Source organism: Chitinophaga sp. W2I13 (assembly GCF_050434005.1).
Classification (GTDB): Bacteria; Bacteroidota; Bacteroidia; order Chitinophagales; family Chitinophagaceae; genus Chitinophaga.
In genome coordinates, this window is the sequence record NZ_JBNPWD010000001.1 from 1,498,236 (window position 1) to 1,555,906 (window position 57,671).

The 57,671-nt window shown below is 47.0% G+C and carries 50 protein-coding genes and 1 pseudogene (2 of these 51 cut by a window edge); 21 read left to right on the forward strand and 30 right to left on the reverse strand.

The window, feature by feature from the left end; translation table 11 throughout:
- The 7 genes from QFZ48_RS05960 to QFZ48_RS05990 form a co-directional block, all read right to left on the reverse strand.
- On the reverse strand, positions 1–315 hold the 5' portion of the coding sequence (locus QFZ48_RS05960; RefSeq protein ID WP_429061572.1) for a DUF2264 domain-containing protein. It extends 942 nt beyond the left edge of the window; only the first 315 of its 1,257 coding nucleotides appear in the window; its start codon is at positions 313–315; its stop codon lies beyond the left edge, outside the window.
- Positions 316–333: 18 nt separating this feature from the next.
- Positions 334–1,527, reverse strand: a complete 1,194-nt coding sequence (locus tag QFZ48_RS05965; RefSeq protein WP_429061574.1) for a glucuronyl hydrolase — start codon at positions 1,525–1,527, stop codon at positions 334–336.
- Positions 1,528–1,548: 21 nt separating this feature from the next.
- Positions 1,549–2,601 carry a LacI family DNA-binding transcriptional regulator gene (locus QFZ48_RS05970; protein WP_429044975.1) on the reverse strand — a complete coding sequence of 351 codons (1,053 nt, stop codon included), beginning with the start codon at positions 2,599–2,601 and terminating at the stop codon, positions 1,549–1,551.
- A 31-nt stretch (positions 2,602–2,632) separates the two neighbouring features.
- Positions 2,633–3,394 (reverse strand): SDR family oxidoreductase, encoded by a 762-nt coding sequence (locus QFZ48_RS05975; protein ID WP_370909437.1) that lies wholly within the window; start codon positions 3,392–3,394, stop codon positions 2,633–2,635.
- Positions 3,395–3,445: 51 nt separating this feature from the next.
- On the reverse strand, positions 3,446–5,668 hold the full coding sequence (locus QFZ48_RS05980) for a DUF4861 family protein (protein WP_429061576.1): 2,223 nt from the start codon (positions 5,666–5,668) through the stop codon (positions 3,446–3,448).
- Positions 5,669–5,690: 22 nt separating this feature from the next.
- Positions 5,691–6,533, reverse strand: a complete 843-nt coding sequence (gene kduI / locus QFZ48_RS05985) for a 5-dehydro-4-deoxy-D-glucuronate isomerase (protein ID WP_429044972.1) — start codon at positions 6,531–6,533, stop codon at positions 5,691–5,693.
- 186 nt (positions 6,534–6,719) lie between these two features.
- Positions 6,720–8,675, reverse strand: coding sequence for a heparinase II/III domain-containing protein (locus QFZ48_RS05990; protein WP_429061578.1), 1,956 nt, complete (start codon positions 8,673–8,675; stop codon positions 6,720–6,722).
- A 464-nt stretch (positions 8,676–9,139) separates the two neighbouring features.
- Between QFZ48_RS05990 and QFZ48_RS05995 the strand changes: the two genes are divergently transcribed.
- Complete coding sequence (locus QFZ48_RS05995; RefSeq protein ID WP_429061580.1) at positions 9,140–10,786, forward strand: UxaA family hydrolase; 1,647 nt, start codon at positions 9,140–9,142, stop codon at positions 10,784–10,786.
- 296 nt (positions 10,787–11,082) lie between these two features.
- Here the strand turns inward: QFZ48_RS05995 and QFZ48_RS06000 are convergent, their stop codons facing one another.
- The 5 genes from QFZ48_RS06000 to QFZ48_RS06020 are packed head-to-tail and all read right to left on the reverse strand — an operon-like array spanning position 11,083 to position 16,965.
- Entirely contained in the window at positions 11,083–12,372 is a 1,290-nt protein-coding gene (locus QFZ48_RS06000; protein ID WP_429044966.1) for an MFS transporter, read from the reverse strand.
- 33 nt (positions 12,373–12,405) lie between these two features.
- Positions 12,406–13,068: a bifunctional 4-hydroxy-2-oxoglutarate aldolase/2-dehydro-3-deoxy-phosphogluconate aldolase gene (locus QFZ48_RS06005; RefSeq protein ID WP_429061582.1), complete on the reverse strand. Its 663-nt coding sequence runs from the start codon at positions 13,066–13,068 to the stop codon at positions 12,406–12,408.
- 3 nt (positions 13,069–13,071) lie between these two features.
- Entirely contained in the window at positions 13,072–14,070 is a 999-nt protein-coding gene (locus tag QFZ48_RS06010; protein ID WP_429061584.1) for a PfkB family carbohydrate kinase, read from the reverse strand.
- Complete coding sequence (uxaC, locus tag QFZ48_RS06015; protein ID WP_429061586.1) at positions 14,070–15,464, reverse strand: glucuronate isomerase; 1,395 nt, start codon at positions 15,462–15,464, stop codon at positions 14,070–14,072. Before uxaC ends, QFZ48_RS06010 begins: the two co-directional genes overlap by 1 nt.
- Positions 15,465–15,471: 7 nt before the next feature.
- Positions 15,472–16,965 (reverse strand): tagaturonate reductase, encoded by a 1,494-nt coding sequence (locus tag QFZ48_RS06020; protein ID WP_429044959.1) that lies wholly within the window; start codon positions 16,963–16,965, stop codon positions 15,472–15,474.
- A 210-nt stretch (positions 16,966–17,175) separates the two neighbouring features.
- Between QFZ48_RS06020 and mnmA the strand changes: the two genes are divergently transcribed.
- A complete protein-coding gene (gene mnmA / locus QFZ48_RS06025; protein WP_429044957.1) occupies positions 17,176–18,282 on the forward strand; it encodes a tRNA 2-thiouridine(34) synthase MnmA in 1,107 nt (368 codons plus the stop codon).
- Positions 18,283–18,345: 63 nt separating this feature from the next.
- Here the strand turns inward: mnmA and QFZ48_RS06030 are convergent, their stop codons facing one another.
- The 3 genes from QFZ48_RS06030 to QFZ48_RS06040 all read right to left on the reverse strand — a co-directional run bounded on the left by QFZ48_RS06030 (position 18,346) and on the right by QFZ48_RS06040 (position 24,033).
- Positions 18,346–19,503 (reverse strand): Fmu (Sun) domain-containing protein, encoded by a 1,158-nt coding sequence (locus QFZ48_RS06030; RefSeq protein ID WP_429044955.1) that lies wholly within the window; start codon positions 19,501–19,503, stop codon positions 18,346–18,348.
- A 96-nt stretch (positions 19,504–19,599) separates the two neighbouring features.
- On the reverse strand, positions 19,600–21,177 hold the full coding sequence (gene odhB, locus QFZ48_RS06035; protein ID WP_429061588.1) for a 2-oxoglutarate dehydrogenase complex dihydrolipoyllysine-residue succinyltransferase: 1,578 nt from the start codon (positions 21,175–21,177) through the stop codon (positions 19,600–19,602).
- A gap of 96 nt (positions 21,178–21,273) precedes the next feature.
- Entirely contained in the window at positions 21,274–24,033 is a 2,760-nt protein-coding gene (locus QFZ48_RS06040; protein WP_429061590.1) for a 2-oxoglutarate dehydrogenase E1 component, read from the reverse strand.
- A gap of 241 nt (positions 24,034–24,274) precedes the next feature.
- Here QFZ48_RS06040 and rpsT point away from each other — a divergent pair, with 241 nt between their 5' ends.
- The 4 genes from rpsT (at position 24,275) to QFZ48_RS06060 (ending at position 28,243) form a co-directional block, all read left to right on the forward strand.
- Positions 24,275–24,529: a 30S ribosomal protein S20 gene (rpsT, locus tag QFZ48_RS06045; protein WP_079469282.1), complete on the forward strand. Its 255-nt coding sequence runs from the start codon at positions 24,275–24,277 to the stop codon at positions 24,527–24,529.
- A 72-nt stretch (positions 24,530–24,601) separates the two neighbouring features.
- The gene (locus QFZ48_RS06050; protein WP_429061592.1) at positions 24,602–26,326 is read left to right on the forward strand and encodes a M14 family metallopeptidase; all 1,725 of its coding nucleotides are present in this window, start codon (positions 24,602–24,604) and stop codon (positions 26,324–26,326) included.
- A gap of 182 nt (positions 26,327–26,508) precedes the next feature.
- The gene (locus QFZ48_RS06055) at positions 26,509–27,498 is read left to right on the forward strand and encodes a PDDEXK nuclease domain-containing protein (protein ID WP_429065472.1); all 990 of its coding nucleotides are present in this window, start codon (positions 26,509–26,511) and stop codon (positions 27,496–27,498) included.
- A gap of 97 nt (positions 27,499–27,595) precedes the next feature.
- Positions 27,596–28,243 (forward strand): PDDEXK nuclease domain-containing protein, encoded by a 648-nt coding sequence (locus QFZ48_RS06060; RefSeq protein ID WP_429061593.1) that lies wholly within the window; start codon positions 27,596–27,598, stop codon positions 28,241–28,243.
- Here the strand turns inward: QFZ48_RS06060 and QFZ48_RS06065 are convergent.
- The 10 genes from QFZ48_RS06065 to QFZ48_RS06110 all read right to left on the reverse strand — a co-directional run bounded on the left by QFZ48_RS06065 (position 28,240) and on the right by QFZ48_RS06110 (position 37,806).
- A complete protein-coding gene (locus QFZ48_RS06065) occupies positions 28,240–29,283 on the reverse strand; it encodes a beta-ketoacyl synthase chain length factor (RefSeq protein WP_429044940.1) in 1,044 nt (347 codons plus the stop codon). The genes QFZ48_RS06060 and QFZ48_RS06065 overlap by 4 nt on opposite strands.
- Positions 29,273–30,487, reverse strand: a complete 1,215-nt coding sequence (locus QFZ48_RS06070; RefSeq protein WP_429044939.1) for a beta-ketoacyl-[acyl-carrier-protein] synthase family protein — start codon at positions 30,485–30,487, stop codon at positions 29,273–29,275. Before QFZ48_RS06070 ends, QFZ48_RS06065 begins: the two co-directional genes overlap by 11 nt.
- Positions 30,488–30,500: 13 nt before the next feature.
- Positions 30,501–30,758 carry a phosphopantetheine-binding protein gene (locus QFZ48_RS06075; RefSeq protein WP_370909418.1) on the reverse strand — a complete coding sequence of 86 codons (258 nt, stop codon included), beginning with the start codon at positions 30,756–30,758 and terminating at the stop codon, positions 30,501–30,503.
- Between the two features lie 92 nt (positions 30,759–30,850).
- A complete protein-coding gene (locus QFZ48_RS06080; protein WP_429044937.1) occupies positions 30,851–32,143 on the reverse strand; it encodes an ABC transporter permease in 1,293 nt (430 codons plus the stop codon).
- A gap of 33 nt (positions 32,144–32,176) precedes the next feature.
- The gene (locus QFZ48_RS06085; protein ID WP_168771237.1) at positions 32,177–32,923 is read right to left on the reverse strand and encodes an ABC transporter ATP-binding protein; all 747 of its coding nucleotides are present in this window, start codon (positions 32,921–32,923) and stop codon (positions 32,177–32,179) included.
- A 19-nt stretch (positions 32,924–32,942) separates the two neighbouring features.
- Positions 32,943–33,947, reverse strand: a complete 1,005-nt coding sequence (locus QFZ48_RS06090; protein WP_429044934.1) for a BtrH N-terminal domain-containing protein — start codon at positions 33,945–33,947, stop codon at positions 32,943–32,945.
- A gap of 90 nt (positions 33,948–34,037) precedes the next feature.
- On the reverse strand, positions 34,038–34,436 hold the full coding sequence (locus tag QFZ48_RS06095; protein WP_429044933.1) for a hypothetical protein: 399 nt from the start codon (positions 34,434–34,436) through the stop codon (positions 34,038–34,040).
- A 24-nt stretch (positions 34,437–34,460) separates the two neighbouring features.
- Positions 34,461–35,597, reverse strand: a complete 1,137-nt coding sequence (locus QFZ48_RS06100; RefSeq protein ID WP_429044932.1) for a beta-ketoacyl-ACP synthase III — start codon at positions 35,595–35,597, stop codon at positions 34,461–34,463.
- 224 nt (positions 35,598–35,821) lie between these two features.
- A complete protein-coding gene (locus tag QFZ48_RS06105) occupies positions 35,822–36,742 on the reverse strand; it encodes a hypothetical protein (RefSeq protein ID WP_429044930.1) in 921 nt (306 codons plus the stop codon).
- Positions 36,743–37,068: 326 nt separating this feature from the next.
- Positions 37,069–37,806: a head GIN domain-containing protein gene (locus tag QFZ48_RS06110; protein WP_429044928.1), complete on the reverse strand. Its 738-nt coding sequence runs from the start codon at positions 37,804–37,806 to the stop codon at positions 37,069–37,071.
- 65 nt (positions 37,807–37,871) lie between these two features.
- Here QFZ48_RS06110 and guaA point away from each other — a divergent pair, with 65 nt between their 5' ends.
- From guaA to QFZ48_RS06130, 4 genes are all read left to right on the forward strand, one after another.
- Positions 37,872–39,437, forward strand: coding sequence for a glutamine-hydrolyzing GMP synthase (gene guaA / locus QFZ48_RS06115; RefSeq protein ID WP_429044926.1), 1,566 nt, complete (start codon positions 37,872–37,874; stop codon positions 39,435–39,437).
- Positions 39,438–39,567: 130 nt separating this feature from the next.
- Positions 39,568–40,878: an ABC transporter substrate-binding protein gene (locus QFZ48_RS06120; protein WP_429061595.1), complete on the forward strand. Its 1,311-nt coding sequence runs from the start codon at positions 39,568–39,570 to the stop codon at positions 40,876–40,878.
- A 73-nt stretch (positions 40,879–40,951) separates the two neighbouring features.
- Positions 40,952–41,959, forward strand: a complete 1,008-nt coding sequence (locus QFZ48_RS06125; RefSeq protein WP_429044922.1) for a ligase-associated DNA damage response exonuclease — start codon at positions 40,952–40,954, stop codon at positions 41,957–41,959.
- Positions 41,960–41,962: 3 nt separating this feature from the next.
- Positions 41,963–43,567 carry an ATP-dependent DNA ligase gene (locus QFZ48_RS06130; protein ID WP_429044920.1) on the forward strand — a complete coding sequence of 535 codons (1,605 nt, stop codon included), beginning with the start codon at positions 41,963–41,965 and terminating at the stop codon, positions 43,565–43,567.
- Here the strand turns inward: QFZ48_RS06130 and QFZ48_RS06135 are convergent.
- On the reverse strand, positions 43,532–44,923 hold the full coding sequence (locus QFZ48_RS06135) for an MFS transporter (RefSeq protein ID WP_429061597.1): 1,392 nt from the start codon (positions 44,921–44,923) through the stop codon (positions 43,532–43,534). The two genes, QFZ48_RS06130 and QFZ48_RS06135, sit on opposite strands and share 36 nt — an antisense overlap.
- Before the next feature lie 108 nt (positions 44,924–45,031).
- Here QFZ48_RS06135 and QFZ48_RS06140 point away from each other — a divergent pair, with 108 nt between their 5' ends.
- Together QFZ48_RS06140 and QFZ48_RS06145 are read left to right on the forward strand one after the other, a co-directional pair.
- Positions 45,032–45,529: an Lrp/AsnC family transcriptional regulator gene (locus QFZ48_RS06140; protein WP_370909406.1), complete on the forward strand. Its 498-nt coding sequence runs from the start codon at positions 45,032–45,034 to the stop codon at positions 45,527–45,529.
- A 98-nt stretch (positions 45,530–45,627) separates the two neighbouring features.
- Positions 45,628–46,407 carry a hypothetical protein gene (locus QFZ48_RS06145; RefSeq protein WP_429061599.1) on the forward strand — a complete coding sequence of 260 codons (780 nt, stop codon included), beginning with the start codon at positions 45,628–45,630 and terminating at the stop codon, positions 46,405–46,407.
- Here QFZ48_RS06145 and QFZ48_RS06150 read toward each other — a convergent pair.
- Complete coding sequence (locus QFZ48_RS06150; RefSeq protein ID WP_429061601.1) at positions 46,316–46,900, reverse strand: hypothetical protein; 585 nt, start codon at positions 46,898–46,900, stop codon at positions 46,316–46,318. The genes QFZ48_RS06145 and QFZ48_RS06150 overlap by 92 nt on opposite strands.
- 252 nt (positions 46,901–47,152) lie before the next feature.
- Here QFZ48_RS06150 and QFZ48_RS06155 point away from each other — a divergent pair.
- From QFZ48_RS06155 to QFZ48_RS06175, 5 genes and pseudogenes are all read left to right on the forward strand, one after another.
- A pseudogene (locus QFZ48_RS06155) lies at positions 47,153–47,601 on the forward strand (DUF1016 N-terminal domain-containing protein).
- Positions 47,589–48,086 carry a PDDEXK nuclease domain-containing protein gene (locus tag QFZ48_RS06160; RefSeq protein WP_429061602.1) on the forward strand — a complete coding sequence of 166 codons (498 nt, stop codon included), beginning with the start codon at positions 47,589–47,591 and terminating at the stop codon, positions 48,084–48,086. Before QFZ48_RS06155 ends, QFZ48_RS06160 begins: the two are co-directional and overlap by 13 nt.
- 38 nt (positions 48,087–48,124) lie before the next feature.
- Positions 48,125–48,982 (forward strand): helix-turn-helix domain-containing protein, encoded by an 858-nt coding sequence (locus QFZ48_RS06165; protein ID WP_429044913.1) that lies wholly within the window; start codon positions 48,125–48,127, stop codon positions 48,980–48,982.
- A 61-nt stretch (positions 48,983–49,043) separates the two neighbouring features.
- Positions 49,044–49,439, forward strand: coding sequence for an ester cyclase (locus QFZ48_RS06170; protein ID WP_429044912.1), 396 nt, complete (start codon positions 49,044–49,046; stop codon positions 49,437–49,439).
- A gap of 32 nt (positions 49,440–49,471) precedes the next feature.
- Positions 49,472–50,503: a S66 peptidase family protein gene (locus QFZ48_RS06175; RefSeq protein WP_429061604.1), complete on the forward strand. Its 1,032-nt coding sequence runs from the start codon at positions 49,472–49,474 to the stop codon at positions 50,501–50,503.
- Here the strand turns inward: QFZ48_RS06175 and QFZ48_RS06180 are convergent, their stop codons facing one another.
- On the reverse strand, positions 50,504–51,829 hold the full coding sequence (locus tag QFZ48_RS06180; RefSeq protein ID WP_429044908.1) for an NCS2 family permease: 1,326 nt from the start codon (positions 51,827–51,829) through the stop codon (positions 50,504–50,506). It abuts the gene before it with no gap.
- A 52-nt stretch (positions 51,830–51,881) separates the two neighbouring features.
- Here QFZ48_RS06180 and QFZ48_RS06185 point away from each other — a divergent pair, with 52 nt between their 5' ends.
- The 3 genes from QFZ48_RS06185 to QFZ48_RS06195 are packed head-to-tail and all read left to right on the forward strand — an operon-like array spanning position 51,882 to position 55,920.
- Positions 51,882–54,335 carry a ligase-associated DNA damage response DEXH box helicase gene (locus QFZ48_RS06185; protein ID WP_429044907.1) on the forward strand — a complete coding sequence of 818 codons (2,454 nt, stop codon included), beginning with the start codon at positions 51,882–51,884 and terminating at the stop codon, positions 54,333–54,335.
- Positions 54,336–54,376: 41 nt separating this feature from the next.
- Positions 54,377–55,024 carry a ligase-associated DNA damage response endonuclease PdeM gene (pdeM, locus tag QFZ48_RS06190; protein ID WP_370909397.1) on the forward strand — a complete coding sequence of 216 codons (648 nt, stop codon included), beginning with the start codon at positions 54,377–54,379 and terminating at the stop codon, positions 55,022–55,024.
- Entirely contained in the window at positions 55,021–55,920 is a 900-nt protein-coding gene (locus QFZ48_RS06195) for a histone deacetylase family protein (RefSeq protein ID WP_429061606.1), read from the forward strand. Before pdeM ends, QFZ48_RS06195 begins: the two co-directional genes overlap by 4 nt.
- Here QFZ48_RS06195 and QFZ48_RS06200 read toward each other — a convergent pair.
- Positions 55,917–56,567, reverse strand: coding sequence for an ABC transporter ATP-binding protein (locus tag QFZ48_RS06200; protein WP_370909395.1), 651 nt, complete (start codon positions 56,565–56,567; stop codon positions 55,917–55,919). The two genes, QFZ48_RS06195 and QFZ48_RS06200, sit on opposite strands and share 4 nt — an antisense overlap.
- A 100-nt stretch (positions 56,568–56,667) precedes the next feature.
- Here QFZ48_RS06200 and QFZ48_RS06205 point away from each other — a divergent pair, with 100 nt between their 5' ends.
- A complete protein-coding gene (locus QFZ48_RS06205) occupies positions 56,668–56,889 on the forward strand; it encodes a DUF2795 domain-containing protein (RefSeq protein WP_012794455.1) in 222 nt (73 codons plus the stop codon).
- A 155-nt stretch (positions 56,890–57,044) separates the two neighbouring features.
- Here the strand turns inward: QFZ48_RS06205 and QFZ48_RS06210 are convergent, their stop codons facing one another.
- Positions 57,045–57,671 carry the 3' portion of an enoyl-ACP reductase FabI gene (locus QFZ48_RS06210; protein ID WP_079469311.1) on the reverse strand. 186 nt of this gene lie beyond the right edge of the window, so the window shows 627 of its 813 coding nt (coding positions 187–813); its start codon lies beyond the right edge, outside the window; the stop codon is at positions 57,045–57,047.

Sequence of the window (57,671 nt, forward strand, 5' to 3'; positions counted from 1 at the left end):
CGTGTTGTCTGGTCCAAGTTCCAGCCAGGGGGCAATGCCGGCCAGGGTTCTGCCAAATGCTTCGAGGTAGGTTACTTTCTCCACCGGTTTTCCATAGTTCGGCGCCACTTCGGTAGGCATGGTGGCTTTCAGTTTTCCTTTGCTCAGTTGCTCAATAACGGGCTGGCATATACGAATCATCAGATCCACATTATACTCCCTGTCATCGGGTGCAGGCTTTTCAGCCGCCATCGCTTTCAGCAATCCCTTTTCAGAGCCTATAGTACTTGCCACTCCTGCCATAGGAATAGCTTTGATAAAAAAACGTCTGTCCATGCAAATAAATTTACGGCATTATTTTGCCCATTGTTTATACCGGAGTAATGCTTCTATAAAGTAATAATCAGCATAAGTGAGCGGTACATCCACTTCCGATTTATTAGGCAGGTGGCCTACGCTATGCATCAGTATAAAATCATTGTTTTCTCCTTCCTTCGCCAGGTATGCCGGGCTGCAAAGGCTTGCCAGCATTTTTTCTGCTGCATTCCAGTAACGTTTGCCATCGGCTTTATTGGTGAAACGGCTTAGCTCCAGCAAGGCTGATGCAGCTACTGAAGCAGCAGATACATCACGCAGTGCGTTGGGAATATCCGGTGCGTCGTAGTCCCAGTAAGGCACGAGATCGGCCGGCATATGCGGGTTATCCAGGATAAAGTTTGCGATATGACGGGCCTGCTCCAGGTAGGCTTTATCTTTTGTATCGCGGTACATAAGGGTATAGCCATATAGTCCCCATGCTTGTCCGCGTGCCCAGGCAGAACTGTCGGCCAGTCCCTGATGTGTTTTACGTTCATTTACCGCACCGGTAGCGGGATCGTAATCCACTACGTGGTAAGAGCTGTAGTCCGGGCGGAAATGGTTCTTCATCGTAGTGTTAGCGTGTATGCGGGCGATTTCTGCAAACTTTTTGTCGCCGCTTTCGCGGGTAGCCCAGTTCAGCAGTTCGAGGTTCATCATGTTATCAATGATCACCGGGAACTTCCATGCGCCGTGATCCCATGATTTAATACAACCTACGGTTGGGTTAAAGCGGGTGGACAATGACTTTGCGCTGGTGAGCAAAATGGATTTGTAAGCGGTATCTTTTGTGATGCGGAGGGCATTGCCAAAGGGGCAATACATCATAAAGCCCAGGTCATGTGTGTGGGTATTGTACTGTTCTTTTTGTACCAGCGCCATTCTCTTCAGGGCTTCGTTTTTAAAGGCCGGATCTTTGGTATATTCAAAAAGGTACCAGTTGGTACCGGGATAAAAACCGGAGGTCCACCAGCCGGAGTTAGATGTCATCAAACTGCCATCTTTGCTGGTGCTGCGTGGCAGCAAACTATCGGGTACATGCGTCATCATCAGCTTGTACTGCCTGGCGGCGAATTGCAGGGTGGCATCTGCTTTTGCGAGTAGGGCTTTATCTGCTTTACCCGCCTGCGCATACGATTGCATCATAAATGCCGGCAATAACAATACCGTAAAGAACAGGTTCTTCTTCATAATAACGTGATTATAGTATGATCATTTCTTTTTTCCACTGCTCTTTGCTGTACCAGCAGAAGATTCGCGGGCTATCAGTTGAATAGGTATTATTTCCTGTGAATAACGTGATACAGTGGAAGGTGCGGTACTGATCAGTTCCATGAGAGCGGCTACCACACGTTCCCCCATCATGGCCGGGTACTGGTCTACACTGGTAACAGCCGGCGTTACGATTTCTGTACGGGGATCATTGGAATACCCTACTATTTTCAGGTCTTCCGGCACCCTTACATTTATTTTCCGGCAATACTGCATGATGGTAATGGCTGTTGTATCGTTAGATGCAAAAACGCCATCGGGGAATGGAGGTTGCGAGAATATTTTTTCACAGGTTTGCCAGGCGTTATCGCGGGTGAGTTCGTGATAAAATACACGCGTTTTTTTAAACGGCAGTTTTGATTCCTGTAATGCATTCTTATACCCTGCTACCCTTTCCACATAAAGGTTACAGCTGAGCGGCCCGGAAATGTGAACAATATCTTTACAGCCTTTTTCTATCAGGTGGTTAGTGGCGGTATAACCTCCCAGGTAATCATCTCCCTTAATTACCTTTACATTGTAATCCTTCGGTACCCTGTCAAAAAATATCAGCGGAATTTTGTTGTCCTTGAATACATCGAAATGGGAAAAGTCGGTGGTATATAAAGTGGTAGATACCACCAATCCATCTACCCTGGCGGAATACAGCGTATTTACCAGTGCTATTTCCTGTTCGTAGGAATCGTTGGATTGGCAGATGATCAGGTTATATCCATGTTCCTGCAGCTTGTTTTGAATGATGGTGCTGATGGTAGCTGGAAAGAACATAGAGATACGCGGAACAATAAGCCCGATGGTTTTGCTTTTGTTGTTGCGTAACCCGGCGGCTAAGGCGTTGGGACGATAGCCGAGTTTACGGGCCATCTTCTTTACCTTATCTTTCGTACGTGCGCTGATGTTAGGATTATCATTCAGGGCGCGTGAAACAGTGGATACGGAGAGCTTCAGCTCTTCAGCAATATCCACAATTGTTTTTTCGGTACGTTTGCTCATGTATAGAGGCTATTAGCTGTAATATGTCCTGTTATCTTCCCATCCAGCCACCATCCACTGTAAGGATTGTACCATGTATGTAATCAGCCGCTTTTGAGGCAAGGAATATTGCTGGTCCGGCAAAATCTTCCGGTTCACCCCATCTGCCGGCCGGAATGCGGTCCAGTATAGCGCTGCTGCGTTGCTGATCTGCCCTGAGGGCTGCCGTATTATCCGTGGCAATATAACCCGGCGCAATGGCATTCACGTTTACACCTTTTGAAGCCCATTCATTGGCAAATGCCTTTACCAGTGAGCCTACGGCTCCTTTACTGGCTGCATATCCCGGTACGTTAATACCACCCTGGAAGGTGAGCAAAGACGCTGTAAAGATAACTTTTCCGCTTCCACGGGCAATCATTCCTTTTCCTATTTCGCGGGTCAGGATAAATTGGGCGTTCAGGTTGATGTTAATCACTTCGTCCCAGTACTCGTCCGGGTGCTCTGCGGCGGGTTTACGGAGAATAGTGCCGGCGTTATTGACGAGAATATCTATTACCGGAACGTCCTGTTCCAGTTGTTTAATAAAGGCATAAAGGCTGGTCCGGTTGGAAAAGTCGGATTGATAGGCCTTAAAACTACGGCCCAATGCTTTTACTTCTTTTTCCACTTCGCTGCCCTCCAGCTCCAGGGAGGCTGAAACCCCGATAATATCTGCACCTGCGGTAGCCAGTGCCACTGCCATTGCTTTTCCTATGCCACGTTTGCAGCCGGTAACCAGCGCAGTTTTTCCTTTTAACTGAAATAAGTCCATGATGAATAAGTTGGAGTTTTCCGGCGGGCCAGTGGTGGCCTGCCGGAAAAGTTATTGAATCGTTACCTGTAAGGGTTGTTTAATCTTCCGGGCGAATGTTTCGAGATAAGCGAACCACTCTTCGGCAGAAGTGATCCTGCCACCTTTGCTCCATGCTGCCCCGAAATAGTACTCATATGGCTGCTGGCTCCCTGCTGTTCCGGGACTCAGCAAATGTACATGATCCGTTTTCATTCCGGGTACTTCCCGTGCAAAAACACAACCTATGCCCAGCGTGCCATCGTCGCCATGAGCGGGCTCCCAATAACCCATTACGCCTGTTTTCTCATCCAGCAATACGGTGCCGGGCTCTTTGCGTTTTACAATACCTGTTACCACGGGGATGTCATTCCCTTTGAAGCTGTATTGTACCTGCATTTTATTGAGCTGGGAACCTGCATCCAGGGAGATGGTTTTAGTAACGGTAACGGCGGTGTTGCCTGCCTGCCAGGTATCGTAGGTGAGGGAGAAAGTGGTGCGCAACGGACCATTGTCGAGGGTTTTCGACTGCCGGTAGTTTTTTGGGAAATAGATGGTATCCTGTCCGGATGGCGCTGTGTCACCTGCGCCAAATGTTAAGCCCACGCTGTAATAGTCCAGTCCCTGCCCGTTATCGTGGTGATAGTTGTCCAGTTTATACCAGGTGTCAATCACCATATCGGTTGTACGCTTGGCCCATACATCAATACCATAGGCCATTTCTTTTGGTACTTTTTCAAGCGCCTTGCCATACATGCGATAGGCCATGCGGTCGTTTTCCCAGGCGTAATCATCTTTACGCTCCGGCACATAACGGCCGTATGCCTTTGCCTTTACGGGCGCAGGGGCGCCTTCCACTACCCGCGCATACAAACTTGCAGCAGCGGGCAGTGTTACCTGTACCAATATCTTCTTTGGCGATTTACCGCCTTCATAAATCAGTTGATAAGGAATTTCCTGTCCGCTCAATACGTCCACTATCTTAAAACCTTTCAGCGTTTGTTTGGATAATTTTGCACTGAAAGCGGGGTAAGGAATTTCTGTCACTTCTTCTATCCTGTTGATACCAGTGTTATTGGAGATGATTACCTGGGCAGCAGCACTTTTCCGGAGATCATATTTGATCAGTTCCGAGCCTGCTAACAGGAACGCACCTACGCCATATACTTCGGTATCATTGGCGGTTGCTTTTCCGGGTGCAGCGCCTATTTCCTGCACAAATCCCAGCTTACCATCCGGGTGCACGCAGCCGGTAAGCGCTTCCCATCCCTTTTGTATCACCGGTAAAAATTCCTTCTCCGGTAAAAGACCGCTATTCACTCCCCACATCAACGCATATACGTAAAAGCCGGTGCCGCTTGTTTCCTTTGCTGGGTAGCTTTCAGGGTCCAGTAAGCTGGCGTGCCAGGTACCATCGGCTGTTTGCAGGGCTTTTATGCGGTAAGCCATTTGTTTATACAACTCCTGGAAACGTGCCTTTCCGGCGTAGCCGGCGGGCATATTATCCAGCATACGAACCAGGCCGCCCATTACCCAACCGTTGCCACGGCTCCAGTATACATTGGTCCCGTTCTTTTCTTTTTTTCCGATATAGCTGCCATCGCGGTAATAAAGGCTGTCCTGTTTATTATACAGGTAGTCTGTTGTTTTCCACCATAGCTTATCTGCGGTGGCCAGGTAACGCGGATCACCGGTGGCCGTGCTTAAATATGCCAATGCCGGGGGGCCCATGAATAAGGCATCACACCAGGCCCATTCGCGGTGGTGAACACCATTTTTCCATTCGAGTGATTCTGTATGCGGCGCTGCCACAATGCTATCTGCCAGCTTACGGAACTTATCGGTCATTACCGGATCTTTATAGACACTATTCAATTGTGAATAGAGCTGACCTACGCAATATTCATCTGCGAAGAAACGATCGGGCCCGGTGTTCCAGTTGTTGTCTTTCCCTACCTGTACCAGGCGGTCCACAAAAAAGGGATTGGATGTTACCTGGGCCAGCGACATCATACCGGCGTACATTGCGCCATTGGTCCAGTCGGTAGGCGCGTGGTTCCAGCCATTTTCAGCTATATGGCGCCATTGCCAGGAAGCCACTTTTTCCATTTGCGCCCTTACCGCAGCTGCGGTATAGGCATCCGTGAAAGCCGTGGCATGCAGGCTGGTAACGGGTTCCGCAGCATGCACCGGTAAGCCGGCATGCAGGAAAGACAAGCCCAGCAAGCTTCCTGCGATAATTTTTTTCATCATCATGATAGCAGCTATTATCAGTTCATTAACGTAGTTCCGTGATCTTGCAATGATCCATATCACTGTAGTCGAGGTTTTCACCGGCCATACCCCATATAAAAGTATAGTTGCTGGTGCCGGCGCCGGAGTGAATGGACCAGGGTGGGGAAATAACCGCCTGTTCATTCTGCATCCAGATATGCCGGCTTTCCTGTGGCTGTCCCATGAAGTGGCATACAGACTGGCCTTCCGGTATTTCAAAGTAAAAATATACTTCCATTCTTCTGTCGTGCGTATGCGCCGGCATGGTGTTCCATACGCTGCCTGGTTGCAGCTCTGTCATGCCCATTTGCAGCTGGCAGGTTTCCAGCACGCTGTTCACCAGCAGTTTATTGATGGTGCGGTGATTGGCAGTTTCCAATGTGCCCAGTGTTACCACTTCCGCTTCTTTTTTAGACACTTTACGGGTTGGGTAGCTATGATGCGCTGGTGTGGAGTTGAGGTAAAATTTAGCGGGTGTTGCTGCGTTTTTACTGGAGAAGATCACCTGTTGTTTTCCTTTGCCGATGTATAATGCTTCTTTATACGCCAGTTCAAATTTCTCACCGTCTACTTCCACTATGCCATCACCACCTACGTTGATCATGCCCAGTTCCCTTCTTTCCAGGAAATAGGTTGCTTTCAGCAGGTCAATGGTGTCCAGTGTTACCGGTCCTTTTACGGGCATGGCGCCGCCTGTGAGGTAGCGGTCATAATGTGTGTGGGTCCAGGCAATGTGGTCGGCGTCGAAGATTTTCTCCATTAAAAATGCCTGCCTGAGTTGTGCAGTGTCCATTTGCTTTACTTCAGCCGGACTGCTGGCATATCTTGATTCGAACGTGGTGCTCATATAGTCTGCATGTTTTTATTTATTTGAAACAGTAGCTGATGGTTCTTCTTCAGCTTACCGGCAATTTACATCATTATCTTTCCGGATAATTTTTGCTAATCAGGCGAAAACTCTAAAGTAATGCAAACGTTTGCAAAAATCAAGCATTTATTTAAAAAAATGCCTTCACAGGATGGCCAAATTCCTTTATTTACGGCGCATCACGAACTCCACCGAGTGTTTGCCGGTTAACGCCTGCTTCCGGGCCTTCAGGCTGATGCGTGTTACATACTCGCCCCACACCGGTGATAAGCGGTCGTCTTTTATTTCCTGTTGTTCCGCAGTTGCTTCAAATAAGGTAGGATCGTAGGTCAGTAACAGGTCAGCTGTGCTGCCTTTCAGTAAAATCCTCCCTGGCGTATGGGTATCGGCATCCAGGCTGGTCATAAAATGCAGCAGGAAGGGCTCCTTCCAATCTTTCAACTGGTATGTTTCTGATAACTGCAGTGAAGTTTTGGCGGGGTTGAATGTAAAGGTGCGCTTCCAGGATTGCACCATAGCTGCCTCGGGATACGCCGCGGCAATGTCCATACTCAGCTTGTTACGGCTGTATTGCACAGCAGTAGCCTGGAACTGCCGGCCATCGCGTTGCTGAACACCGTTGATAGTAGGACAGTTATGCCATTGCGATTGCATAAACCATAGCTTATAGCGGTCGGCACTGAATGTTTGCTTTGTATAAGTGCCTACGCCCACATCAATAATGGCGGGTTTCCCATCCATGTACAGCACAAAATTCCCCACGTCGTTGTGATTATGGCTTTCTGCATTATGTCCGCCCTGTGCGGCAAAGAACAAGCCTTTGGATACGCCGGCTTCTGAGCGAAGGGACAATACCTGCAAATCCGGGAGCCAGTTTTCAGCGGTATAAGGGGCTGCTGCTTTAGCAGATAACAGGGCGTTTCGAAGTTCCACGTTATACACAAAGAAAGCCAGGGAAGGCGTCTTCACCCTGTTGGTGTCGGGGCTCTCCAGCCTTGAGAGATAAGCGGCGAAGTTGACCAGCAATGGATCATGAAAGGCTGCTCCGAATAAATACACCGTATGTGCGGGCGGAATGGTGCTGGCAGAAGCATCTGCAAAATTCACAAACCGGCTGCTGTCCACATGCATTTTATAAATGTAGGCCCCAATGCGGTGAATCAGTTCATTGTTGCTCCAGCTCAGCTGGTGTGCAGAAGCACTGTTCAGCAAATCGATAAATTCAATGAGTTTACCTCCTGCATGTCCCCAATAGGTAGGTCCTTCATCGCAGCCGCCATCCTCCGGATAGCCGTTCACGAAATTATCCGCGCTGCGGATCGTTTTCTCAATTACTTTATTTCGTATATCCGTTTCATTTATACCCAGTAACGCAGTTTGTAAAACATTGGTATTGATCCAGATATTCCAGTTATTCACGCTGCGGCCGGCCCATCCCATCCACCAGAAATCGGTCCGTTTCAGGTAAGGCTCCACAATGCGGTGTTGTAGTTCATAGGTGATCCGCTTATTTACTACCGGGGAAAATTTATCCAGCTGATCGTGCAGCAGGAACTGTGCCCAGCTCAGTGTGGCGGCAGTTTCCCCTGCAAACAGGTCTACCACCGGCTCTTCAGGGTCCGGCAGATCGCTGCCTGCTTTCTGTGCCCCGATATGTGCCGGCAATACCCAGGTGCTTTCTTCCAGGATCAGCCATAAACCATTTACGATTTGCGGTATATACTTTCCTTTCCCCTCCACCAGTTCTCCTGCCACTAATGCCGCTAATACCTTCCGGCGTTCAAACTGTGCATTTTCAAAATTTACGCGGTTGCCATTATCACGGTATTGCAGGTATAAAGTAGCCGGCAATGAAGGCCAGCTGAACGATAAATTTTTATCCGCTTCCTTCAGCAATATGGCCCTGCTGGCGGCCGGCAGGCCGGCAATTTGTTCCACGATGGATTTATATCGTTGCTGCCTCCATTGCACAATATTTTTAAATGCAGCATCACTACCTTTCTGCCTGTATTCTTCGTACAAATAATTTCTTGTTTTACCAGCATCCTGGGCACCAACGTTGCCGCCTATACTAATACCTGAAAAGAGCAATACCGTGCATACCAGTTTTTTAACGTGCATTTGACATTTATTTTTAATAAGATATAAGCAGGACGGAATTATAGGCTAAGGTGTGGAGAGGCACTGTCATGTATTTGTTACAATACTGTCATTCATTGTTCACCTGGTGCTTACTTTCAAACGGAATCGTGCCGCCTCCGGTAAATAGTGCCCATACCGGCATCTTTAAAAATATTACCTCTTCTCCCATGGAATTTACTAGTTTCATCGCCGGAAACCCGCGCCGGTGAATCAAAAATATCAAAATATACCAGAATTACAAACGTTTGCATAAACATTACCGGATAACTACCTGCTCCTATCCGGCCGGTGAAATCCTACTGATAGCCGATTAACAATTTATAATTCATTCCTGACCTGCTCCCATAAGGTGTTCCAGCGGTATAATCAAATAGTCAAAATCTTATCATGGATTAACATTTTACTATCACCAGCCGGAGCAGTTATTTACTACTTTAGCTCCTATGAACGCTTATTTACAAATTCATCCTGACGATAATGTGCTGGTAGCCTTACAGGATATACCGGTAGGAACCGATATCTCATTTAACGGACATAACATTCAACTGCAACAAAATATTTCTGCTAAACATAAATTCCTGGTAAATGATATCCGTGAAGGGGATCCCATCACGATGTATGGCGTGCTGGTGGGCAAAGCCAGCAAAAGCATCAGGAGGGGAGAAACCATTACCACGGAAAATGTGATCCATGATGCCAACGCATTTCATGAAAAAGACAGCTCCCTGGAATGGCAGGCGCCCGATGTGAGTAAATGGAAAACCCGCACCTTTATGGGCTACCACCGGGCCGATGGCCAGGTAGGCACCCGTAATTACTGGCTGGTAATTCCATTGGTTTTTTGTGAAAACAGGAATGTAAGTGTAATTAAAACTGCCTTCGAAAAGGGTCTTGGTTTTTCTCCTGCCGAAGTATACAACGAACAGGTAACAGACCTGGTTTCGCTTTACAAAAGCGGTGACCTGGAAGCCATTAAAAACTACGAGGCAGGCGCACTAACGGAAACGAGTAAACGTAACGTAGTTTTCCCGAATATTGACGGTATCAAATTCCTCACCCATGAGGGAGGCTGCGGAGGAACCCGCCAGGACTCAGACGCTTTATGTGCCCTGCTGGCCGGTTATATTCATCACTCCAATGTTGCCGGAGCCACTATTCTTAGCCTGGGATGCCAGCATGCGCAGGTATCTATCCTCCAGGAATCACTGAAAAAGCTCAACCCGGCCTTTAACAAGCCGGTATTGGTATACGAACAGCAGAAAAGTGCTTCCGAATTTGCGATGCTGTCTGCCGCCATCAAAGACACGTTCCTGGCGCTGGTGGAAGCCAATAAGCTGACCCGCAAGCCAAGCCCGCTCTCCAAACTGGTCATCGGACTCGAATGCGGGGGCTCTGACGGATTTTCCGGCATTTCGGCTAACCCGGCCGTAGGTCATACCTCCGACCTCCTGGTAGCGCTGGGCGGCACTTCTATTCTTTCTGAATTCCCCGAACTCTGCGGCGTGGAACAGGAACTGATTAACCGCTGCCAGACAGAAGAAATATCCGATAAATTCATCCGCATTATGCGCCTATATGAAAGCCAGGCCCAGTCAGTGGGTTCCGGCTTTTATATGAACCCCTCTCCGGGAAATATCAAAGATGGCCTCGTTACAGATGCCATCAAATCTGCGGGAGCAGCTAAAAAAGGCGGCACTTCACCGGTTACAGACGTACTGGATTATACTGAATATGTCACCAAACCCGGTCTGAACCTGCTTTGCACCCCCGGTAACGATGTTGAATCCACTTCAGCAGAAGTTGGTTCCGGCGCTAACGTGGTGTTGTTTACCACGGGCCTCGGCACGCCTACCGGCAACCCGATTGCACCGGTAGTAAAACTGGCCACCAATACCAAACTGGCCACCCGCATGAAAGATATCATCGACATCAACACCGGCACTATCATCAGCGGCGAACAAACCATTGCCGGCATGGGAGAAGAAATCCTGGAATACGTTATCCGTACCGCCAGCGGCGAAGTGCATACAAAGGCCGAGCAGCTTAACCAGGACGATTTTATTCCATGGAAACGGGGAGTTTCTTTGTAGCGAAGGTTGTCTTACTCAGGATTACACTGATTAAGCTGATTACTTTGATTTTGTCTTTTTGATTTTATTTTGATTTTACTTTTGATTTGTGAATTAAGAGAGATACTAAGCGAATAATTTTTGATACTCATAAGAATAAAAACAAACGTCCGGACATCTGCCCGGACGTTTTCTATTTAAAGGAATTTACAATTCTTTCTTACTCTTATTAAATCTTATAAATCAAAATAAAATCAAAAAGACAAAATCAAAGTAATCAGCTTAATCAGCGTAATCCTGAATAAGACAAAATCTGCTTAGTTCAGGTTAACCGCCTCCATTTTAGGCGCAAAGAAGTGCATCACGGTCCAGGCTACCAGGTAGGCTAAAGCGCAAATGGTGAATAGGATATTGTAGCCAATACCAATGTTGCCGATTAATTTATAATGATCCAGCATAGCGCCGATCAGCATGGGGAACAGCGTACCGCCAATAGATCCGGCCATACCACCGATACCCACTACAGAACTTACCGCCCGTTTAGGGAACATATCAGATGCAGTGGTGAATATAGTGGCGGACCATGCCTGGTGTGCTGCGGTAGCCAGGCTGATCAATGCAATAGCGAACCATACATTATTGGAATACTGTATAAGCATAATAGGCAATACACAAAGCGCAAAGATCAACATAGACACTTTACGGGCTTTGAAAACCGGCCAACCGGATTTGATCAGGTGGGAAGATAACCATCCGCCCCCGATGCTGCCAAAGCTGGTAATGGAATAGATGATGATTACCGGCAGACCCAGCGTTTCTTTCATATTTACATGGAAAATAGATTCCAGGTAACCTGGTAACCAGAACAGGAAAAACCACCATACGGGGTCTGTCAGTAATTTCCCAAATATGAAAGCCCATGTTTGCCTGATACCCAGGAGTTTACTCCATTTAATGGGTTTGGGTTTCAGTTCTTCCACTTCCTGGTCGGAATGGATATGATCAAATTCTGCTTTGGATAATTTCTTGTGACGGGCAGGAATTTCATAATAGATCCACCAGAATATCAACCAGATAAAACCGATGGCGCCGGTCCATACAAAAGCATTTCTCCAGCCATGATTGCTGGCCAGCCAGTATACCATAGCCGGTCCTATAACAGCCGCAATATTGGAACCTGAGTTAAAAATGCCTGTAGCCAGTGCCCGCTCCTTTTTTGGAAACCATTCCGCGGTGGCTTTAATAGCCGCAGGGAAGTTACCCGCTTCACTCACACCTAGGATAGACCTTACCACACCAAAACCCAGCGTGGAACGCACCAGTCCATGTGCCATCGCCGACAGGCTCCATACCACAATAGATACCGCGTATCCCAGTTTGGAACCTATCTTATCTACCAATGCGCCAAAGAAAAGCAAGCCAATCGCGTAGGAAGCGGAAAATGCCATTACCAGGTTGCTGTACGCCGTTTCCGACCAGTTAAACTCGGCTGATAAATCAGTTTTAAGCAATCCTAATATCTGTCTGTCTATATAGTTAATGGTTGTAGCAACAAATAAAAGTGCACATACCCTCCAGCGATACTTACCTAAAGTTGTGGAATTCATTACGGTTTATTTGGAATTTATAAAGTGCATAAGTTACTTCTTAGCCCTGAGAAATGCAAACGTTTGCACTATTTTATCTTTCAGCGCGCCCCAGTCCTTACTTTCAATCAGGGACTTAGACAGCAAATTAGACCCCATTCCCACGCATACCACGCCGGCATCAAACCAGGCATCCATACTAATACGAGTAGGTTCTACACCGCCTGTAGGCATAAACTTCAGTTGCGGGAACAGCGGCTTAATGGAATTTACATAGCCCGGTCCGAGTACATTACCCGGAAACAGCTTCACCAGCCGGGCGCCATTCTTTTCGGCAACAGCAATTTCGGTAGGCGTCATACAGCCGGGAATCCAGGTAATGTTTTCAGCACTGCAATATGTGGCCGTTTCCGGATCGGTTACGGGACAAACGATAAAGTCGGCGCCCATACCGGTATATACTGCGGCATCTGATGCGTTTTTAATAGTTCCGATACCCAGGTACAAATCCGGCATGGCAGCCAGTTTCCTGTCGCGCAGGGTAGCGAAGTTCTTTCGTGCATTTTCTCCCCTGCTGGTAAATTCAAATACCCGTAAGCCGCCATCATAACAGGCTTGCAGTACTTCCAGGCAAACATTTTCATCATCATGATAAAAAACCGGAATAATCCCGCTTTGCTCAAATGCTGCTATAATTGTATCAGGACTTGGTGCCATATGCTATATCAGTTTTATTATTTCTTTCTCAGAGGTAGTATTAAAATCTCCCATCACAAAAAATTTGGAATACGCGGCAGCAGCGGCAAAGGAAATGATCTGCTGATCGTCCAGTCCCTGCAGCTGTGCATGTATTAACCCGGCCATGAAGCAGTCTCCGCTACCTACGCGATCCACCACGTCATTGGTATCATATTCACGGGAAATACTCATCTGTCCTTCGTTATAGTAAAAAGCGTAGTACAAATTATGAGTAGGAGCATTGCTGAAACGGAAAGTGAACGCCACCCGCTTGCAACGCTTATACGTAGCAGTGATTTCTGCTGCTACCTTTTCTGCCTGTTGCAGGTAGGTGTCCTTGCTATTGGCTTCCAGCGCAGCTGTATCCAGTGCGGTATCCAGCATGTTATTGGCTGCCCAGATATTGCCCATGATTACATCACAGTACTGCACCAGCTCCGGCATCACATCCACCGGCTTTTTCCCATACTGCCATAGCTTGCTGCGGTAGTTAAGATCCGTGGAAATGATCAACCCCTTCCGGGTAGCCGCTTCCAATACTTCCTTGCAAACTGCGGCTGCATCGGGGTTTAAGGCGGGCGTAATAGCGCTCCAGTGAAACCATTCGGCATCACCAAGTAAACTGTCCCAATCAACCGTGCCGGGGGCTATCTGGCTGAAAGACGACCATGCCCTGTCGTACACCACTTCTGCATGTTTAAGGTCGCTGCCCTGTGCCAGGTAATAAATACCAATGCGCGCGCCGCCCCACAATACCCTGTCGGTATGGATACCGCGGTTACTCAGTTGCTCCAGCACGTCTTTCGACAGGCCGTTTTCAGGCACTTTGCTGATATAGGCCACTTCTGTGCCCCAGTTGGCCAATGCAGCGGCAACGTTGGCTTCCGCACCGCCTACGTAAATGGCAGCAGTATTTTGTGCCAGCTGCGGCGACAAGCGTAATAATATTTCTCCGAATGTGATAACTTTTACCGGCTTCATTAGAATCCAAAATATGCTTTTGCGTTATAGTAACATATATCCTGTACCATTTTCCCTAACCAGGCAATATCATTTGGCAGCTCTCCCTGCTCCACATCGTTGCCGATCAGGTTACACAAAATACGGCGAAAATATTCATGGCGGGAATAAGACAGAAAACTTCTGGAATCGGTTAGCATTCCTACAAACCGGCTCAGCAGGCCCATGTTGCTTAATACGTTCATCTGCTTTTCCATACCGTCTTTCTGATCCAGAAACCACCACCCGGAACCATACTGGATTTTACCGGCAACGGTGCCATCCTGGAAGTTGCCTGCCATGGTAGCAAAAACTTCGTTGTAAGAAGGGTTGAGGTTATACACTACTGTCTTTGTTAACTTATCTTTCTTATCCAGTGCATCTAAAAATGCGCTCATGGCTTCCGCAACGCGCCAGTCGCCGATAGAATCCACACCTGCATCTGCCCCTACCCGTTGCAGCAGGCGGGAATTATTATTACGGATAGCGCCTACGTGAAACTGTTGTGTCCATTCCCGTTCGTGGTTCCACTCGCAAACAGCCAGCAGGATCGCCGTTTTAAACTGTGCATTCTCGTAAGGCGTTGCTGCGCGATGGTCTCGGGTACTATTGAAAATAGTGTCCAGTTCCTTTCCGGTAGCCGGTGAAAAATAAAAGGTGCTGATGCCATGATCACTCAGGCGGCAGCCGGCTTCATGAAAATAGGTATGCCGGCTATGTAATGCTTCTATGAGATCATCGAACCTGGTGATTTCTTTATTGGTAACTGCTGCCAGCTCGTTAATAAAACGGTTGAACACCCCGGGATTGTCCACTGCCATGGCCCTGTCGGGGCGGAAGGTAGGCAGCACCCGTGTGCCGAAAGGCTTATTGGCAATAGCACGGTGGTGTTCCAGCGAATCTACCGGGTCGTCGGTTGTGCACAGCGTGTCTACTTTATAATGTTGCAGGAGTGTTTGTGTGGATAACCGGGGTAATTGTGCATTACAATCGTGGTATATCTTCTCCGCCGTTTTTTCATTAAGCAGGTCCGTTACACCAAAAGGATTTTTTAATTCCATGTGCGACCAATGATACAGCGGATTCCGCATGGTATACGGCGTAGTAGCTGCCCAATGGCGGAATTTCGTATAGTCGTCGGCGGGGCCGGTAATAAACTCTTCCGGTACGCCGTTGGCACGCATGGCCCGCCATTTATAATGGTCTCCTTTCAGCCAGATGGCATACAGGTTGGCAAATGTTTTATTCCCTGCTATTTCGTCCGGTGGCAGGTGGTTATGATAATCTATCACCGGCATGGACGCGGCGTAATCAAAATATAATCGTTTAGCCGTTTCCGTTTTTAATAAAAAATCTTCAGACAGAAATTCCTTCATAACATGATTAATTTTTGAGCAGCTGCGATTGAATAAATGCTTTCACGCCGTTGCTTTTCAGCATTTTTAAGATCCCGGCCACCTGTTCAGCAAAACCGGGAATGGCCGACAGATCTGTTTCCCATAAACGTTTATCACTGCAGATCCCGGTTACCATATCGCTTATATTGGTGTGATCACGCCACCAGGCGGCAAAAACCGTGGCGTTATCATCGGTAATGACATATTCCTCCCCGTTCCTGCTGCCGTAATATTTACCGGCTTCTTCCCTCGCCGGCTGCAGGAACAGCAGCATGGCGGCGAAGCCCAGGCACAGATGAGGCGGGAGCGCTTTGTATTTTTCGTAGTAACGTACCAGTGTGCGCACGTTGCGCGCATTCATCTTGGAACTTTCCTGGAACGTGATGCTGATGAGCTTATGCGCAATAAACGGATTGGCAAAACGATCGAGCACTTCCGGTGCAAACGCGGCCGCCGTAGGACAAGCCTCTTCAATGGTAGGCAGTATTTCCCGGAGCACGACTTCTTTGAAGAAATGACTCATATAATCGTCCTGCATGCACTCGTATACGGTGTTGAGGCCCGACAGGAAAGCCAATGGCACTGCCGCGGTATGACTACCGTTCAGTAACCGGAGCTTCTGTTCACGGAACGGGGTGATGCTGGGCTCAATCAACATTCTTTCATCTGCCTTATAAAAAGATAATACGGAACGGGTACGTTCATTCCCTTCTATGGCCCACAACAGATAGGGTTCTACTTCTATCCATAATTTATCGGTGTACCCGGCCTTTTGTTCAATTTCCGCCAGGTTACGGGGTTTACCGGGAACGATCCTGTCGACCAGGGAATTGCAGAATTGATTATCCTGCTGGATCCACGTGATAAATGCCGGCGGCAGTTCATTATAGGCGGCCAATTGCAATACAATATCTTTTAAAAGGCGGCCATTGTCTACCACCAGTTCCGTGGGTACAATGACGAAGCCGGTATTGGCGCTACCTTTAAAAAAGGTAAACCGCTCCCACAGCACCGCCAGCAATTTGCCCGGGAAGGAGGCTGGTACGCCGTCTGCTATTTTTTCCGGAACATATTGGATTCCTACTTCTGTGGTATTGGAGATAATTGTTTGTAAAGCGGGCTGATGAACCGCAGCTAATATTTCCTGCCACTCTGCATTCGATTGCAAAACCCGGCTAATAGCGGCGTTGATCAGCACCTGATCTACCAGTTCTCCCTGGGAAACACCTTTGATATGGGTGGTAAACAGGCTATCCTGACTGGAAAAATCAATGGTATCGCCATCGGTCGATTTCACTACCACAATCCTTCCTTCGTAAATTCCCTGGCGGTTGGCTTTATCTACAAGGTAGTCTACTAAACCGCGTAAAAGCACGCCGGTACCGAATTGAAGGATCTTTTCCGGGAAGGTGAATGTTTTTTCATGAACGCCGGAATCCTGGTTTTTAAATATAAGCTCTTTGTTTAATATAGGTAGCATTGCGACTAATTTATGCTAAAAGGTGGCTAAAACTAATAAATATATAATTCACAACTAACAATTTATAGTGTTTCGGAAAATAATCGCCAAAACTTGTTAAAATTATACCAGGGATATAATCAGAATCAATCCCGCCATTGTCAGGATCAATAAAGCACAGATGGCCGTTGGCTTAAATTTAAGTAATTTTGTTGCTCTAAACTTTTATAAATGAGCAAGCATGGTAAAGTGCTGGTAGCCATGAGTGGTGGTATTGACAGCACTGTTACAGCGCTGATGCTGCATGAACAGGGGTATGACGTGGTGGGCATCACCATGAAAACCTGGGATTATGCATCTGCTGGTTCCAGTAAAAAGGAAACCGGCTGCTGTAACCTGGATTCTTTTAACGACGCCCGCGCGGCAGCGGTGCATCACGGCTTCCCACACTTTGTGCTGGACATCCGTGATGAATTTGGTGATTTTGTAGTGAATAATTTTGTCGAGGAATATATCGCAGGACGTACGCCTAACCCGTGCGTACTGTGCAATACCCATATAAAATGGCGCGCACTGATGAAACGTGCAGACGCAATGGATTGTGAGTTTATTGCGACTGGTCACTATGGCCAGATCCGTCAGCACGACAATGGCCGCTATGTAATCAGCAAAGGCCTGGATGAAACCAAGGACCAAAGCTATGTGCTGTGGGGCATTCAACAGGATGTACTGGCCCGCACAATTCTTCCTTTAGGCAAATACCGTAAAACACAAATACGCCAGATGGCCTTTGATTTCGGTTATCCCGAACTGGCTAAAAAAGCAGAAAGCTATGAGATATGCTTTGTGCCGGATAACGACTACCGCGGTTTTCTGAAAAGAAAAGTAGCCGGATTGGAAGAAAGAGTAAACGGCGGCAATTTTGTGCTGGCAGACGGCACGATCGTTGGCCATCACAAGGGTTACCCCTTCTATACCGTTGGGCAGCGTAAAGGGCTTGATATCGCCCTCGGACGTCCTGTTTTTGTAACGGAGATTATTCCCGAAACCAACACCGTGGTGTTAGGTAATGAAGATGAATTACAGAGAAGCGAAATGTTTGTAAGCGGCATTAACATGGGTAAATACGATACCATTCCAGATGGCATGGAAGCGGTTACCAAGATCCGCTATAAAGATAAAGGCGCGCTGAGTAACCTGTACAATGAAAACGGACAGGTAAAAGTAAGCTTCTACGAAAGTGTGAAAGGCATAGCCCCGGGCCAGTCGGCTGTTTTTTATGAAGGCGACGATGTAGTTGGCGGAGGAATTATCCAGCGGACGATGCCGGTTTTGTAAAAATTAATTTCATAAAAAAGGGTGGGAAGACAAATCTTCCCACCCTTTTTTTATCTTCAAAAACTAAGACAATCTTACTGCATACATGGTATCCGCGCCCTTGTCGTATCCGGCAATTACGCCTCCTTCCTGCTTCCGCAGATCACTGATCTCTTCTATATATTTCACCACTTCTTCATTCTCCTGTTTAAAAACAGAGCAGGTGATATAGATCAGCGAGCCTCCTTTTTTTACAAATGGCGCTACATTATGAGCAATCTTTTTCTGTAACTGCTGGTATTTCCCGATCTCCTCTTTTTTAAAGAAGGAGATGCTTTCCGGGGTACGGCCCCAGGTACCGGAGCCGCTGCAGGGCGCATCCAGGATGATGCCATCAAACTGCTGACTTCCCATAGAAGCAGGAAAGTTTTCTGCTGTAAGATCTGCCACACGTGCTTCAAAATGCTTGACCCCTGCTATCGCAAAACGTTGCTGCAGATTTTCCAGGATAGATCTTCTCACATCAGATACCAGTAATTGTACACCGGGCTGCTGGTCTTTCAGCAAGATGGATTTACCACCGCTGGCAGCACAGCAGTCCCACCAACGCTGCTGCTTCTGCGGATGGAATAATTCACCGGTCTGCTGACTGGAAGCGTCCTGCACCTCGTACCAGCTTTTTTCCGGTACCACTACTTCTATTTTAGTGCCGTTGGGCAATGCCAGGGTAGTATTATTGGGAAACAGTTCATACGGAATGGCTGCCTTATCCAATAATGACAATACTTTATCGAGCTTATTATTGCGCACGCGGATAAATAACCGCGGCTGCTTTAAGACAGTATAGGCGTATGCGTTAGCATCTATTCCGTCCGACAGGTCGGGCAGAAACGGAAAAAGTGTATCAGGAGTTAAAGGAACAGGCAGCAGCGCTGCTTTATCAGTCAGCGGCGATGTGATCTGCTGGTTCCAGGCAGGGCGGATCGCTGCCAGGAAATCATTCGGTGTGGTTTCGCAAAGAAACGCGCCGGTAATGATCCGTTCGCTTACAGAAAGGCTTTTACCCCAGCTTCCGAGGCGGAAGTAATGATATACCAGCTGTGAAATCCAGCGCCGGTCGCGGCCTCCCATGTAGGGATGTTCCTTGAAAAAAGATTTCAGGAAATGGTGTAATGGCAGGCTGCCCTGGTAAGCGCCGATAATTTTTTCTGCGGATGCTAAATAATTTTCCCAACGGGTCATACGCGAAGATAAGGGCTAATATTGACGCGGTGGTGATCGCACAAAAAAATCCGGCCTGATAACAGACCGGATTTTATTTTATTTTCTCAGCTGAAACTAGAGTTTCAGCAATGCTTTCAGCGGATCTTTACCGAACAGCAATTGTTCAGGATTTTCCAGCATTTCTTTTACTCTTACAAGGAAGCTCACTGATTCGCGGCCATCGATAATACGGTGGTCGTAGCTCAGCGCCAGATACATCATCGGGCGGATCACCACCTGGCCGTTGATGGCCATGGGGCGGTCCTGGATTTTGTGCATACCCAGGATAGCGGATTGCGGGATATTGATGATAGGTGTGCTCATCAGGGAACCGAAAACACCACCGTTGGTGATGGTGAAAGTACCACCGGTCATTTCAGGCATGGTCAGTTTGTTGTCGCGGGCTTTGGTAGCCAGTTCCACTACTGCTTTTTCAATACCTGCCATATCCAGGCTTTCTGCATTGCGGATCACCGGTACTACCAGTCCTTTCGGAGCCGACACCGCGATAGAGATATCGCAGTAGTCGTGGTACACCAGTTCTTCTCCGTCGATATAAGCATTTACAGAAGGGAATTCCTGTAAAGCGAAGCAGCATGCTTTGGTAAAGAAGCTCATAAAGCCGAGGTTTACCTCATGCTGCTTTTTGAATACTTCTTTATACTTAGCACGCAGCGCCATAATTTCTGTCATATCTACCTCGTTGAAGGTAGTTAGCATGGCCGTTGTATTTTTCGCTTCCACCAGGCGGCGGGAAACGGTTTTACGCAGGTTGCTCATTTTTTCGCGGCGTTCGGCACGGGTAAACATTTCCTGACCTATTGCCACGCCTGGATTTTGCAGGGCGGCATATACGTCGTCTTTCATGATCTTGCCATGAGCGCCGGAGCCTTTGATGCTGGAAGGATCCACATGTTTATCGGCAATCACTGCGGCAGCTACCGGGGATGCTTTCACATCATTCGGGATGCTGGTAACAGGCGCCTGTTGCGGTTGTGGAGCAGCTTTGGCGGGTTGTGCGGCGGGAGCGGCTGCTGGTGCGGCTTTGCCTGCCGGTCTGCCAACACTGGTATCAATTTTACAGGCAACGTCGCCTATTTTTAACGTATCGCCTTCTTTGGCTACGGTAATCAGTGCGCCGGCTTCTTCTGCATTCAGTTCGAAGGTGGCTTTTTCTGATTCCAGTTCACATACCACTTCATCACGCTCTACATAATCACCATTATTCTTCAGCCACTTTACCAGTGTTACTTCACTGATAGATTCTCCTACTGTAGGCACTTTCATTTCAATCGTCCCTTTATTTGCTGCAGGTGCTGCCGGTGCGGCTTCTGCCGGAGCAGGTGCAGGAGCTGCTGCTGCTGGTGCAGCGGGTTCAGCTGCCGGTGCGGCGCCGGTTGCTGGTGCAGCGGCGTCTGTATCGATGCTACAGGCTACATCACCAATCTTCAAAGTAGCTCCTTCCTGAGCTGCGGCGGCAATTTTGAGAACGCCCGCCTTTTCTGCATTCAGTTCGAAGGTGGCTTTCTCAGATTCCATTTCACACAATACCTCGTCCTGCTGAACATAATCTCCGTCTTTTTTCAACCACTTTGCAATTGTTACCTCGCTAATAGATTCTCCTACCGTAGGGACTTTGATTTCGATAACCATATTTAATCAGTTGATGGTGATACCAGGTTTTGCATTTAGCGGTTAGCCCTTAGCTTAACGTAAAACCCCGTTATTCTGTTTATACTTTGAATTTCTTTAGATGTTAAAAGCCGTGTCAATGATCTGTTGCTGCTCACGGGCATGAACTTTCGCATAACCGGTTGCTGTGGAAGCGCTCGGGTTGCGGCTGATAACACCATAATTGATCTGTTTCAGGTTCATTTGCAGGAATGCTGCAGCGCCCATGTTCAGTGGTTCTTCCTGTACCCAGAAGAAGGTAGCTCCTTTATACTTCTGCGCGATGGCTTCCAGTTGTTTAACCGGCAGCGGATACAGTTGTTCCAGGCGAACAATCGCTACATCTTTGCGATCGTCTTTCGCCTGTTTGTCACTCAGATCAAAATACATTTTACCGGAGCACAGTAATACTTTCTTCACTACAGCGGCGTCGTCGATAAACGGATCATCCAGTACTTCCTTAAAGCCACCCTGTGTAAATTCCTGCATGGCGGAGTAAGCGCCCACGTGACGCAGATTCGCTTTTGGAGAGAAGTTGATGAGTGGTTTGCGGAACTGCCAGGTTAACTGGCGGCGTAACGCATGGAAGAAGTTGGCAGCAGTAGTAATATTGGTGATCACCATATTTTCTTCTGCGCATTGTTGTAAGAAGCGTTCCGGGCGGGCATTGGAGTGATCCGGTCCGCCGCCTTCATAACCATGAGGCAGCAGCATTACCAGGCCATTCTGTGTAGTCCATTTCTGTTCTGCACTGCTGATGTACTGATCAATCACTGTTTGCGCACCGTTTACAAAGTCGCCGTACTGTGCTTCCCATAATACCAGGTTATTAGGATTAGCCATGGCATAGCCATATTCAAAGCCTAATACCCCATATTCGCTCAATAACGAGTTATAAATTCTGAATTTACCCTGGTTTTCCTGGAAATGACTGAGACGGCTATACGTTTCATTGGTATTTTCATCAAACAACACCGCATGACGGTGGGAAAATGTACCACGTTTTACGTCTTCCCCGCTCATTCTTACGTCTTTTCCTTCGATCAGGAGGCTGGCATATGCCAGCAGTTCACCGGTTGCCCAGTCCACCTTGCCTTCTTCCTGGTAGAGTTTTATTTTGTCCTGCAGCAGTTTGCTCACTTTACGCAGTGGCACAAAGCTTTCAGGCCATTTCATAAGGCCGTCGAACAGCCGTTTAAAATCTTCTTCTTTAATAGCGGTTACCGGGGAAGCCTCAAAGTCTTGCGGGGTGGCTTTGCGCAGCGCCTGCCACCACTGCTCCGGTTTCTGGCTTACATAAGGCAGCGGATGTTGTTTTACATCATCCAGGCGGGCCTGTAAATCGTCCCAGAAGCCTTTTTCCATTTCTTTGGCCAGCGCCTGTGCTTCAGATTCTCCGTTGTTCAGGAGGAACTGGGTATATACTTCACGCGGATTCGCGTGTTTTTCAATCAGGGCGTAGAGGCTCGGCTGTGTAAACTTAGGCTCATCGCCTTCGTTGTGGCCATGTTTGCGGTAGCAAACCATGTCGATGAACACATCTTCGTTAAATTCCTGGCGGTAGCGGGCAGCGAGCTGGGATACTTTCACCACTGCTTCTGCATCGTCGCCGTTTACATGGAATACTGGAGCCTGTACAATAGATGCAACGCTGGTACAGTAGTCTGACGAGCGGGCATCATCAAAATCGGTGGTAAAGCCGATCTGGTTATTGATTACAAAGTGAATGGAACCACCTACGTAGTATCCTTTCAGTTTGCTCATTTGTTCCACTTCATACACAATCCCCTGGCCGGCAACGGCAGCGTCGCCATGAATGAGGATAGGGAGTATTTTGTCGTAATCGCTGTTGTAGATCACGTCTGCTTTACTGCGTGCAAACCCCACAACGATCGGGTCCACCACTTCCAGGTGGGAAGGGTTGGGCATCAGTTGCAGGTTAACGGGTTTGCCGCCGGGAGTGGTTACCTGTGAGCGGAAGCCGAGGTGATATTTCACGTCGCCGCTACCCATGGTCATATCCGGTACGGCGAGGCCTTCAAATTCATTAAAGATCTGTTCGTAGGTTTTACCGAGGATATTGGCCAGTACGTTTAAACGGCCACGGTGGGCCATTCCTATCACGGATTCCTGTACGCCATATTCTGCGGCTACGTTAATGATCGCATCCAGCGCCGGAATGGTGGATTCTCCTCCTTCCAGGCCAAAACGCTTCTGTCCGATATATTTTGTGTGAAGAAACTTTTCAAAAATAACGCCCTGGTTGAGCTTCTGCAGGATGCGTTTGCGCTGTTCCAGCGACAACGGTTGCAGCATGATCGACTCAAACTCTTTCTCCATCCACTTCGCTTTATCGCGGTCGTTGATGTAAGTGTATTGAAGTCCTACGGAACCGGCGTAGATCTGCTGCAGGTAGGCAACGATCTTCTCCAGGGTGGTTTTACCCACGCCAATGGTGGTTCCGGCGTAAAATTCTGTTTTAAGATCAGCGTCCCCTAATCCGAAACTGGCGAGGTCCAGGTTGGCCTTGCGGTCTTTTCTTTCACGGATGGGGTTGGTTTTAGCAATTAAATGGCCTTTTTTGCGATACGCCTGTATCAGGCGGTACACGCCCAGTTCTTTCGCCAGCTGGTCGTCGTTCACAGGCAACGAAGTGCTGCCCCCTGCTACCGGCGCTGTTGTTGCCGCCTTGCCGTTTACGTTGGATACTGCAAAATCAAATCCTTCGAAAAATTTAACCCAATCCGGGTCTACAGAGTTGGGATCTTTGCGGAAATCCTGGTATAACGATTCAATGTAAGCAGGATGTGAGTTAGTGACGAATGAGAAGTCCTTCATTTACAACGAGTTTTGCTGATCTTCAGTTCAAATACTTTTCTGTTGATCCCAATATATTAATATATGGGATTGCAAATATCGCTCGTTTTTCGATACGCTGGTTGGAAAAAATGAGAAAAAATCAACTGATTATCTGTGATAAAAGGTGCTTATATTTGTAGCTCACCGGAAAAACTAGATTTAGTTTGTTTTGTAAAGGGAATATAGTTACCTTTGCCGTCCGAAACTTGAAATTTGAAAAATGGCAAACCATAAAGCAACAAAGAAAGACGTACGTCAAAGCAGAAAGCGTAATGAGCGTAACCGTTACTATGGTAAAACTACCCGTAACGCCATCCGTGACCTGAAAGCAGTTACCGATAAAGCAACAGCGGAGAAAGATTTAACTGAGGTAGCTTCTATGCTTGATAAGCTGGCTAAACGTAACGTTATTCACAAGAACAAAGCTGCAAATCTGAAAAGCAAGCTGGCTAAGAGAGTATTAGCTCTGGCTTAATTGCTTCAGTAACAATATTTATAGCTCTTCCTCGAAAAGGAAGGGCTTTTTGTTTTTCCATTTATCAAGACGATGAAAAAGATACTCCTGCTGCTGACCGCCCTGTTTCCCCTGCTCTCTTCTGCGCAGGATTTCACCACGCGGTATGAAAAAACCAATGGCCGGGAAACCGCCACTTACACTGAAGTGATCCGGTTTTACGAACAGCTTGCCAAAAGCTTCCCGCAAATCCATATACAAACCGTTGGCGCCACCGATGCCGGATTCCCCCTGCACCTGGTTACCTACTCCCCCGGCCGGAATTTCGACTTTAAAAGCCTTCACCGGCAAAATAAACGGGTTATCCTCATCAATAACGGTATCCATCCCGGGGAACCAGATGGCATAGACGCCAGTATGATGCTCCTCCGCGACCTTGCACAGGGGAAAATCCATCTCCCGGAAAATATTATACTCGCTGTAATCCCCGTATATAATATCGGCGGAATGTTGAACCGCTCCCCCTGGTACCGGGTAGACCAGAACGGACCCGATGCCTTCGGGTCCCGCGGCAATGCCCAGAACCTGGATCTTAACCGCGACTTCATCAAAGCCGATTCAAAAAACGCCCTCGCCTTCCAGCAAATCTATCACCTCACTGATCCGGATGTATTTGTGGATAATCATGTGAGCAACGGCGCCGACTATCAGCATATCATGACCCTGCTCACTACCCAGCACAATAAACTCGGCGGACCAATGGGCGAATTCATGAACAAAACATTTGAACCCGGATTATACGCCCTTATGAAAAATAAAGGTTACGACCTCGTTCCTTATGTAAATCACTTTGGTGAAACGCCCGACAGCGGCTGGGTAGAATTTGCCGACGCTCCCCGCTACTCCACCGGCTATACTACCCTCTTCCATACCTTCGGTTTTGTACCGGAAACACATATGCTGAAACCCTATCCATTACGCGTAAAGGCAACTTACGCCCTGATGGAATGCTTTATTAGTTTTACTGCGACCCACAGCGAAGAGATTAAACACCTGCGCGAACAGGCAAAGCAAACTGCTCTTACACAAAAAACATTTCCGCTCGCCTGGGAGTTTGATATGAACAAATACAGCCTGATCACTTTCCGTGGCTTTGCTTCCGGGCACAAACCCAGTGATATTTCCAGCCTACCCAGGTTGTACTACGACCGCTCGAAACCCTACACCAGGCAGGTGAAATTTTATAACTACGCCAACGAAGAAAACTTTGTGGAAAAACCGCAGGCCTATATTATTCCACAAGGCTGGTGGGCGGTAATTAACCTGCTTAAAAATAACCAGGTAAAAATGCAGCCACTGCAACACGATACTACCATCCTCGTAGAAGTATACCACATTGCCGACTTCCAGAGCTACACCAAACCGTTTGAAAAGCATTATCTGCACACCAATATTAAAGTAACCAGCAGTAAAGATTCCATCAGGTTCCGCAAAGGAGATTACTACATTCCCATGAATCAGAACGCCAACCGTTTCCTGATAGAAACACTGGAACCCACCGGTGGCGATTCGTTTTTTGCCTGGAACTTTTTTGATGCCATCCTCGGACAAAAAGAAGGATATTCTTCCTATGTTTTTGAAGATACCGGTGCTGAATATCTGAAACAACATCCGGAGCTGCAGGAATTGTTAGCTGAGAAAAAAGCTGCCGATACCGCATTTGCAAACAGTGCCAGTGCACAACTGAATTTTGTATTTAAAAATTCACCGTATGCAGAGCCGGAATACATGCGCTATCCGGTGTACCGAGTGCGATAAAATATTATCAGCTATAAAGGCGGAGATATAAACAGGGCTTATGTCTCCGCCTTTTTTTATGCATGCTGTTCATGATAATGAACGGATCATTTCACCCCTGAATAAAATGAACGGGTTTTTATTGGAACATATTTTAAATTCGTCCGCGTTTAAATGTTTTTCGTACAGGATTTAAAACAAACATTGTTCGAAGCAGATACATTGCTGCAAGGCTCGCAAATCAGGAGCAATTAAAACTCTATTTCAAAATTGGACAAATGCTTTCCGAGAAAATAAATGCGGAGAACTGGGGAGCAAAAGTAATAGAACAAATAGCTATAGATCTTCAACAATCATTGCCAGGTCTCAGAGGATTCTCCGCCAGTAGCCTGAAAAGGATGCGGCAGTTTTCCGACCTCTACGGGAAGTTTGTAATTGGCCCATCAGTGATGGGCCAATTACAAACTTCCTTTTATAGCATAAGTTTTACACATCACAACCGTATTCTTGAAAAATGTTCCAGCGAAAATGAACGTTTGTTTTATATCTTTCAGGCCGCGGAACAATTCTGGTCAGTAAGAGAATTAGAACATCAAATTAACGCCAATCTTTTCAAACACCAGGGCAATATGCCCCACAACTTCAATAAAACACTGCCGGAAAATATCAAATCCAAAGCACTGGAAGTATTTAAAGACGAATACCTCATCGACTTTGTTAATATTAATGAAGATGATGATGAAGGCATCCTTGAAAACGAAATAGTGAACAACATCAGGAAGTTTATTATGAGTATGGGAAAAGGATATTCCTTTATTGGCAATCAATATAAACTGGAAGTAAACAACAATGAATTCTTTGTAGATCTGCTCTTCTATAACCGGCACCTGCAATGCCTTGTGGCGATTGAACTTAAACGTAAAAAGTTTAAACCTGAATATACCGGTCAGCTGAACTTTTATCTGAATGTGCTGGATGATAAAGTAAAGCTGCTACACGAAAATCCAAGCATCGGCATTGTGCTCTGCAAACAGAAAGACAATATGGTGGTAGATTATGCTATCAAATCTATCGATAAAGCAATGAGTGTAGGCACCTATACACATTATCAGGCCAATAGTATACCTGAAAACATGAAAGAATTTTTACCTAATGCTGAAGCACTAGGCAAATGCTATAAAAAAGTTAATTAACAACTCATTTTAATAATCCCAAAATAACTGCAGTTCCCGTCTACACGTTATCATTCTTCCTTTACAACAAAATCTCTCATATAAAACCATTATCAAAATGAAATTTAACCATCTGCTTAACAGCATTGAAACCACACATGTACATTTCCAGGAAGTAGCTGCCAAAGCCATTAATCGTTCCCTTACTATCCGTAACTGGATGATTGGATGCTATATTGTAGAGTATGAACAAAAAGGTGTAAACAGGGCCAGATATGGCGCACAATTATTGGAACAGATTTCAAAAGCGTTACCGATGCTAAAACTATCCCCTACAAACTTAAAGTTGTGCAGGCAATTCTATCAGTATTATCCTCAGATTAACTCTGAAATCTCAGTCGAATTAAAAAACAGTGCTTTTCAAATTCATCAGTCAATGGCAGATGAATTTGAAAAAATTAACATGCGAATTCGTCAGTCAGTGACTGACGAATTACAATCAACTGATAGTCAATTAAATAGAATTCGTCATACAGTATCTGATGAATTGGGAACTTCAAATAATCCAATTGACCCTTTTGCGCCAGGTGATAATCCACCGATCGGTATTTTATTGGTTACCAATAAAGATGAGGCACTTGCTGAATATGCCATTCCTTCGGGAATGGACCAGCAAATGTTCATCTCCACTTATGCAGTACAGCTCCCTACCAAAGAACAGTTACAGCAGTTCCTGGCGGGTGAATTGAGAAGATGTGAAAGCTAAACCCTTTCCAGTTTCAGCATGACATGCTGTTCCCCGTAAAAATGATTGTAAAAAAGAAGAGAATGCACAGGCGCAGACAACTGCTCCGTACCGGGAAACCAGGCCACGGGTATTTGCTGCGCTTTGATAATCTGCGCGGCCAACCATAATCCGAACGCCCCGGCGGTGTCATATTCACCGCAAAGATGCTTGAACGGCAACTGTGGTATGCCAGGAAAACACTGATCCAGCTCCTGGTAAAAATGTTCGTAGTTACTGTCGCCATTACGGCCGGTAATGATCAGGTCAGGAGGGGTGATAAAGGCTTTCAGTGCGGCAGACAATTTCTCCCCGGTTGGTTTGTACAGCATCCTGAAGTCGGCAATAGACGCGTAACTCTGCGGTGTAGGCGTGCCCGCTAGTGTGAAGAAAGTAGCGCCTTCTCCGGCAATGCTGCCGGGGGAGAGATGACGGTACAATTCCCGGTTGTCGGTGGGCTGGTCTTTCCAGAAACCGATCCGGCTTTTGATATAAAAATGTTCTTTTGTAATTTCTTCGAATGCGCCGGTAAGCGTGTGCGTGGCGCCTTCCTGCAACAGCATCATACTGTCCAGCAAAGCATTTTCAAAGGAAAAACCCCGGTGTACAAAAGTGTTGTTGTAAGCGGTACACTTTTGCTGCAATGCAATTAATCCATTCACAGAATTGTAAGTAGATTGAATAAAAGGAGTGGGATTCAGGGCTGTTTCCTTGTATTCGGCAATCTCTTTGATAAACTTTTCCGTGTCTTGTAAACTGCCTTTGCCGGTACCGGTAACAATAGGGCCTGGTGTGGTGATACCACTTTCCTGGATGCATTTAAGTGCAGCGGTCAGTCCCATTTTAAGCACCCTTGTCATACGACGCAGGCTGTTGCCGGGAATGAATGGCTTATAATCGGGTTCAATACAGGCAAGCAGATTACTATCTGTATGTGCCAGCTGTGCCGAAAAAATATCCCCTTCAAAAGTTGGCTGCGGGGAGATGGCCGCCATTGCTTGTATGTAACACTTACCCTTCATATTTGCTGATCACCAGGGAAGCATTGTTGCCCCCAAAGCCGAATGAGTTTGAAATAACATGATTTACCGGGTATCCTTCCATCAGGGTGGTAACCGGACTAATATTCAATTCCTCCATTCTTTCAGAGAAATTGAGATTGGGAAATATTATCCCATGTTGAATGGCCAGTATGGAATAGATGGCTTCTATTGCGCCTGCTGCAGCCAGCGTATGTCCTGTAAAAGGCTTGGTAGAACTGAACAGGGGCACTTTATCGCCGAATAAGCGTTCCAGCGCCTTTCCTTCGGAAACATCGTTATTCAGCGTGGCAGTGCCATGTACATTGATATAAGATACTTCTTCCATTGAGCACCCGCTCATAGCGAGGGCCATTTTCATGGCCTCATAGGCGCCGTCGCCATCCGGTGAAGGAGACGTGGGGTGGAATGCCTCGTTAGTATTACAGTATCCGCTTAGCTCTGCCAGGATGCGGCTGTTGTTGGCCCTGGCAAAAGATTCACTTTCAAGTACGAGGTAAGCCGCGCCTTCGCCCAGGTTCAAGCCGGTGCGTTGCTGATCAAAGGGACGGCAAAACTGCTTATCCACATTTTTCAGGGAATTGAATCCATTCAGTGTAAAACGGGTAAGCGCTTCAGTGCCGCCGCATACCATCCGTGGTAACATCCCCAGCTTAATCATGCGTGCACCAAACATCAGCGCGTTGGCAGAAGAGGAACAGGCAGTGCTGATGGTAGCAATATGTTCACTGAACCCTACGGTGTCGGCTATACGCTGCGTGCAATCCGCACAATCCAGCGTATCTATATATTGTAAAAAGGAACCTGTCTTTTCAGGATTGATAATGTCAAAATATAACTTCTCGGTATCGCACATACCTCCTACGGTACTGGCGTTAATAAAGCCTGTAGGGGCCGATTGAACATCCGTAATGCCGGCATCCTGCAAGGCTTCCCGCATAGCTGCCAGTCCGAGTAAAGTGGTACGTGTATACCCTTCCTTTACCGGTACACCGGCCAATGCAAACAAGGCATCGCTGGCATGTTTTACTTCTGCAACAGGCAGCACATTTTTGTAGATGGTATCAATGTAGTTGCTGTAACCCAGTCCACTTTGCTGTAACCGCAGATGGTGCAAGTTTCCGGCTACATTATCACCAATGGCGGTGATCATTCCTATCCCTGTTATAAACACTCTTTCCGCCATGTAGCCAGTTTACTTATGCTGGTTGTTTTGATTGGATAAACTCCGCCATAGACTGAACAGACTGCAGGATCTTGCGGCCTTCGCGCGGGTCTTCTACTTTGATATGATACTGTCTTTCCAGCAATACCATCAGTTCAAGCGAATCGATGCTATCGAGACCCAGGCCATCTCCAAATAACGGTGCATTGTCATCAATGTCTTCCGGCTTGGTATCCTGAAGGTTGAGCGCCTCAATGATTTGTTCTTTCAGTTTCTTTTTTAATTCTTCCATAATGTTGTAGGTTTATCACCTGTTGTTCACAACAGGCGAATGCCCTTGTGGGGAGTAAAAATACAGTTTTACTATTGTTTTGAAAACATTTATCAGTTCATTCTTCTTTTTTCCACCCATCCGGCTATGGCCAGCATAGCGAGTCCGGTGAGTATTAATCTCAATACATTTTTCCACACAAACCTGACATCTCCGTTGCGAAGGTAAATATCGTTAATAGCATCGAGTCCCCAGCTTAAAGGCGACAAATGCCCCAGCAGCTGCATCCTGGCAGGCATCACCTCCAGCGGAATCCATATGCCGCCAATGGCCGACAGTATCACGATAGAGATTGCCCCGAAGTTCAGCGCCTGGTTAGGTGTTTTAAATACCGTGCCAATCAGGATGCCATAAGCGGTTGCGGCCAGTCCTATTCCACCGGCTACCAGCAGGGTAGCCCCCGGATGCTGTCCCATTACCAGTTGTGGTAAATCCAGCAGTGGCAGCACATAAATGCCGACCAGCATCATCAGGTAAAACTGCAATACACAAACCCCTACAAAAAACAGCATCTTACCAGCCAGTATAGCCAGGTAAGACCCCGGTATCAGCTTCATCCGCAGCAGGCTGCCATCCTCCCTTTCGCGGATCATATTGCCTGCAATGGGTATCACAATAAAGAACATCGCAAAAATGCTCCAGGCAGGTACGTTATGCTGAACAGAATTAGAAATTACATCCAGTTGTTTTGCCGTGCCGGTGCTTTGTTCCTTCAACCCCACTGCCTGTAGGCGGATGGCCAGCGTATCAGCAGGAGCAACCGTGCTGTCTTTACTCTTCAGCTGTTGTTTAATACGGCTTAGCAGCAAATCTGTTTCCACCTGTGTGAGGAAATTATCTACTGATTGATGAATAGCGCCTTTAAATGCTTTCTTCGCGGCCGGGTCGAAATAGATTGTTACGTTTAATGAATCAACGGTTTTCTTAACCGGCAGGGATACCGACATGCCCATTCGATGGGTGATATCATTTACAATGCGGTTGGCATTGCTCACAATAGCGGCTGTAGCACCTGCCGGTATGATAATGCTGATCTTGTATTTCCCTTCGTTCACCAGTTGCCTGGCCCGTTCGGCCGTTACTGGCTGGCCATCAAGAGAATCGATTATATTGAATTGCCCGCCGGAAGCCAGTCCTTCTTTTACAGACCGGCCCAAACGGCCGTGGTCATTATCTACTGTTAAGATATCGAACCTGATATCCTGGTAATCTTTGAAGGGCGCGTCCTGGATCAGCGCCATTACTGTAATCAATACCACAGGCATTACAAACAGAAGGATGATCCCTGTTTTATCACGTAACAGCAATTGCCACTCTTTCCTGATGGTTGCCAGTAGTCTTAACATTGCTTTTGGCCCTTCGCTTTTAGCTTTAAAAAATTAATCCCGGAGTGCATTTCCGGTGAAATGCAGGAATACGTCTTCCAGGTTATTACAGTCAGGATGCTGATGGATCAGGGTTTGCGGGTTACCCTGTACGATCATTTTTCCTGCATCCATGATCACTACTTCTTCACATAACGATTGCGCCTCTTCCAGCAAATGGGATGTATACAGTATACTGGCTCCCTGGCTGTTGTAATCGCGCAGGAACTGTAATATCATACTGCGCGACTGCACGTCCACACCGGCAGTAGGTTCATCCAGCACCAGCAGTTTGGGGTTGTGGAGGATGGCTGCAATAATGTTGGCCCGCCGTTTCATACCGCCGGAATATTTGTGAATTTCTTTGTGTGCGCTTTTCTCCAGGCCGAAAAGCTCCAGGTAATGCATAATTTTTTGTTGCAGTGGCTTTCCTTTGAAACCGTAGAGATTACCAAAATAAGTGAGATTTTCTACGGCAGATAGTTGTGGATACAAGGCTATCTGCTGCGGTACGATCCCGATAATATGTTTGATTTCCTCCCGGTGGGCGGCCTGCTGTTTTAAGTCGTGTATGATTACTTCTCCGCTGTCGCCTCTCACGATACCGCATAATATTGAAATCGTGGTGGTTTTACCTGCCCCGTTGGGGCCGAGTAGACCGGCAATCTTCCCCTTCCCGAACTGAAACGTAAGTCCTTTCAGTGTGGGCTCTGCACTACCCTTGTAGGTTTTATATAGATCTTTTACAGATATGCCGGACATAATTCAATTGGATATTTAATTACCACTTCACCTGTGCCAGCTTGCGGAAGAATGCGTCTTCCGATGCCGCGCACTCCAGTAACATCTGGCTCAGCTCTTTATAGGAAACATTATCCGCCGATCTGCTTTTGCATACGCGGCCGGCGGCAAATGCAAAATTACGCCATAAGTCGCCGGTTTTTGTCAGTTCCCCTGCAAGTCTGCTCAATTCATCTTTCTTCAGTAAAACTGCTGCTTCCTGTAAAAAAGCGGCGTACAGGAAACGGAAACCTGCGCCACCGGTGCCGATCTCTTCCTGCATGCGGATAATATTTCCAAGATACAGGGTAGCTTTCCGGTCGCCGGGATTTTCAGCATAGTTGGCGACCCTTTTGGCAAGGAAGCGGATTCCTTTTACGCCGAACATGGGAATAGGCACTTTCAGCATAAAGTGGCAGGCCTGTTCTATGCCGGCTTTGATCGGTTTCTCAAATGAGGCAGAAGGCGGTACGTGTACCGGGTAATACATTTTTCCTTTAGGGGCCGGAAACCCTTTGGCAAAGCGGGCCTGCGCCAGGCTTTCCGGGTCAATGGTGGTGGCGGTATCCATTACGGGATCGCTTACCAGGTATTGTCCGTCCTGTTTGCCGTAAACAACCAGGTTATGTGCGTTAAAGTGAAACCGGTAAGAAGCTGGAAAGTAGGGCAGGTAATAAACACTGGATTGTAATCCGACGGGAATACCCGCTTCAATTACTTTATCCAGGGCCAGCATTCCTTTTTCCGGTGTAGAAAATTTCTCGGATTCCATCCGTACGCCCAGCCGTTTGCACACCCGTTGAAAAATGGCGCCTGGCCATATCCGGTAAGTGGTACCAGGCACGCCGTTCACCTTTACAAAAGGCAGGTGGCCGAAAAAGATGCCTGCACCAATGCCAAAAGCCATTGGTTCACTGATCTGCAAACCATAATGTCCCAGCAGGTTTGATATTACTCCACTTTCACAATGGGCGGTCTGGTGGTGTTGGAAAAAAGAATTAGTCATAATATTTTTTGTGGCAGCATGACGAATAACGGATTTGTGGGAAGATCATCGGATATCATCTACCCACAAATCCGTTACTATTGGTATGCTTTATCTGATGTGCAGCAGATCTGTTAAACTCACTTTGAAGGCATCTGCATAACGCTGCAGCAGTTTAGGACTGAGCTTTTTGAATACGCCGGGTTTCATGTGTCTTTTTACCTGCCACTGGAATTTACCGACATAGCTGGCCAATAATGGCAGGTCCATCAGGTTTTTTTCCATGTAATAGGCAACAGGACTGATTTCGCCGGCTTCTACCCTGGCGCGCGCCGCTTTTACTCTTTCGTTTACTTCTTCCCAGGCCTGGTCCAGAGCAATGTTTTCCGGCTCCCAGCCTGCGCTCTGCACCTGTACATAATTGCCGGAATTATCCACCGCATACATAATCTGCTTGAATGTACCTTCATGCAGGTTATCACTATCCTGTGGTACTTCCTCTTTTTTCATGATAGCAGTTTTAGAAGTGATTGCTTATACCACGGTGATATGTGCATAAGCATATGAAAAACGTGCACTTTCCGGAACCATCATTACTACTTTCTGACCTTTCTTAAAACGGCCGCTGTTCATCAGTTCTTCCAGCATCAGGTAAGGTGATGCGGTGCCTACGTTTCCTACCTCGGCCAGGTTGGTGAACCATTTTTCCAGAGGAATAGGAACGCCTAACCGGGTAATTTCCTCGTCTATCTTTAACCTGAAAAATTCAGACGACAGGTGAGGCAGGAAGAAATCTATTTCATCAAGATTAATCTGGTGGCGCTCTACCAGCTCTTTCCACATTTGTGCTCCGGAAGGAACAATATTTTTACCGAGTAAACGGGTATCTTGTTTAAAGGAGAATACGCTATGCTGCGCCCATTCTTCCGGGGTCATATCAATCCATCCGGTGGTGCTGCCATCCGGTTGCTTGATAGCGCCGGCATACATACATGTTTCCAGCTCATTAGCATAGGAAAGTATTTCTACCCAGTCTACCCGCAGGGATAAGCCGTCTTCATTGGGTTTATCCTGGAAAAGGGCTGCACTGGCGCCGTCTGATAACATCCAGCGGAGAAAGTCCTTTTCAAAAGCGATGATCGGATTTTCGTCGAGGCTTTTCAGATTTTCTGCTTCCGGCTGGAATTTCTGCGCCAGCATCCAGGCGGAAAACTTTTCAGAACCGGTGCTTACGGCATTGGAAGTATTACCACAGCGGATAGACATCCAGGCGTATTTAAAAGCCTGCATTCCTGCCGCACAAGCACCTGTGGCTGCAATCAGCTCTACCGGCTGGCATTTCAAAATACCATGCACCATCGCAGCATGATTAGGCAACAATTGATCAGGAGAAGTGGTACCGCAGGCCAGCAACTGTAATTTGCTGATCGGAAACTGCTCATCAAATAATTGTGACACGGCAGTTGCGGTCATCTCTGCATTAGAATGCGTGGATTTCCCTTCTTTGTCCAAAGAGTAGTAACGGGTTTTGATTTTGTTGTTACCCAGTATCTTCAAACGCGCACGGGAAGCCTTTCCATCTACCATGCCGAGAATGCTCTCCATTTCCTCATTTTCTACAGGCTTGTTAGGTAAAAATTTAGACAGCCTGGTAATATAAACTTCCTTCATTTGAATTATTCGTCTTTTAAGGCTACATGTAAAACCTGGTCAAAGCTGCCCTGCCTTGCCAGCCAGCTCACAGTGAAAAACATATTTTAATTTAATATACGTTGTATACAGACGTAAATATAGAATTCTAATTGGAATTACAAGTATCACGCCACTGCCTGAAGGTCGCTTTATACACGCTTTATGTACGGCTTTGATACGCCTTTAAGGTGGACTTGATCCTGTTATCTCAGGGAAATACCCTTATAATAATCTACTTCGCGGCGCAGCTTAGCCTTTTTCAGATTTAACTGTATAAGAGAAGTAATCAGGGATATTGGTGTTAAAACAAAAATACCTACCAGCAGTAATCCCCGGTACATGGATACGCGTCCCTGACGGGAAGGGGCTCCCGGACCACCTTTAGCGCTGATGAACTTTGCCCAGAAGCGGAAAGCCTTCATTCCTTTATTTTCCAGTACTACCAGGTTGGGAATCAGTTCTACCGCATCCAGCGACAGCAATTGTGCATGCAGGGTGTCCCATTGATTTCTTTGCAGCGCCTCGGCTATCGGTGCCGCAAACCGGCCGGAAGTAATGATCTCGTTTTCCTGTACTCCTGCCTGGGGCAGAAAGCGCGTGGCTTCCTTTTTTCCTTTAAACGCCCAGCGAAGGATGGTAATTACAGAAATGAGGTTAGGTGATTTATCCACCAGAACAATATTGCCCACCAGGGTGCTGCCTGCCTGCTGCAGGTAATTTTTCACCTTTTCCTGTGCATTCAGCCACATATTCCGGCTGCCTAGCAGGGTAACCACCTTTTTGCCTTTCAGCAATTGTTTGGCAGCATCACTTTGCAAGAAAGCGGCGGTTGGTTGTGAAGGAGAAAGAAACCAGGGCTGATAAGCCAGTATCACCAGGTCGAATTGCGCATTCACGTCCACTTTCAATGGTTCAATACCACGGGGGGTGGATTGAACGGTTTCCGGCATGGTATCATAAAATTGCTGTTTCCCCCATGGGAAAGGGAAAGGCGTTACAGGCACCAGTTGCTCAAAAGTAATATCGGCTTTGCCTTCCAGCGGAGCCAACACATGATCAATAATCCTCTTCAATTGCCCTGTCTGTGTATAATATACCACCAGGATCTTCGGTCTTTCGTTCATAAAAGGAATAGGAGTTCAACAATTCAAAACGTAAATCAAACAGTTCAAATAGTAAAATCTACAATTCAAGCCGTAAACATACAAAAAAACGGCAATGATTCATGTGATTTAATGATAATTTGACGCGAATTGTTGATGGGGTGGGGTATTTATTAAGGGGGTAATGTCTTGTGCCCCAGCCAGGTACAGCATCAGCGGGATAATTAAAGCGAATGCTGTACCTGGACTCAAGGACTTGATATTGTTTTCTTCAAAACATCTCTATAAACTCTCTAACGCCGCCAAATATGATATTGAGAATGTTAAAGATTTGTAAATGTTGAAGCTTATTTTTTACTAATACTGCCAGAACCCGCTACAGAAGAGGAAATTTGCGGGGTACCCTTGTAATTTACGTTTCCGGAGCCGGCAATTTTTGCATCCAGCTTTACGCTGGCATATACATCTGCATCACCGCTACCTGCAATATTTACACTTACATTTTCCGATAGCAGCTCATCTGCCTCAAAATTACCGCTGCCTGCAATAGACAAATTAACATCCTTTGTTTCGCCTTTCAGGAACATATCGCCGGAACCGGCAATGGAGGCTTTTACTGCCGGGGCGTTGATTTCGCCTTTGAGGTTACCGGAGCCGGACAGGTTGAACTTCACATCAGATCGGGAAGTAAATTTGCCATCCAGTTTCAGGTCGCCGGAGCCAGCCAGGCTGGCCTCATTGATTTCCGGGGTGGTGAGGAATACGTTCAGATCTTTATGGGTGCTGATGGAAACGCCGCGTTTCAATCTTACAATGAGGCGGCCGTCTTCTTCTACCAGCTCCACCAGTGGGGCGATATTATCTTCTGCCTCAATAACAGCCGCTTTGGCAGCGCCCTGTGTGAGGTATACATTCATGCTTCCTTCTACTTTGATCCTTTGAAAGGGGACTACCTGCCGTTCTTCCTTGATAACATGGCCGTTACCTTTTACACGATTTTGTCCGATTACATCACAGGAATAAAAGAGTACAGAAACAGAAGAGGCCACTATGGCCTGATACAGGAGCGATTTTGCTGATATCATGGGTTTAAATTATAATAGAAAGATACGCCAGATTTCCGAAATTCGAATTTCCAAATCCGAAATTCGTGGAAGGACTTTATCTTTGCACCACCATGACAGAAAAGATACTTATCCTCGATTTCGGTTCCCAGTATACACAGCTGATTGCACGCAGCATCCGTGAACTGAATGTTTATTGCGAAATTAAACCTTGCCTTCAGCCCATTGCCTGGGACGAAACTATTAAAGGTGTTATATTATCAGGCAGTCCTTTTTCGGTGAATGATGAGCATGCGCCTATCATTGATATTGCCGCGATTGCTGCAAAAGTACCCGTACTCGGTATTTGCTACGGCGCACAGATGATGGCCAAAGTTTTTGGCGGTGAAGTGGCTAAAAGCAACCTCCGTGAATATGGACGCGCCTTTATGGAGCACAACGACAAAGAGGAAAAGTTATTATATGATATCTCTGCAAAAAGCCAGGTATGGATGAGCCACGCAGATAGCATTAAACGTATTCCTGAAGCTTTCGAAATTATTGCCACTACAGAAAATATCCCGGTAGCAGCTTTCAAAAATACTACGCTGGCCGCCAACCCGATGTTTGGTTTACAATTCCACCCGGAAGTAACCCATTCCCTGGAAGGTAAGCTGATCCTCCGCAACTTCCTGTTACACATCTGTAACTGCAGCCAGGACTGGACACCGGCGGCTTTTGTACATGAAACCGTAGAAAAGATCAAGGCGCAGGTAGGCGATAAAAGAGTGGTAATGGCCCTCAGCGGCGGTGTGGACTCTACCGTTGCCGCTGAACTGATCCATAAAGCCATCGGCAAAAACCTGTTCTGCATCTTTGTGGATAATGGTTTGCTGAGAAAAGACGAATTTGAAACCGTACTGGAATCTTATAAACACATGGGACTGAACGTAAAAGGGATCAATGCAAAAGATCTTTTTTACGGAAAACTGGCAGGCGTTTCCGATCCGGAACAAAAACGAAAGATCATCGGTGGCCTGTTCATCGATGTTTTCCAGCAGGAAGCCACTCACCTTACTGATATCTCTTTCCTGGGCCAGGGTACCATTTACCCCGATGTAATTGAATCCGTTTCCGTAAACGGTCCTTCCGTTACTATCAAGTCGCACCACAACGTAGGCGGGCTGCCGGAAAAGATGAATATGCAACTGGTAGAACCGCTGCGCTTCCTCTTTAAAGATGAAGTACGCCGCGTGGGTCGTGAAATTGGCATCAGCGAAATATTCCTGGGCCGCCATCCTTTCCCGGGTCCTGGCCTGGCCATCCGTATCCTCGGCGCCATTACCCCCGAAAAGGTACACATGCTGCAGGAAGCGGATAATGTATATGTAGAAGGACTGAAAGAAGCCGGCTTATACGACAAAGTATGGCAGGCGGGCACCATCCTGCTACCGGTTCAAAGCGTTGGCGTAATGGGCGACGAACGTACCTACGAATTCACAGTAGCTTTACGTGCAGTAACTTCTGTAGACGGAATGACCGCCGATTGGGCGCATTTGCCTTATGAATTCCTCGCTAAAATGTCTAACGACATCATTAACAAGGTAAAAGGCATTAACCGCGTAGTATACGATATCAGCTCCAAGCCACCTGCTACCATTGAGTGGGAATAAAAAAAGGAAGCAATAAAATACTGAGCTATAGTTACGGAGTTGTGGATAGACAGATAATTTCTTCTATCCATAACTCCGTAATGCTTTATTTCACATTCCCCGGAATGATTTTTGTAAATTAGCGCCAATTATGAACCACTTAGTTTCAATTAAGCACCTGTTATCCGGATTGGCTTTATTGGTTTTGATCAGCTCCTGCTCATCTACCAGGAAAAGTGCCAGTAAGGTAGACGGGCCACCACCATCTCTGAGTAAACCTACACCGGCCAAAAAACCGGAGGATAATAAGAAAGACGCTGCAAAAGCGCCTTTTAATGTGCCCGCATTTGGGAAAGAAGTTAAAAAAGCTTCCTATAACATTGCCTTCTTCGCACCATTATACCTCGATTCCGTTTTTGCCAACAGCAGTGAAATTCCCGGCCGCACCATGCCACGGTATGTATTGCCTGGTCTCGAATTTTATGAAGGCGCGCAACTGGCACTGGATACGCTGCAACAACAGGGATATAACCTGAAAGTGACCGTATATGACAGCAAAGCAAGGCAAAGTGTATCTTCCCTGATCCGCAGCAAAGCGCTCGATGAAACGGACCTGATCCTGGGTGCTGTGAGCAACCCGGAGCTGAAAGAACTGAGCGACTTTGCCAAAAACAAAGAGATCAACTTTGTTTCCGGTACCTTCCCCAACGATGGCGGTATCAGCAACAACCCGTTTTTATACATCTCCAACAGCACGCTGAAAACACATTGCGACGCGCTCCAGAATTATATCCAGGACGCATTTGCCACTAAAAACATTGTGTTGTTCCGAAGGAACACGGCCTTTGAAACAAGGCTGGCAGCAGATTTCAAGGCATCCTATGATAAAATGGAAAGTACCAAAAAATCAAGGATCCGGGAAGTAGTATGGAATGAGGCCACCACACCAGAAGAAATTTCCAAATACCTGCTGGCAGACCGTACCAATGCTGTCATCGTAACTGCCCTGGATGAAGCCAGCGCCAAAAGCCTGCTGCGTAAGCTGAGCATTTCTGCCACTACCTATCCGCTGCAGATCTTTGGTATGCCCACCTGGGACGTGATTAAGCTGAAAGAACCCGAGTTTAAAGGCTTACAGGTATTTTATTCATCTCCCTATTATAACGACAAAACAGATTACTACAGCCGGTATGTTTCCGATTATTTCCGCAGGGTATACAAAGCACGCCCGTCTGACATGGCTTTCAAAGGCTTTGACCTGACCTACTACTTTGTAAAACTGCTGTATACCAATGGCGTTTATTTCAACAATATGGTGAGTACTTCCCCCAAAGTGATCACCAACTATAACTTCCTTCCGGTGTATCTGAAAGAAGGAGAGGAAACGCCTTCCTACTTTGAAAATAAAAATATCTACATCATCCAGAAGGGCGACAGCGTAGACATTAAAATGAATAAATAGTTGCTTTGCAACACCACTTACTTCGTGCCACGGCGGTTGTCGTGGCACGATTTTTTTTACGTACATTCCCTATATGAATGTGCTGCAATTTACCGACAACGGCATCTACTGCCCTGCAGGCGATTTCTACATTGATCCCTGGAAACCCGTCAAACGAGCGGTGATCACGCATGCACATTCCGATCACGCCAGGTGGGGAAATCAATACTACTTATGTGAAAATGCCAGTGTTCCCTTACTGCGGTTAAGGCTTGGCAACGACATCCAGGTACAGGGCGTCGCCTATGGAGAAACTATTTTTTTTAACGGGGTAAAAGTATCCCTGCATCCCGCAGGCCACATCATTGGCTCCGCACAGATACGGGTGGAACAGGATGGAGAAGTATGGGTAGCCAGCGGGGATTACAAACTGGAAAATGATGGGCTGTCGGCCCCCTTCGAACCTATCCGCTGCCATACGTTTATTACCGAATCTACTTTCGGGTTACCTATTTACCGTTGGGCGCCGCAGCAACAGATCTTTGATGGCATCACCCAATGGATATACGAAAATCAGCAGGCCGGTAAGGCCAGTGTGCTACTGGCTTACAGCCTGGGGAAAGCACAACGGCTGCTATATCACCTGAAAGATAAAGTGGATCATTTTCTGGCGCATGGCGCCATCGCCATTCCCCATGAAGTGCTGCTGCAGGAAGGATGGGCGCTACCTCCCGTAGAAAGAATAACGCCCGAAACACCTAAAACTGCGTTTAAGAATGCGGTAATTATTGCCCCGCCTTCGGCGGAAGATAATGTCTGGATGCGCAGATTCCAGCCATACTCACTGGGTATTTGCAGTGGCTGGATGCAGGTGCGTGGTAATATGCGCCGCAGGAATGCGGATGCGGGATTTGTATTATCGGATCATGCGGATTGGGCCGGCTTGCTGGAGGCGGTAACCGCTACCGGAGCAGAACAGGTATATGCCACTCATGGCTTCAGCAGCGTATTTGCCCGTTATCTTACAGAAAAAGGTATTGCCGCCAAAGAAGTAACTACTTCGTATGGCGATGAGGAAATTATTAATAATCCTGAATCGTAAACCGTGCAACAATTTGCTGAACTGGTACAATTATTAAGCAACAGCACCAAAACCAATGAGAAGTTGGGGGCGCTGAGCCAATACTTTGCCACAGCGCCGGATAAAGATAAAACCTGGGTGCTGGCATTGTTTTCAGGTCGCCGGCCCAAACGAACGGTCAACAGCACACAACTGAAAACCTGGTGCATGCAGGCCACGGGGTTGTCCGACTGGCTTTTTGAAGAATGCTATCATACGGTGGGAGATCTCGGGGAAACCATCGCGTTGCTGCTGCCACCACGCACCACTCCTATAGCGGCGCCCCTGCATTACTGGCTGGAGCAGCTGCAGCAACTGGAGAAAGCAACCGAAGAAACGAAACAGGCTTTTATTTTGCAGGCATGGGATGCATTGGACAGCGGGGAAAGGTTTGTATTCAACAAGCTGATCACCGGTGGATTTCGTATAGGCGTGTCGCAGAAAATGATGGTGAATGCACTCGCTAAAACGTACCAGATTGAACCTGCTACGCTTTCACATATGATCAGCGGCAACTGGGATCCGCATAATGTTACGATCGAAGAACTGCTGCATCAGCATACTACCGGCGCAGACGCTTCCCGGCCATATCCATTTTATCTCGCTTACGCACTGGAAGGATTACCGGAATCACTGGGGCCGGAAACAGACTGGCAGGCGGAATGGAAGTGGGACGGCATCCGCGGGCAGATCATCAAGCGGGAAGGACAACTGTTTGTATGGTCGCGGGGAGAAGAACTGATCACTGAAAAGTTCCCGGAGTTTACGCCATTAACTGCCGCTCTACCGGATGGTACTGTACTGGATGGAGAAATACTCACCTTTGCCAATGGCCTCCCACTACCCTTTCAAACACTGCAAACCAGGATAGGCCGTAAAAATGTAACCCGCAAACAACTCCAGGAAGCACCGGTTATATTCCTGTGTTACGATCTGTTGGAATGGGAAGGAACCGATATCCGGGAAAAAACGCTGGCAGAACGCCGTGCACTCCTGGAAGCGCTGGTGCAGAATATGCAGATGCCGGTATTGCAGTTATCGCCCGAAATTATTTTTGACAGCTGGGATCAGTTAACGCAACTGCGGCTTCAATCACGCGATAAAGGCAGTGAAGGACTGATGCTCAAGAAAAAGATAACCGCTTACCAGGTAGGCCGCAAACGCGGCGACTGGTGGAAGTGGAAAATAGATCCACTGGTAATAGATGCCGTGATGATATATGCACAGAAAGGTCATGGCCGCCGTTCAAATTTATATACTGATTACACTTTTGCAGTAAAAGATGGCGATCAACTGGTAGCCTTTACCAAAGCCTATTCCGGCCTGACAGACAAAGAAATTGCGGAAGTGGATAACTGGATCAAGCGCCACTCTATTGAAAAATTCGGACCGGTAAGAACGGTGCAGCCGCAGCTGGTATTTGAAATTGCCTTTGAAGGCATTGCCGCCTCTAACCGCCACAAATCCGGAGTAGCCCTGCGCTTTCCACGTATCAACCGGTGGAGGAAAGATAAGCCGGTAGCAGAAATAAATACGCTTGAAGACCTGAAAGAACTATTGCGGGTGAACGGCCACAACACCAGCAGCTGATTGATTGCGCCTATAAAATACCAGCAGCTGTATAATAGCTGCCAGCGCAATCATCGCCAGCATGGTTAATCCTGCGCCATAGCTGCTCCAACCCTTTATTGAAGCCAGCTGCATCATCAATCCGACCAAAGATAAACCCAGGCCGCCGCCCAACGCATTGGCCGTCCCATTAATGCCAGAAGCAAGTCCCTGCTGTGGTTCGGGCACCGACTGCACCGCCAGGATAGTTACGCACGGGAAAGTAATAGCCATACCAAATGAATTGATACAGCCTACCGCGCAAAAAATAAACAACAACCTATAATCTGTGAAGTAGCTCACGATAAAAAAGAGTATGCCACATGCCATAAAAGCATTTCCCAGCATGCCTGTTTTTACCACGCCCAGCCTGCTAAACAAACGGGGTAATATAAATTTTGAAATGACACCTGATAAAATACTAAAGGGGAATAACAGCAGGCCGGCCTGTGAAGAGGTGAAGTGCAGATCCTGTTGCAGGTAGATGGTGAGCATAAAAATATAGCTTAGAAAGATACAACCCAGCATTACTGCTCCTATATTTCCGGTGATCACCCCCTGTAACCTGAACAGTTTAAAGTCTACTAACGGAGACGGATGTACGCGTTCACGGCGTATAAAAAACATACCGGCTGCGAGGAACAGTAATAACCACAGGCAGTATTCCATATAGTGGTAGGTGATATTGCCAAGATCATGGATCAGCCATGCTGCCAGCATCATCAGTCCGGTAATCAATAATGCACTGAGTAAGTTATGCGCTGGTTTTGCCGCGGTCTTTTCATCAGCGGGAATATATGCCATCGCCAATATCACTGCCAGTCCTATTACCGGTACATTAATAAAAAATACCCATTGCCACCCGAGATAATTGCTGATTAATCCGCCGATAGCAAGCCCCGTGGCAAATCCAATGCCCGCTGTAGCGCCAAAAATTCCGAATGCGCGGTTTCTTGCTACCGGTTCTTTAAAAGTATTGGTAATAATAGCCATTGCCGCCGGAATGGCTAATGCCACACCGGCGCCTTGCAGTGCCCTGCATACCAGCAGCCAGGTGAAGTTTTGGGAAAAACCTGCTGCCAGGGAAGCCAGCACAAAACAGCAGGCGCCTGTTACAAATACTTTCTTTCTTCCTATAGTATCTGCCAGCCGGCCGCCAAGCAATACGAGTCCCCCATAAAATAAAACATACACGGTTTGTACCCATTGAATGGCAGCTGCATCAAAATGAAAAAATGATTCCATCTGCGGAATCGCCATGTTGAGCACAGATACATCCAATGCTTCAAAGAAGATAGCCATGCAGGCAACTGTTAATATGATTCGTTCCTTTTTCACGGTACAAACGTATTAAAACATCTCAAAAGGAATTTAAATCCTAAAAATTTAGAACAAACGGCTATAATCACACAATAAATTAGATATTTGTTCCAAACACATATGCACATGGCAAGCAAAAAAGAAAATAATACGGAGGACATACAATTGAACCTGGATGAGAAAGACCTGGGTATCCTGAAGTTATTACAGCAGGATGCAAAAATGACCATCCGGGATATTGCCCGTCAGCTGAACCTCAGCACTACTCCGGTGTACGAGCGGATCCGGAAAATGGAACAGGCAGGCGTTATCAAACAATATGCAGCCATCGTAGATCCCAGGAAGATTAATAAGAGCCTCACTGTTTTATGTTATATCACCCTGAAAGAACACAATAAAAAGTGCGGTAAGAAATTCATCCAGGAAATACTGGGTTTCACGGAAGTAACGGAGTGCCTGAATATTTCAGGAGAGTTTGACTTCATGATCAAAGTACAGGTAAAAGACATGGATGAGTACCGTGAATTTTACGTGAATAAACTGGGTGAGTTAGACAATCTGAGTCATACACAAAGCATATTTGTGATTTCCGTGATTAAAGCAACGCACCAGGTAGTGTTTTAACGCCAGCAAACGGGTTAGGGATCAGCAGCACACGATAAAATTGATACACAAAAAAATATTTACTGTAACCTTATAACTTATTTACCCGTTTTAAACCTATGAAATACCTTTACCTATCCCTGTTAATGTTTGTAACTGCTACTGTCACTGCCCAAAAGAAATCTTTTCAATCTGCTGCCGGAATAGGTGGTATTGGCGGCTATCATTACGGCGCCCTGGCGTTCAGTTTTGAGCCCCGATTTAATTTTTATGAATTTTCTGAGAAGGAGAGTTTATCAGTTGGCGCCTGCTTTGCGATGGGCCCTTCTATTGGTTCTGACCGGCGTACTGATCGCGATAAGATTTCCGGCGGTCCTATACAGCCAGGATGGATGGTGAATATTCCCGTTACCGTTCATTATACTTTTGGCAATGCTGCCACTCCCCGAAGCTATAAATATATTGGGTACTCTGTTGGAGCAGGCTACGCAGCGCACAATGGCCGCCGCTATGTGGATCCGGGACCCGGTATCGATACGGTGGAAGTACATGCGCATGGCCTGGTGCTGGATGGCAGCATCAATTTCCCTATGGGTAATTCCTCATGGAGCCTGCAGTCTTCCTATATGTTTAACTTCAGTAATAACAATCCTGATATCAAAGGTATATTCAGCATGTCGTTGCTCTATAATATCGGCATCCGTATACATCAGCACAGGGAGAAACGGCACTACGACCACCCCAGGGAATACTATCACGAACTGGACCGGGAAATGAGAAAGAAAAAGATGGAGAGCCGGCGAAAAATTATGGCGCCACGGGGTTCATCAAATCAAAACCTGCGTGAAAGTCGAGATAGCCTGCTGCAGATTCCCCCGGATCAAAAACAACTACCATAGAACATACCGGCTTCCTGCTGCGGGAGTTGGCTGTTTCAAAAGCAATGCCCTGTTTCTTATCCTCATATACTACAATTTTTCTTGCCTTATTAGCAGATTCATAAGCCTGTGCTTTCTGAACATCCGGATATGCTTTTTTGATGGCTGCAATGCTGCTTCCAGGTCCCACGCCTTTATGGGTTCTGAACTTCGGTGAATTTACGCGGATCTGTTTTACGTACTGCGTGTCCTGTGTGCGCATCGCGGTAAATACTGCCAGCATATGCGACGAATCGATACTGTCGTCTTTTCTGCGGCTGTACCATATCCGCCAGGCTTTCATCATAGCGGCATCGCCGCCATCCGGTTTCCCCAATACTGCCAGGCTCTGTGCCGGTGCTTCGAGTTTTATTTGTCCGATTGATTTTCCGGGTGTGATGAGCCAGGCGCTTTTCTGGGCGAATGCTGCGGAGGTAGCGGATAAGATGGATAAGAAAATGATAAGGAGGCGCATAGTTTTCGTTTAGGAAATGAGTTCAAAAATGTTGCCATTAATAGTAACGTTCTCCTCTACAGAAAAGTTAAAATTGTAGTCAAAAATATATAAAACAGCAGCAGCAATGTGACGTTTACACAAACAATGGTGTATATACTTTGAACATAAAAATTACACCTAATGGTCAATATAAAAACATCATTTTTAGCAGATATTAAAAGCATGCTTTTTACCGCCAGACAGAAAGCATATGCCGCTGTTAATTCTGCAATGGTAGAAGTACACTGGAACATCGGCAAACGTATTTTTGAAGAAGAGCAGTTAGGAAGGAACGTGCAGATTATGGTACCTTTCTGATAAAGGAACTTGCAAGGCACCTAACTAAGGAGTTTGGGAAGGGTTTTGATGAAAGAGAACTACGCCGTATGCGGCAATTTTACCAGCTATTCCCAATTCGGGACGCACTGCGCCCCGAATTGAGTTGGACTCATTATCGCATTATTTTACGAGTTGACAGCCCAACAGCCAGGCAATATTACCTTATAGAGACTGCAGAGCAATCCTGGAGTACTCGCCAGCTTGAACGCAATATCAATACCCTTTATTACGAACGGATATTATTGAACTCTAATAAAAGGAAGGCCTTATTGGCCGAGCAAAAAATGGAAAAACAAAGCCTGACGATGTTATCAAAAACCCTTATGTTTTGGAATTTCTAGGATTAGAGTGGCCAACCGGATACTCAGAAAGCGAAATTGAGTCTGCGATTATTACCAATTTACAATCATTCTTACTCGAATTAGGTAAAGGCTTCTCATTCGTTGGACGCCAATATCGTATTAAGACAGATACTAAAGTGTTTTTCATAGACATGGTTTTCTACAACTATATTTTAAAATGCTTCGTATTAATTGACCTGAAAATAAAGGACCTCACACATCAGGATATTGGGCAGATGGATATGTATGTTCGGATGTTTGAAGATCTCAAAAAAACAGAAGGAGATAATCCTACTATTGGAATTATTCTCTGTGCTGAAAAAGACCAAGCTATAGTTAAATATAGTATGCTGGAAGAAGGTAAACAAATTTTTGCGGCAAAGTACCGGCTTGTATTACCAACTGAGGAGGAACTGAAAAATGAACTTGAACGCGAAAAGCAATTTATCCGGGAGCAAATTGCCAATAAGCAACCAGCTTCTTAAAAATCTATTTTTAGCAAATCTCGTGTACCTTTACCCCCATGTTACTCAAATTTCCCAAAGATCAAAACGGGCAGCAGATCCTCAAAGCAGGCAATACCCACTTCGCCATGTTAAAGCAAAGGAGTAAGGCTGATAAACGCACTATATTCCTGACGGAAAACGTGATAATATTTGTATTGGCGGGACATAAACTGCTGCATTTCGACCAGCATACTGTAAAAGTGGAAGCGGGTTCTGTATTGCTAATGAAACGTGGGTTTTACGTAATGTCCGACTATGTGAGGGAAGAAATACAATTTCAAAGTTTGCTGTTATATTTTTCAGATGAACAACTGCGCAGGTTCCTCCATAAATACAATTACCTTACGCCTGTAAAATCTGCTGCCACCAGTCATCTTACCTTGCCCATTACTCCATTGCTGGAAGTTTTCGGGGAACATTATACCGCCTACTTTACACAAACACCGTCTACGCTGGCGGCGCTGTTATCTGTAAAACTATACGAGGCATTCCTCCTATTGCTGGCTACGCCGCAACATGCTTCCGTGCTGGCGTTTATGCAACAGATTGTATATGCACAGCCGCAGGACATTGCCTTTATTGTAAAACAACATCTGTTTCAACCTATTACCCTGGCAGAAATGGCCAGGTTGTCCGGCCGCAGCCTGGCTTCCTTCAAGCGGGATTTCCAGCAGCAATACCAGTCCTCGCCCCGGCGGTGGATCAATGAGCAGCGACTGTCCTATGCACACATGCTCCTGGAAACCACTACACAGCAGGTAGCTGAAATAGCTATTGCCTGTGGCTTTGAAAGCACGTCCCACTTCATTCGCATCTTCAAACAAACTTATGGTATCACGCCCAATCATGTAAGAGCCAAAAAAGCTATCATCTGAGCTTTTTCCGTTACCGGCGATGCGTATTCGGGGATAATTTTGCATTTATAAAAAGAAGAATATGCAAACATTATCTGAAAAGAATAAGGCAGTGGTAAAACGCTTCAATGAAGAATTCCTGGTGAAAGGCAACCTGCAGGCTTTTGAAGAAATAGTAGCACCGGACTTTATTAACCATACTGCACCTGCCGGCAACAACGACCGTATTGCCACCCGCGATTTTATCCTACAGTTACTACACCCTGCTATGCCGGATCTTCAACTGGAAATTTTTGATATGATAGCGGAAGATGACAAGGTAGTAACCCGCAAAGCATTTACAGGCACCTTCACCGCACCTTTTATGGGACAGGCGCCCACCGGCAAAAAAGCCACTCTGCGTATTATTGATATCATACAGCTGAAAGACGGGCAATACATTGCCCACTGGTCTATCCGTGAAATGATCACCACATAAATTATTTGCTGAAATATGCTTATTTTAAGCGTATGAACCGCAAACACTTTTTGTCTGCTCTTATTACCACCGGCGCGGGCCTGCCGGCACTGCAAACACTCGCCGGCATTGGGTTATCTGCTCCTTCAGATAAGAAGGAACCGCTTGTTCCTCCTTATCTGAAACCCGGTGATATCATCGGCATTACCTGCCCCGCAGGATATATCAGCAGGGAGGAGATCCAGCCCGCGATCCGGATTATGGAAAGCTGGGGTTTTAATATTCGTATAGGCAAAACCGTGGGCGACCGGGACTATAGTTTCGGCGGTACCGATGCGGAACGACTCGCGGATTTACAAGCCATGCTGAATGATGATGATATTAAGGCTATTATGTGCGGCCGGGGTGGTTATGGTACCGCACGGATTGTGGACAAACTCGACTTCTCCCGCTTTCAGCGGAAACCCAAATGGGTGATTGGTTTCAGCGACGCTACCGTATTGCATTGCCATATTAGCCGGCACTTTGGTATCGCTTCCCTGCATTCAAAAATGTGTAACAGCTTCCCGGACGATTTCGGAAAATCAGAACCCGTTATCCAGGATACCATCATGTCTATCTACCAGGCGCTTACCGGCAAAAAAATGCAATACAGCGCCTTACCGGATACCCGCAACAGGAAAGGAAAGGCGAGAGGGGTGCTCACCGGCGGTAACCTGTCTATTATTCAAAGTATGTCAGGCACCAATTCGGAAATTGACACCAACGGGAAGATCCTGTTTCTGGAAGAGGTGGGCGAATACCCGTATAGCCTTGACCGTATGTTAGGCACCCTGCAGCGCTCACATAAACTCGATAATCTCGCAGGCCTTATCATTGGCGGATTTAACAGGATTAAGCCGGATGATCCCGGTGAAGAATTTGGCAGAACCGTGTATGATATGGTACTGGAAAAAGTGAAAGATTTTAACTTCCCCGTGTGTTTTAATTTCCCCGTAGGACATCAGAAAAATAACTATGCCCTTAAATGCGGCATGATGCATTCCTTCTATGTTGGCGACGACACGGTTACTTTAAAGGAATAATTACTTTACAAGAAATGTAATGATAAATAACACGGCCAGTACATACATGACCGGGCTGATGCTTTTGTATTGCCCGGTTAATACTTTCAGTAATACGTAAGACAACATACCAAACACAATGCCTTCTGCAATGCTATAGCTGTATGGCATCATCACAATAGCCAGGAATGCAGGAATTGCTTCTGTTACATCATTGAAATTAATTTTGGTGACCGCTCCCATCATCAACATCCCTACAATGATCAAAGCCGGTGCAGTGGCAGCTTGTGGAATCATAGCAAAAACAGGTGCAAAGAAAAGGGAGAGCAGGAACATAACAGCTACTGTAAGCGCCGTTAAACCGGTTTTACCACCGGCGGCAATTCCGCTGGCACTTTCTACATAAGCGGTTACTACGCTGGTCCCTAATAAGCCTGCCGCCGTAGTACCCACCGCATCTGCCATCAAAGCCTGCTTGGCGCGGGGAAGCCGGCCCTGCTCATCCAGCAGGCCTGCCTTATTACAAAGACCAATCAGCGTTCCTACCGTATCAAACAGGTTTACCATTAACAAGGTGAACAGGATCATCACCATATCCAGGGTGAATATTTTATCGAATTGCAGCTTAAAGGCTATCGGCGCCAGCGAAGGCGGCAGACTTACCAGGTGACCATTGGCCGGCAAATGCGTGATGCCAAGCGGAATACCCACTACCGTTGCAGCCAGGATACCAATCAGCAACGCGGCATTCACATTCCGGTACATCAGCACCGCACTTACGATCAGTCCTATCAGCGCTACCAGGGGGCCGATACTGGTCACATCGCCCATCTTCAGGATCACACCATCCAGCTTTCCGCCGCCCACATGATGCATCCCCGTTTCAATAATACCTGCATTGGCCATGCCTATCAAGGCAATCAATAACCCGATACCCACTGAAATAGCATGCTTCAGATTTTCCGGTATGCTGTTGATGATCGCCTCCCGGATCCTGAACATCGACAAAAAAATAAAAATAATGCCTTCCAGGAAAACGGCCGTAAGCGCAAACTGCCAGCTGTAGCCCATAGAAGATACAATGGTGTAGGCGAAAAATGCGTTTAGGCCCATCCCCGGCGCTACGCCAATAGGTAACCTGGCATATAATGCCATCACCAATGTGCCAATGGCAGCGGCCAGGGCAGTAGCGGTAATCAACGCATTAAAATCCATTCCTGTGCGCGACAGGATACTGGGATTAACGGCCAGGATATACGCCATGGTGGAAAAGGTGGTTAACCCTGCCAATACTTCTTTCTTAACAGTAGTGTGATGTTCGGAGAGCCGGAAAAATTTTGCGAGCATGATGCAAAAATAAGCGTTTCACGATTTATCATTTTATCCTAATTTCATTCCTATGCAACAACGTTCGGGTGGATGGAAAGTGATTAATAATTGGTTGGGCGAAAAAGAACTGAAGCCCTTCAAATTCCAGGAGGATGCCTGGAAGGCTTACCTGCAGGGCAAATCAGGAATCGTAAATGCACCTACAGGTTTCGGAAAAACCTTCTCCCTGTTCCTGGGCGCCGTTATCGCCTGGATAGATGCGCACCCGAAAGATTATACCCACAAAACAAAAAACGGGTTACAGCTATTATGGATAACGCCGTTGCGTGCGTTGGCCAAAGACCTGGGCCGGGCCATGGAAAGCGCCCTGCAGGAACTCAATGTTCCCTGGCAGGTAGGCATCCGCAGTGGCGACACACCCGTTGCCACGCGGGCGGCACAAAAAAAGCAAATGCCGGAAGTACTTATTATTACACCGGAAAGCCTGCACCTGCTGCTGGCGCAGAAAGAATACCCTTCCGTATTTAAATACCTGCACACCGTGGTGGTAGACGAATGGCATGAGCTGATAGGCAGTAAACGCGGCGTAATGGTGGAACTGGGTCTCAGCCGGCTGAGGGGACTGCGACAGCATCAGCTAAAAGTCTGGGGGATTTCCGCTACCATCGGCAACCTCGATGAAGCGCTGGAAGTGTTGCTGGGCCCCTATCATAGCGATGGCCTTATTATCCGCGCCAAACTGAAAAAGAATATTGCCCTGAAAAGCGTGATCCCCCACGAAATAGAAAATTATCCGTGGGCAGGGCATCTCGGCATCAAAATGCTGCCACAGTCGTTACCCATTATCAACGACAGTCAAACCACCCTGATATTTACCAATACCCGGTCACAGTCGGAGCTGTGGTACCAGGCGCTTCTCCGCGAAGATCCCATGCTGGCAGGCGCACTGGCTTTGCACCATGGCTCTATAGATATGGAACTGCGTATATGGGTGGAAGAAGCCCTGCACAACGGTATCCTGAAAGCGGTGGTATGTACGGCCAGCCTGGACCTCGGGGTGGACTTCCGGCCGGTAGACAGCGTTATACAGGTGGGCAGCCCGAAAGGGGTGGCCCGATTCCTGCAAAGAGCCGGCCGTAGCGGACATCAGCCGGGAGCCATCAGTAAAATTTTCTTCCTGCCTACCCATGCCCTGGAACTGGTAGAAGCGGCAGCGCTGAAAGCCGCTATGGAACAGGATCTTATAGAAAGCCGGATGCCGGTGCTACTCGCTTATGATGTATTACTCCAATACCTCATGACGCTGGCGGTATCCGACGGCTTTCATGCCAATGAAATATGGGAAGAAGTAAGACATACCTTTTGCTATCAGCATATTACCGAAGATGACTGGCAGTGGCTCCTCTCCTTCCTCACCACCGGCGGCGAGGCGCTGGGCAGTTATGATGAATTCAAAAAAGTAGAGCGGGAAGGTAACTTCTACATCTGCCGCAGCCGGATGATGGCCATGCGCCACCGTTTACATATAGGCACCATTGTAAGCGACGCGATGCTCAAAGTGAAGTTCATGAGCGGAGGCTACATCGGTGTCATCGAAGAGGGTTTCATTTCCCGCCTGTCGCCCGGCGATTCCTTTACCCTGGCTGGCCGCAACCTGGAATTTGTCCTGATCAAAGATATGACGGTACTGGTCCGCAAATCAAATTCAAAAAGATCGATTGTGCCCAGCTACCAGGGCGGCCGTATTCCACTTTCTTCCAACCTGGGACGGATGCTGCGCGAAAAATTTAATGAGGCGCTTTCGCGTAATACAAAAGATCCGGAGCTGATTGCCTTACAACCACTGTTCAACCTCCAGGAAGAACTGTCGCATATTCCAAAAGCCAATGAACTGTTGATTGAACAGATAGCCACCAAAGATGGTTACCACCTTTTCGTGTATCCTTTCGAAGGGCGGCTGGTGCATGAAGTAATGGCGGCGCTGCTGGCTTACCGGATCAGCCGTATCCAGCCCATTACTTTTTCTATCGCCATGAATGACTATGGCTTTGAGTTGTTGTCTGATCAGCCTATTCCGCTGACGGCCGAAAACGCCAAACAGCTTTTTTCTACCGAAAACCTGCTGATGGAGCTGCAAACCAGTGTAAACTCTACCGAGATGGCCCGGCGAAAATTCCGCGACATTGCGGTGATAGCCGGTTTGATATTCCAGGGATATCCCGGTAAACACAAGGCTAACCGTCACCTGCAATCGTCGGCTTCGTTGTTGTTTAACGTGTTCAAAGACTACGATCCGCAAAACCTGCTGCTAAAGCAGGCTTTCAACGAAGCGTTCTTTTACCAGATGGAAGAGGCCCGTTTGAGGGAAACGCTGGAACGCATTGCCGTTAGCAGGATCGTGATCACCACACCACAAAAGCTCACGCCTTTCTGCTTCCCGATTAAAGTAGACAGTTTACGTGACACCATGACCAGCGAAAAGCTGGAAGACCGGATCAAAAAATTGATCACGGTGAACGGTTAAGAAATCTCTAATTTGCACCTCATTAAAAAACAGTTGATCCAGTGGTCGCGGAAATATTTCACTTTCAGGAACAGCATTGGCATTTATCACCTCAGCGGGCAATTTTCTGGGAAGAAGAAAAAGCGCTGATCCTTTCAGATCTGCATCTGGGGAAGGCGGCTCATTTCAGGAAGGCAGGGATTGCCGTGCCGGCGGGTATTGTACAGGAAGACCTGTTCCGGTTACAGCAACTGATTACCCATTACCTGCCAGACAGAATTATTATAGTGGGAGATATGTTTCATAGCCGGGAGAACAATGAAGTGCAGTATTTTAAATTATGGCGGCAGCAGTTTTCCAGGATCTCCTTCGACCTGGTGAAAGGTAATCATGATATTATGGCCGATGCTGTGTATGAGCAGCTGCAGATCAATGTACACCCTGCACTTACTTTGCGTAATATTCATTTTATCCATGAGCCTTGTGAAGACAACAATGGCTTCGCCTATACTTTTTCCGGACACCTGCACCCGGCTTTCGTGATGCATGGAGCCGGCAGGCAACGGCTGCGTTTACCCTGCTTTTATTTTGGCCGGCATTGCGGCATTTTACCCGCTTTTGGCCACTTTACCGGTTCCGCGAACCTTGACCCCGAGGAAAGGGATCCTGTGTTTGTAATAGCCGGAAAATCGATTATACGCGCCCAATGAAGATTGCTAGTCACGATATATATACCCATCCTTTGCCGGCAGATCATCGTTTCCCGATGCTTAAGTATGAACTGATACCAGCACAGCTGCTGCGGGAAGGCATTATCACCCCCTGGCAGTTATTCGCTCCCGAACCGGTTACAGAAGAAACTATTCTCTTAACACATACCGCCGCATATTGGCATAAGCTGAGAGACCAAACGCTGGAGCCCCGGGAACAGCGGAAAATAGGCTTCCCCCAATCGCCTGCGCTTACCCTGCGCGAGATGGTGATTACACAGGGCACCATCGATATTTCGCTGCATGCGCTCGATCATGGTATTGGTTTTAATGTAGCTGGCGGCACCCACCACGCGTTTGCGGATCATGGGGAAGGTTTCTGCCTGCTCAACGATTTTGCTGTAGCTGCCAATTACCTGCTGCACCGGCAACGTATCAAACAGGCAGTGGTGATAGACCTCGACGTGCACCAGGGCAACGGCACCGCCGCACTGTTTGCTGGTAACCCTCATGTATATACGTTTAGTATGCATGGCGCACACAATTATCCATTTCATAAGGAAACATCCGACTGGGATATTCCCCTGGCAGACGGTATGGATAACGGCACTTACCTGCAGTTGCTGGAAGAAGCCCTGCCAGTGCTGATTAACCGGGTTAAACCGGATCTTGTTTTTTATCTTTCCGGGGTGGATATCCTGGAAACGGATAAATTCGGGAAGCTGAAGGTTACGCAGCAGGGCTGCCTGGAACGGGATGAAATGGTTTTCCATTCACTGAAAAAACATCACATCCCCTGTGCAGTGGCGATGGGAGGAGGTTATTCCACCCACATCCGCGATATCGTAAATGCGCACTGTAATACTTTTAAGGCAGGCATCCGTATTTACGGTTAAATAATTTTCCCGTCTTTCATTACCAGCTGGCGGTCGCTCATGGGCGCCAGTTCTTCATTATGCGTAACAATGATAAAGGTTTGCTTCAGTTTATCGCGCAGTTCCATGAACAGGTGATGCAGTTCCCGCGCGTTACGGGAGTCGAGGTTACCGGTAGGTTCGTCTGCCATTACCACGTCGGGATCATTGATGAGGGCGCGCGCTACAGCCACTCTTTGTTGTTCTCCGCCGGAGAGGGCGTTGGGTTTGTGCTCAAGCCGGTCTTTTAATCCGAGCGTTTCCAGGAGGAACACCGCTTTTTCCTTTACCTGGCTTTTGCGGGTGCCGGCGATATAACCGGGGATACACACATTTTCGAGGGCAGTGAATTCCGGCAGCAGGTGATGGAACTGGAAAATAAAGCCAATATGACGGTTCCTGAAATCGGCCAGGGCGTTTCCCTTTAAACCGGTCAGATTGACATCATTAAGCCAGATACTGCCAGCAGTAGGTGTATCAAGGGTTCCAAGAATGTGCAGCAAGGTACTCTTACCAGCTCCGGAGGAGCCTACGATGGTTACAATCTCTCCCTTACTGACAGTAATGTCTACCCCTTTTAATATGGGTAAATTGGAATAATTTTTGGTAACATTGCGAGCGGTTAGCATAACCCAAAGAAAAGTAATTAACCGATAAAATAGTAAAAGTTGTTTATTTCAAATTAAATAATACTTTTGCGGAAAATTAAAAAGTAAAAATTTTAATAAGATGTACTGGACATTAGAATTAGCTTCATACCTGGAGGACGCTCCATGGCCAGCTACTAAAGACGAACTTATCGACTACGCCATTCGTTCCGGTGCACCGATCGAAGTAATCGAGAACCTTCAGGAGCTGGAGGATGAAGGGGAAATTTATGAGGGGATTGAAGATATTTGGTCTGATTATCCGTCGCAGGATGACTTCTTCTTTAATGAGGATGAATATTAGCCAGTATCACTGACCGCACTCCCGTTCAACTATGACAAATAATTACTAAGCCGCTCCTGATAAGGAAGCGGCTTTTATTTTTGGTATTCAGAGATCCGGCGATGTGGCAGAAATGATTGTTTCTGCTGCATCGCCGGGCTCAATAAATAACTGGTTTATTTTTCCATCTGGTCGATCACCGGTTTGGAAACGCCGGTGAAGGAGAAACCTCCGTCGTGGAACAGGTTCTGCATGGTCACCATTTTGGTGAGGTCAGAGAACATGGCTACAGCGTAGTTAGCGCATTCGTCTGCAGTGGCATTACCCAGCGGGCTCATTTTCTCTGCATAGGACATAAAGCCATCGAAACCTTTCACACCGCCACCTGCGGTTGTTTTAACCGGTGACTGGGAGATGGTGTTCACACGTACTTTTTTGTGGGTACCGTAATGGTAACCGAAGCTGCGTGCAATTGATTCCAGCAGGGCTTTTGCGTCGGCCATTTCACCATAATCGGGGAATACACGCTGAGACGCGATATAAGACAATGCGATAACAGATGCCCATTCGTTCAGTGCATCCAGCTTGTAGGCTGTTTGCAGCACACGGTGCAAAGACATCGCAGAGATATCAAATGTTTTGTGATTAAAATCGTAATCCAGGTCGGTATAGCTTCTGCCTTTACGGATGTTCATACCCATTGCTACGGAGTGGAGAACGAAGTCGATCTTACCACCAAAGTGCTCCATGGATTTGTTGAACAGGTTGGCCAGATCATCCATATTGGTAACATCAGCCGGAAT

Coding starts and splice junctions, on each gene's coding strand:
- QFZ48_RS05965 (WP_429061574.1), bottom strand. CDS start 1,527: ATGAAGAAGAACCTGTTCTTTACGGTATTGTTATTGCCGGCATTTATG.
- QFZ48_RS05970 (WP_429044975.1), bottom strand. CDS start 2,601: ATGAGCAAACGTACCGAAAAAACAATTGTGGATATTGCTGAAGAGCTG.
- QFZ48_RS05975 (WP_370909437.1), bottom strand. CDS start 3,394: ATGGACTTATTTCAGTTAAAAGGAAAAACTGCGCTGGTTACCGGCTGC.
- QFZ48_RS05980 (WP_429061576.1), bottom strand. CDS start 5,668: ATGATGATGAAAAAAATTATCGCAGGAAGCTTGCTGGGCTTGTCTTTC.
- kduI (WP_429044972.1), bottom strand. CDS start 6,533: ATGAGCACCACGTTCGAATCAAGATATGCCAGCAGTCCGGCTGAAGTA.
- QFZ48_RS05990 (WP_429061578.1), bottom strand. CDS start 8,675: ATGCACGTTAAAAAACTGGTATGCACGGTATTGCTCTTTTCAGGTATT.
- QFZ48_RS05995 (WP_429061580.1), top strand. CDS start 9,140: ATGAACGCTTATTTACAAATTCATCCTGACGATAATGTGCTGGTAGCC.
- QFZ48_RS06000 (WP_429044966.1), bottom strand. CDS start 12,372: ATGAATTCCACAACTTTAGGTAAGTATCGCTGGAGGGTATGTGCACTT.
- QFZ48_RS06005 (WP_429061582.1), bottom strand. CDS start 13,068: ATGGCACCAAGTCCTGATACAATTATAGCAGCATTTGAGCAAAGCGGG.
- QFZ48_RS06010 (WP_429061584.1), bottom strand. CDS start 14,070: ATGAAGCCGGTAAAAGTTATCACATTCGGAGAAATATTATTACGCTTG.
- uxaC (WP_429061586.1), bottom strand. CDS start 15,464: ATGAAGGAATTTCTGTCTGAAGATTTTTTATTAAAAACGGAAACGGCT.
- QFZ48_RS06020 (WP_429044959.1), bottom strand. CDS start 16,965: ATGCTACCTATATTAAACAAAGAGCTTATATTTAAAAACCAGGATTCC.
- mnmA (WP_429044957.1), top strand. CDS start 17,176: ATGAGCAAGCATGGTAAAGTGCTGGTAGCCATGAGTGGTGGTATTGAC.
- QFZ48_RS06030 (WP_429044955.1), bottom strand. CDS start 19,503: ATGACCCGTTGGGAAAATTATTTAGCATCCGCAGAAAAAATTATCGGC.
- odhB (WP_429061588.1), bottom strand. CDS start 21,177: ATGGTTATCGAAATCAAAGTCCCTACGGTAGGAGAATCTATTAGCGAG.
- QFZ48_RS06040 (WP_429061590.1), bottom strand. CDS start 24,033: ATGAAGGACTTCTCATTCGTCACTAACTCACATCCTGCTTACATTGAA.
- rpsT (WP_079469282.1), top strand. CDS start 24,275: ATGGCAAACCATAAAGCAACAAAGAAAGACGTACGTCAAAGCAGAAAG.
- QFZ48_RS06050 (WP_429061592.1), top strand. CDS start 24,602: ATGAAAAAGATACTCCTGCTGCTGACCGCCCTGTTTCCCCTGCTCTCT.
- QFZ48_RS06060 (WP_429061593.1), top strand. CDS start 27,596: ATGAAATTTAACCATCTGCTTAACAGCATTGAAACCACACATGTACAT.
- QFZ48_RS06065 (WP_429044940.1), bottom strand. CDS start 29,283: ATGAAGGGTAAGTGTTACATACAAGCAATGGCGGCCATCTCCCCGCAG.
- QFZ48_RS06070 (WP_429044939.1), bottom strand. CDS start 30,487: ATGGCGGAAAGAGTGTTTATAACAGGGATAGGAATGATCACCGCCATT.
- QFZ48_RS06075 (WP_370909418.1), bottom strand. CDS start 30,758: ATGGAAGAATTAAAAAAGAAACTGAAAGAACAAATCATTGAGGCGCTC.
- QFZ48_RS06080 (WP_429044937.1), bottom strand. CDS start 32,143: ATGTTAAGACTACTGGCAACCATCAGGAAAGAGTGGCAATTGCTGTTA.
- QFZ48_RS06085 (WP_168771237.1), bottom strand. CDS start 32,923: ATGTCCGGCATATCTGTAAAAGATCTATATAAAACCTACAAGGGTAGT.
- QFZ48_RS06090 (WP_429044934.1), bottom strand. CDS start 33,947: ATGACTAATTCTTTTTTCCAACACCACCAGACCGCCCATTGTGAAAGT.
- QFZ48_RS06095 (WP_429044933.1), bottom strand. CDS start 34,436: ATGAAAAAAGAGGAAGTACCACAGGATAGTGATAACCTGCATGAAGGT.
- QFZ48_RS06100 (WP_429044932.1), bottom strand. CDS start 35,597: ATGAAGGAAGTTTATATTACCAGGCTGTCTAAATTTTTACCTAACAAG.
- QFZ48_RS06105 (WP_429044930.1), bottom strand. CDS start 36,742: ATGAACGAAAGACCGAAGATCCTGGTGGTATATTATACACAGACAGGG.
- QFZ48_RS06110 (WP_429044928.1), bottom strand. CDS start 37,806: ATGATATCAGCAAAATCGCTCCTGTATCAGGCCATAGTGGCCTCTTCT.
- QFZ48_RS06120 (WP_429061595.1), top strand. CDS start 39,568: ATGAACCACTTAGTTTCAATTAAGCACCTGTTATCCGGATTGGCTTTA.
- QFZ48_RS06125 (WP_429044922.1), top strand. CDS start 40,952: ATGAATGTGCTGCAATTTACCGACAACGGCATCTACTGCCCTGCAGGC.
- QFZ48_RS06140 (WP_370909406.1), top strand. CDS start 45,032: ATGGCAAGCAAAAAAGAAAATAATACGGAGGACATACAATTGAACCTG.
- QFZ48_RS06145 (WP_429061599.1), top strand. CDS start 45,628: ATGAAATACCTTTACCTATCCCTGTTAATGTTTGTAACTGCTACTGTC.
- QFZ48_RS06150 (WP_429061601.1), bottom strand. CDS start 46,900: ATGCGCCTCCTTATCATTTTCTTATCCATCTTATCCGCTACCTCCGCA.
- QFZ48_RS06165 (WP_429044913.1), top strand. CDS start 48,125: ATGTTACTCAAATTTCCCAAAGATCAAAACGGGCAGCAGATCCTCAAA.
- QFZ48_RS06170 (WP_429044912.1), top strand. CDS start 49,044: ATGCAAACATTATCTGAAAAGAATAAGGCAGTGGTAAAACGCTTCAAT.
- QFZ48_RS06175 (WP_429061604.1), top strand. CDS start 49,472: ATGAACCGCAAACACTTTTTGTCTGCTCTTATTACCACCGGCGCGGGC.
- QFZ48_RS06180 (WP_429044908.1), bottom strand. CDS start 51,829: ATGCTCGCAAAATTTTTCCGGCTCTCCGAACATCACACTACTGTTAAG.
- QFZ48_RS06185 (WP_429044907.1), top strand. CDS start 51,882: ATGCAACAACGTTCGGGTGGATGGAAAGTGATTAATAATTGGTTGGGC.
- QFZ48_RS06195 (WP_429061606.1), top strand. CDS start 55,021: ATGAAGATTGCTAGTCACGATATATATACCCATCCTTTGCCGGCAGAT.
- QFZ48_RS06200 (WP_370909395.1), bottom strand. CDS start 56,567: ATGCTAACCGCTCGCAATGTTACCAAAAATTATTCCAATTTACCCATA.
- QFZ48_RS06205 (WP_012794455.1), top strand. CDS start 56,668: ATGTACTGGACATTAGAATTAGCTTCATACCTGGAGGACGCTCCATGG.